This is a genomic window from Sanguibacter keddieii DSM 10542, assembly GCF_000024925.1.
Taxonomy (GTDB): Bacteria; Actinomycetota; Actinomycetes; order Actinomycetales; family Cellulomonadaceae; genus Sanguibacter; species Sanguibacter keddieii.
The window spans coordinates 3,616,239-3,672,797 of the sequence record NC_013521.1 but is presented as its reverse complement, the minus strand read 5'-3'; the positions used below and the strand labels follow the sequence as shown (position 1 = coordinate 3,672,797).

52 protein-coding genes and 1 tRNA gene (2 of these 53 running past the window's edge) are annotated in these 56,559 nt (G+C 73.4%); 33 read left to right on the top strand and 20 right to left on the bottom strand.

The window, feature by feature from the left end; translation table 11 throughout:
- From SKED_RS16200 to SKED_RS16190, 3 genes are all read left to right on the top strand, one after another.
- On the top strand, nt 1-115 hold the 3' portion of the coding sequence (locus SKED_RS16200) for an LxmA leader domain family RiPP (RefSeq protein WP_012868260.1). Its footprint begins 95 nt before the window's first position; the window shows 115 of its 210 coding nt (coding positions 96-210); the start codon falls outside the window, past its left edge; the stop codon is at nt 113-115.
- A 138-nt stretch (nt 116-253) separates the two neighbouring features.
- On the top strand, nt 254-1,363 hold the full coding sequence (lxmK, locus tag SKED_RS16195; RefSeq protein WP_081448016.1) for a class V lanthionine synthetase subunit LxmK: 1,110 nt from the start codon (nt 254-256) through the stop codon (nt 1,361-1,363).
- Entirely contained in the window at nt 1,360-2,376 is a 1,017-nt protein-coding gene (locus SKED_RS16190; RefSeq protein ID WP_012868258.1) for a T3SS effector HopA1 family protein, read from the top strand. Before lxmK ends, SKED_RS16190 begins: the two co-directional genes overlap by 4 nt.
- A 43-nt stretch (nt 2,377-2,419) precedes the next feature.
- On the opposite strand, the gene SKED_RS16185 is transcribed toward SKED_RS16190, so the two are convergent.
- Nucleotides 2,420-3,166: a DUF1361 domain-containing protein gene (locus SKED_RS16185; protein WP_012868257.1), complete on the bottom strand. Its 747-nt coding sequence runs from the start codon at nt 3,164-3,166 to the stop codon at nt 2,420-2,422.
- A gap of 234 nt (nt 3,167-3,400) precedes the next feature.
- On the opposite strand from SKED_RS16185, the gene SKED_RS16180 reads away from it, so the two are divergent.
- Together SKED_RS16180 and SKED_RS16175 are read left to right on the top strand one after the other, a co-directional pair.
- Entirely contained in the window at nt 3,401-3,796 is a 396-nt protein-coding gene (locus tag SKED_RS16180; RefSeq protein ID WP_042438145.1) for a hypothetical protein, read from the top strand.
- 35 nt (nt 3,797-3,831) lie between these two features.
- Nucleotides 3,832-4,845, top strand: a complete 1,014-nt coding sequence (locus SKED_RS16175) for a protein kinase family protein (RefSeq protein WP_012868255.1) — start codon at nt 3,832-3,834, stop codon at nt 4,843-4,845.
- 74 nt (nt 4,846-4,919) lie between these two features.
- Here the strand turns inward: SKED_RS16175 and SKED_RS16170 are convergent, their stop codons facing one another.
- Nucleotides 4,920-6,122, bottom strand: coding sequence for an ROK family transcriptional regulator (locus tag SKED_RS16170; protein WP_012868254.1), 1,203 nt, complete (start codon nt 6,120-6,122; stop codon nt 4,920-4,922).
- A 225-nt stretch (nt 6,123-6,347) separates the two neighbouring features.
- On the opposite strand from SKED_RS16170, the gene SKED_RS16165 reads away from it, so the two are divergent.
- The 3 genes from SKED_RS16165 to galK all read left to right on the top strand — a co-directional run bounded on the left by SKED_RS16165 (nt 6,348) and on the right by galK (nt 11,052).
- A complete protein-coding gene (locus SKED_RS16165) occupies nt 6,348-8,531 on the top strand; it encodes an alpha-galactosidase (protein WP_012868253.1) in 2,184 nt (727 codons plus the stop codon).
- 80 nt (nt 8,532-8,611) lie between these two features.
- Nucleotides 8,612-9,826 (top strand): galactose-1-phosphate uridylyltransferase, encoded by a 1,215-nt coding sequence (gene galT / locus SKED_RS16160; protein ID WP_012868252.1) that lies wholly within the window; start codon nt 8,612-8,614, stop codon nt 9,824-9,826.
- A complete protein-coding gene (galK, locus tag SKED_RS16155; protein ID WP_012868251.1) occupies nt 9,823-11,052 on the top strand; it encodes a galactokinase in 1,230 nt (409 codons plus the stop codon). The genes galT and galK overlap by 4 nt, the downstream gene beginning before the upstream one ends.
- A 232-nt stretch (nt 11,053-11,284) precedes the next feature.
- Here the strand turns inward: galK and SKED_RS16150 are convergent, their stop codons facing one another.
- Nucleotides 11,285-11,839, bottom strand: coding sequence for a GNAT family N-acetyltransferase (locus tag SKED_RS16150; RefSeq protein WP_081448014.1), 555 nt, complete (start codon nt 11,837-11,839; stop codon nt 11,285-11,287).
- Between the two features lie 282 nt (nt 11,840-12,121).
- Between SKED_RS16150 and nirB the strand changes: the two genes are divergently transcribed.
- Genes nirB through cobA form a run of 3 tightly spaced genes read left to right on the top strand, consistent with a single transcriptional unit; the run spans nt 12,122 to nt 16,547 of the window.
- Nucleotides 12,122-14,701, top strand: a complete 2,580-nt coding sequence (gene nirB / locus SKED_RS16145; protein WP_012868249.1) for a nitrite reductase large subunit NirB — start codon at nt 12,122-12,124, stop codon at nt 14,699-14,701.
- Nucleotides 14,698-15,060, top strand: coding sequence for a nitrite reductase small subunit NirD (nirD, locus tag SKED_RS16140; RefSeq protein ID WP_012868248.1), 363 nt, complete (start codon nt 14,698-14,700; stop codon nt 15,058-15,060). The genes nirB and nirD overlap by 4 nt, the downstream gene beginning before the upstream one ends.
- On the top strand, nt 15,057-16,547 hold the full coding sequence (gene cobA / locus SKED_RS16135) for a uroporphyrinogen-III C-methyltransferase (RefSeq protein WP_052293904.1): 1,491 nt from the start codon (nt 15,057-15,059) through the stop codon (nt 16,545-16,547). Before nirD ends, cobA begins: the two co-directional genes overlap by 4 nt.
- Before the next feature lie 82 nt (nt 16,548-16,629).
- Here cobA and SKED_RS16130 read toward each other — a convergent pair whose 3' ends face one another.
- The 6 genes from SKED_RS16130 to SKED_RS16105 form a co-directional block, all read right to left on the bottom strand.
- Nucleotides 16,630-17,883, bottom strand: a complete 1,254-nt coding sequence (locus SKED_RS16130; RefSeq protein ID WP_012868246.1) for a hypothetical protein — start codon at nt 17,881-17,883, stop codon at nt 16,630-16,632.
- A complete protein-coding gene (locus SKED_RS16125) occupies nt 17,880-18,596 on the bottom strand; it encodes an RNA polymerase sigma factor (protein WP_245534579.1) in 717 nt (238 codons plus the stop codon). The genes SKED_RS16130 and SKED_RS16125 overlap by 4 nt, the downstream gene beginning before the upstream one ends.
- Nucleotides 18,597-18,702: 106 nt before the next feature.
- Nucleotides 18,703-19,923 (bottom strand): hypothetical protein, encoded by a 1,221-nt coding sequence (locus tag SKED_RS16120; protein WP_012868244.1) that lies wholly within the window; start codon nt 19,921-19,923, stop codon nt 18,703-18,705.
- Complete coding sequence (locus SKED_RS16115) at nt 19,920-20,558, bottom strand: RNA polymerase sigma factor (RefSeq protein WP_012868243.1); 639 nt, start codon at nt 20,556-20,558, stop codon at nt 19,920-19,922. The genes SKED_RS16120 and SKED_RS16115 overlap by 4 nt, the downstream gene beginning before the upstream one ends.
- A 153-nt stretch (nt 20,559-20,711) precedes the next feature.
- A complete protein-coding gene (locus SKED_RS16110) occupies nt 20,712-21,998 on the bottom strand; it encodes a hypothetical protein (RefSeq protein WP_012868242.1) in 1,287 nt (428 codons plus the stop codon).
- The gene (locus SKED_RS16105) at nt 21,995-22,588 is read right to left on the bottom strand and encodes an RNA polymerase sigma factor (protein WP_012868241.1); all 594 of its coding nucleotides are present in this window, start codon (nt 22,586-22,588) and stop codon (nt 21,995-21,997) included. Before SKED_RS16105 ends, SKED_RS16110 begins: the two co-directional genes overlap by 4 nt.
- A gap of 187 nt (nt 22,589-22,775) precedes the next feature.
- Here SKED_RS16105 and SKED_RS16100 point away from each other — a divergent pair, with 187 nt between their 5' ends.
- The 6 genes from SKED_RS16100 to SKED_RS16075 all read left to right on the top strand — a co-directional run bounded on the left by SKED_RS16100 (nt 22,776) and on the right by SKED_RS16075 (nt 29,346).
- Nucleotides 22,776-25,082, top strand: coding sequence for a sodium-translocating pyrophosphatase (locus tag SKED_RS16100; RefSeq protein ID WP_012868240.1), 2,307 nt, complete (start codon nt 22,776-22,778; stop codon nt 25,080-25,082).
- Between the two features lie 62 nt (nt 25,083-25,144).
- Nucleotides 25,145-25,900 (top strand): endonuclease/exonuclease/phosphatase family protein, encoded by a 756-nt coding sequence (locus SKED_RS16095; protein ID WP_012868239.1) that lies wholly within the window; start codon nt 25,145-25,147, stop codon nt 25,898-25,900.
- Nucleotides 25,901-25,961: 61 nt separating this feature from the next.
- Nucleotides 25,962-26,405, top strand: coding sequence for a hypothetical protein (locus tag SKED_RS16090; protein ID WP_012868238.1), 444 nt, complete (start codon nt 25,962-25,964; stop codon nt 26,403-26,405).
- A gap of 59 nt (nt 26,406-26,464) precedes the next feature.
- Nucleotides 26,465-26,923 (top strand): hypothetical protein, encoded by a 459-nt coding sequence (locus SKED_RS16085; protein ID WP_012868237.1) that lies wholly within the window; start codon nt 26,465-26,467, stop codon nt 26,921-26,923.
- Between the two features lie 174 nt (nt 26,924-27,097).
- Entirely contained in the window at nt 27,098-27,514 is a 417-nt protein-coding gene (locus SKED_RS16080) for a hypothetical protein (RefSeq protein ID WP_012868236.1), read from the top strand.
- A gap of 182 nt (nt 27,515-27,696) precedes the next feature.
- Nucleotides 27,697-29,346, top strand: coding sequence for a DUF7059 domain-containing protein (locus SKED_RS16075; protein ID WP_012868235.1), 1,650 nt, complete (start codon nt 27,697-27,699; stop codon nt 29,344-29,346).
- A 4-nt stretch (nt 29,347-29,350) separates the two neighbouring features.
- Here the strand turns inward: SKED_RS16075 and SKED_RS16070 are convergent, their stop codons facing one another.
- Nucleotides 29,351-31,030, bottom strand: a complete 1,680-nt coding sequence (locus SKED_RS16070; protein WP_217167898.1) for a sensor histidine kinase — start codon at nt 31,028-31,030, stop codon at nt 29,351-29,353.
- Nucleotides 31,027-31,842, bottom strand: coding sequence for a response regulator transcription factor (locus tag SKED_RS16065; protein WP_012868233.1), 816 nt, complete (start codon nt 31,840-31,842; stop codon nt 31,027-31,029). The genes SKED_RS16070 and SKED_RS16065 overlap by 4 nt, the downstream gene beginning before the upstream one ends.
- A gap of 412 nt (nt 31,843-32,254) precedes the next feature.
- Here SKED_RS16065 and SKED_RS16060 point away from each other — a divergent pair, with 412 nt between their 5' ends.
- The 3 genes from SKED_RS16060 (at nt 32,255) to SKED_RS20440 (ending at nt 37,637) form a co-directional block, all read left to right on the top strand.
- Nucleotides 32,255-33,175, top strand: a complete 921-nt coding sequence (locus SKED_RS16060) for a phosphatase PAP2 family protein (RefSeq protein ID WP_012868232.1) — start codon at nt 32,255-32,257, stop codon at nt 33,173-33,175.
- Nucleotides 33,176-33,278: 103 nt separating this feature from the next.
- Nucleotides 33,279-36,167, top strand: a complete 2,889-nt coding sequence (gene topA, locus SKED_RS16055) for a type I DNA topoisomerase (protein ID WP_012868231.1) — start codon at nt 33,279-33,281, stop codon at nt 36,165-36,167.
- 189 nt (nt 36,168-36,356) lie between these two features.
- Nucleotides 36,357-37,637, top strand: coding sequence for a polysaccharide deacetylase family protein (locus SKED_RS20440; protein ID WP_174269735.1), 1,281 nt, complete (start codon nt 36,357-36,359; stop codon nt 37,635-37,637).
- Here the strand turns inward: SKED_RS20440 and SKED_RS16045 are convergent.
- The gene (locus SKED_RS16045) at nt 37,567-38,700 is read right to left on the bottom strand and encodes a glycosyltransferase (RefSeq protein ID WP_012868229.1); all 1,134 of its coding nucleotides are present in this window, start codon (nt 38,698-38,700) and stop codon (nt 37,567-37,569) included. The genes SKED_RS20440 and SKED_RS16045 overlap by 71 nt on opposite strands.
- 3 nt (nt 38,701-38,703) lie before the next feature.
- Nucleotides 38,704-39,699: a phosphodiester glycosidase family protein gene (locus SKED_RS16040; RefSeq protein WP_012868228.1), complete on the bottom strand. Its 996-nt coding sequence runs from the start codon at nt 39,697-39,699 to the stop codon at nt 38,704-38,706.
- Between the two features lie 138 nt (nt 39,700-39,837).
- Between SKED_RS16040 and SKED_RS16035 the strand changes: the two genes are divergently transcribed.
- Together SKED_RS16035 and SKED_RS16030 are read left to right on the top strand one after the other, a co-directional pair.
- Nucleotides 39,838-40,914 carry a Gfo/Idh/MocA family protein gene (locus tag SKED_RS16035; protein WP_012868227.1) on the top strand — a complete coding sequence of 359 codons (1,077 nt, stop codon included), beginning with the start codon at nt 39,838-39,840 and terminating at the stop codon, nt 40,912-40,914.
- A complete protein-coding gene (locus tag SKED_RS16030; protein WP_012868226.1) occupies nt 40,911-42,050 on the top strand; it encodes a Gfo/Idh/MocA family protein in 1,140 nt (379 codons plus the stop codon). The genes SKED_RS16035 and SKED_RS16030 overlap by 4 nt, the downstream gene beginning before the upstream one ends.
- Here the strand turns inward: SKED_RS16030 and SKED_RS19810 are convergent.
- Entirely contained in the window at nt 42,047-42,364 is a 318-nt protein-coding gene (locus tag SKED_RS19810) for a hypothetical protein (protein ID WP_012868225.1), read from the bottom strand. The genes SKED_RS16030 and SKED_RS19810 overlap by 4 nt on opposite strands.
- Nucleotides 42,365-42,468: 104 nt before the next feature.
- Here SKED_RS19810 and SKED_RS16020 point away from each other — a divergent pair, with 104 nt between their 5' ends.
- Complete coding sequence (locus tag SKED_RS16020; protein WP_012868224.1) at nt 42,469-42,969, top strand: MarR family winged helix-turn-helix transcriptional regulator; 501 nt, start codon at nt 42,469-42,471, stop codon at nt 42,967-42,969.
- Between the two features lie 39 nt (nt 42,970-43,008).
- On the opposite strand, the gene SKED_RS16015 is transcribed toward SKED_RS16020, so the two are convergent.
- Nucleotides 43,009-43,677 (bottom strand): HAD-IA family hydrolase, encoded by a 669-nt coding sequence (locus SKED_RS16015; protein WP_012868223.1) that lies wholly within the window; start codon nt 43,675-43,677, stop codon nt 43,009-43,011.
- A 127-nt stretch (nt 43,678-43,804) separates the two neighbouring features.
- On the opposite strand from SKED_RS16015, the gene tmk reads away from it, so the two are divergent.
- The 4 genes from tmk (at nt 43,805) to SKED_RS15995 (ending at nt 47,511) form a co-directional block, all read left to right on the top strand.
- Entirely contained in the window at nt 43,805-44,452 is a 648-nt protein-coding gene (gene tmk, locus SKED_RS16010; RefSeq protein ID WP_012868222.1) for a dTMP kinase, read from the top strand.
- 1 nt (nt 44,453) lies between these two features.
- Nucleotides 44,454-45,590 carry a DNA polymerase III subunit delta' gene (locus SKED_RS16005; protein WP_012868221.1) on the top strand — a complete coding sequence of 379 codons (1,137 nt, stop codon included), beginning with the start codon at nt 44,454-44,456 and terminating at the stop codon, nt 45,588-45,590.
- Nucleotides 45,591-45,666: 76 nt separating this feature from the next.
- A complete protein-coding gene (locus SKED_RS16000; RefSeq protein WP_245534578.1) occupies nt 45,667-47,325 on the top strand; it encodes an alpha/beta hydrolase in 1,659 nt (552 codons plus the stop codon).
- A gap of 110 nt (nt 47,326-47,435) precedes the next feature.
- Nucleotides 47,436-47,511 (top strand) — tRNA-Thr (locus SKED_RS15995).
- 150 nt (nt 47,512-47,661) lie between these two features.
- Here the strand turns inward: SKED_RS15995 and SKED_RS15990 are convergent.
- From SKED_RS15990 to SKED_RS19180, 4 genes are all read right to left on the bottom strand, one after another.
- Complete coding sequence (locus SKED_RS15990; RefSeq protein ID WP_012868219.1) at nt 47,662-48,318, bottom strand: M15 family metallopeptidase; 657 nt, start codon at nt 48,316-48,318, stop codon at nt 47,662-47,664.
- Nucleotides 48,319-48,518: 200 nt separating this feature from the next.
- Entirely contained in the window at nt 48,519-48,821 is a 303-nt protein-coding gene (locus SKED_RS15985; RefSeq protein ID WP_143755796.1) for a hypothetical protein, read from the bottom strand.
- Between the two features lie 175 nt (nt 48,822-48,996).
- Nucleotides 48,997-49,374: a hypothetical protein gene (locus SKED_RS15980; protein WP_012868217.1), complete on the bottom strand. Its 378-nt coding sequence runs from the start codon at nt 49,372-49,374 to the stop codon at nt 48,997-48,999.
- Complete coding sequence (locus tag SKED_RS19180) at nt 49,371-49,850, bottom strand: WhiB family transcriptional regulator (RefSeq protein WP_012868216.1); 480 nt, start codon at nt 49,848-49,850, stop codon at nt 49,371-49,373. Before SKED_RS19180 ends, SKED_RS15980 begins: the two co-directional genes overlap by 4 nt.
- A 158-nt stretch (nt 49,851-50,008) precedes the next feature.
- On the opposite strand from SKED_RS19180, the gene SKED_RS15970 reads away from it, so the two are divergent.
- The 4 genes from SKED_RS15970 to SKED_RS15955 all read left to right on the top strand — a co-directional run bounded on the left by SKED_RS15970 (nt 50,009) and on the right by SKED_RS15955 (nt 53,502).
- Nucleotides 50,009-50,413, top strand: a complete 405-nt coding sequence (locus SKED_RS15970; protein WP_012868215.1) for a helix-turn-helix domain-containing protein — start codon at nt 50,009-50,011, stop codon at nt 50,411-50,413.
- Between the two features lie 166 nt (nt 50,414-50,579).
- Nucleotides 50,580-51,011 carry an ImmA/IrrE family metallo-endopeptidase gene (locus SKED_RS15965; protein WP_012868213.1) on the top strand — a complete coding sequence of 144 codons (432 nt, stop codon included), beginning with the start codon at nt 50,580-50,582 and terminating at the stop codon, nt 51,009-51,011.
- A 50-nt stretch (nt 51,012-51,061) separates the two neighbouring features.
- On the top strand, nt 51,062-51,343 hold the full coding sequence (locus tag SKED_RS15960) for a hypothetical protein (RefSeq protein ID WP_012868212.1): 282 nt from the start codon (nt 51,062-51,064) through the stop codon (nt 51,341-51,343).
- Nucleotides 51,344-51,369: 26 nt separating this feature from the next.
- Nucleotides 51,370-53,502, top strand: a complete 2,133-nt coding sequence (locus SKED_RS15955) for a glycoside hydrolase family 2 protein (protein WP_012868211.1) — start codon at nt 51,370-51,372, stop codon at nt 53,500-53,502.
- Nucleotides 53,503-53,613: 111 nt separating this feature from the next.
- On the opposite strand, the gene SKED_RS15950 is transcribed toward SKED_RS15955, so the two are convergent.
- Nucleotides 53,614-54,759: an MFS transporter gene (locus SKED_RS15950; protein ID WP_042439513.1), complete on the bottom strand. Its 1,146-nt coding sequence runs from the start codon at nt 54,757-54,759 to the stop codon at nt 53,614-53,616.
- Nucleotides 54,760-55,040: 281 nt separating this feature from the next.
- Here SKED_RS15950 and SKED_RS15945 point away from each other — a divergent pair, with 281 nt between their 5' ends.
- Nucleotides 55,041-55,712 carry an RNA polymerase sigma factor gene (locus SKED_RS15945; protein ID WP_012868209.1) on the top strand — a complete coding sequence of 224 codons (672 nt, stop codon included), beginning with the start codon at nt 55,041-55,043 and terminating at the stop codon, nt 55,710-55,712.
- Nucleotides 55,712-56,559 carry the 5' portion of a hypothetical protein gene (locus SKED_RS15940; protein WP_012868208.1) on the top strand. The gene runs 580 nt beyond the window's last position, so the window shows 848 of its 1,428 coding nt (coding positions 1-848); it begins with the start codon at nt 55,712-55,714; its stop codon lies off the right edge, out of view. Before SKED_RS15945 ends, SKED_RS15940 begins: the two co-directional genes overlap by 1 nt.

Genomic DNA, 56,559 nt, shown 5'->3' with positions numbered 1-56,559 from the left:
GCCCACCACCACGACCCTGACGATCTCGAGCGCGCCGTGCACCGCGGCCTCGATCGGAGCGGTCTCGGCCATCAGCGCCGTCTCGGTCGACAACACCTTCGACCACGGCTGCTGACCCCACCGCCACCCTCGGGGTGGGTCCGTCCTCTCGAGGGGCGGGCCCACCCCGTTCTCTGTAGCCTCAGACAGCGGTGCCGACCTGCGCGGACGCGGGTGACGGTGCCCCCGGACGACGACGAGCGAGGCAGCACCGATGACGATGTCACAGGCAGTTTCGGAGAAGACCGCGACGACCGGTCTGAGGGCGCGGGCGCTTTCCGACGTCCCTGCCGTGGAGGCCACGCTGGCCGCTGCCGGGCTGGGGGCCTTCGTGGACCTGCCGAGCGCCGCCCGGGGACGCAACGAGAACTGGCTGGGGCAGACCACGACGGGGGCCCACGTCTTCGTCAAGAGGGTCTCGGGCGGGGCCGGGACGGTCCGGGCGCGCATGGACGCCATCGTGGCCGCGCAGCAGGTGCTCGACCCGGTCGAGGGCGTCCGGGTACCGTCGATCCTCGCGGTCTCGCGGGACGAGGGGATCGTCGTCTTCGAGCGGCTTCTCGACGCGACCGACGGCGGGACGCTGCTGAGCGAGGACGAGATGCCCCCGGAGGTCGCCGACGATCTCGGCCGGTGCCTGGCGGCGGCGCACGCCGCCCCGGTGCCTGCCGGTGTCGAGGTGTCGCGGGAGCCGAGCGCACTTCCACCGGTCGGCAGCCTCACGGTCCTCCCGCTGACGATGCTGCCGCAGCTGTCGGCGGCCGAGCTCGAGACCTGGTCGCTGCTGCAGCGCGACCACGAGCTGGTCGCGGCGCTCGCGGCGCTGCGTCACGACGAGGCCGCGACCGAGGCGGTCCCCGTCCACGGCGACCTGCGCCTGGACCAGTTCTTGCTGGTCGACGGTTCGCTGTGGCTGTGCGACTGGGAGGAGTTCCGCCTCGGCGACCCGGCGCGCGACCTCGGCGCCCTGGTGGGGGAGTTCCTCAACCACGCCTTCTCTGCGCTCACCGAGACCGAGGAGGGTGAGGTCGTCGACCACGACAGCATCATGCGACGCGGCTCGGAGCGCCTCGACGAGGCGCTGCCGACCATCCGCCGGGCGCTGGCCGCCTACGAGGCCGAGTCCGGCCGCCCCCTCGACGACGTGCTCGTGCGGGCCTGCCGCTTCGCCGGGTGGCACCTCATCGACCGGCTGCTCGCTGCCGCGCACGAGAAGGCCAGGCTGCACCCGCTGGCCCGGGCGGTCGCCGGCATCGGTCGGTCGATCGTCACCGACCCGACGTCCATGACCCGGATGGTCCGCGCCGAGGGAGCCTCCGCATGAGCACCACGACCACGCTGCTCCCTGACGACCTCCTGACGGCGCTCGGGACCGTCGTCGTCTCCGACGGCGGGCGCTCCGTGACGGTCGGTGACGCCGACCCGATCGAGGGACCGTCCGCCGCCGCCGTGCGCACCGCCTTCGCGGGAAAGCTCTACGAGGTGCTGCACACCGGTCCGCGGTCGGACGCCGAGGACGGCATCCCGCGCTCCTGGCGCGACGCCCGGCTCGAGCAGCGGCTCGAGGAGGCCACACCGCACCAGACAGTGGTGCGTACCGTGCCGCTGGGTCTGCTGCCGCACCCGACCGGCAGCCACCTGGTGGCCGTCGTCGACGGCGTGCGCTTCGCCGTCGACCGTGACCTGCTCGTCGGCGACCTGCCGGCGGAGGTCCGTGACGGAGCGGTGACCGAGTGGACCGGGCAGGTGCGGCTGCCGGCCGTCCGTCCGGGCCTGTCGCCAGGGTTCTTCCTCGTGGACGGGTCGGTCGGTCGTCCGCACGGCGAGCCTGTGCTGCGGGTGTACCTGCACGTGCGGAGCGAGACGAGCGCGCCCGAGGTGTGGCGGACCGTGCTCACCGCCCTCGAGGGCGAGGGAGCCGCCTACCGGGCGAAGATCGGGTCGCACGCCGCGCTGTACCCGCGTCGGGACGCGATGGTCGTCTACCTCGGACGTTCGTCGTGGCACCTGGTCGGAGCCCTGCTGCGCCTCGCCCAGACCCTCGACGGGATCGGCGACGAGACCTCGCTGCTGGCCCGCAGGGTCGGGCCGGGTGTGGGTGTCGCCTTCGAGCCGGCGGACCGCCGGACCGGCTGGACCAACCTCAGCTTCGGCGAGCACCGGTGCCACGCGATCGTCGACGGCATCCTCTCCCAGGCTGGTGCCGAGCACCTGCGGGGGTCCGACGTGCCGGAGGCGGTCGCGTCGTCCCTCGCGGAGGCGGGTGTGGTGCCGGGCGAGCCGTGGCGCAACGTCGACTCGCCGGACGTCGACCTCTCGGCGGCACAGCCCGGCTGAGAGCGGGTGGGGCGCAGCCCGGCCAGCAGCAGGTGCGCCGTGGTCAGCGGCTCTGCTGGTAGGCGACGACCAGGTCGATGATCGTCCCGCCGATCGTCAGGTAGAGCAGCGCGATGAACACGGTGTGGACGAGGGTGAAGCCCAGGAAGGTCTTGACCGCGCCCTGCTGGGTGAAGTGGTCGCGCACCTTGCGCAGGAACGACCCGGGGTGCGTCACGTCCCAGCTGTTGAGGCGCAGGTACCGGCCGAGGTACACGCCGACGGCGCTGAGCATGATGATGGCCACGGCGACGAGCCGGGTGTCGGGCTGGGTCAGGCCGGCGACGTCGTCGTCCGGGTACCGCATCACCCCGTACAGGACCTGGACCGCCAGCACGTTGACCACGAGGTTGAGCACGCCCGACATCGCGAGGGTGATGACCAGGACGATGTCGTACCAGAGCGGCGTCGGGTCGTCGTCGGTGCGGTGGCTGAGGTTGAGCTCGGTGATGAGGTAGCTGGCGTTCGGGAGCAGCAGCAGCCAGACGAGCGCACTGACGACGGCGATGACCACCGACAGGACGTGCATCGGGCTGTCGACGGCGTCGCCTCGAGACGCAGCGAGCGACACGAGGGTCGCGACGAGACCGACGACCAGCACGAAGACGGGCAGGATCGACAGGCCGATGTTGAGCAGCATCGGCTTGTACAGGGGCCGGTGGAAGGCGCGGGCGCGGGCGACCACGAGCACGACCGCGAAGACGTTCATGCCGATGACGCCGAGGACGAGGCTGGGGATGACGGGCTCCAAGGTCGGGCGGCCGGGGCTCGCGCAGTGTGCTGGGTACCGATGATGCTGCATGGACGGCCTCGCGTCCTCTCGACGCACGGGGCCTGGCGTGACGCGGCGCGCTCTGAGGTCGTGACCGGGAGGGCCGATGCCGGGGGTGCGGGTCTCGTGAACGCTTCGGGCAGGCGACCTCTTCGCGGGATGGGACGCCCTAGCCTGGCGAGCAGGGGCAGGACACAGGAGAAGAAGGCGCAGATGACGATGACGACGATGACGGCGGCACGGCTGGTCACGGGGCGACCGAGCGCGACGCGACGGACCGCCGTGCGACGCACCGCAGCACGACGAGGAGCTGCCGTGGCGGTGACCGGGCTCGTGCTGCTCACGGCGGCGTGCGGCGAGTCCGGGCAGCTGGAGATCACCAACAGCAGCCCGCACGCGGTCACCGTGCAGCTCGGGGACGACGACACCGAGGTCTCCTCCAGCGGAGGGGCCATCATCCACGAGTACGGCTGCAGCCCGGGAGACGTGGTCGTCGTGTCGGCCTCGGGCCAGCGGTCCGTCCTGCCCGGACCCGTCTGCTCCGGAGAGCACATCACGGTCGACAGCGACGGCCGGGTCACCGTCTCTGCCGCTGAGCGCGACGGCTGAGAGCGGTCCCTCGCCGTGACGGGCAGGATGGGGTGATGCTGCTGACCGCCCGGCGAGCCCGCCACGACCTCGTGTCCGCGGCGCTCTCCGCCCTCGACGACGACGAGCTCGTCGCGGCTCTCGACGCGCAGGCCACCGGTGCGACGGGCGTCGGCGGTGGCACCGGCGTCCTCGACGTCGACGGCGTCGCGGTCTTCGTCAAGCGCGTCCCGATCACCGACCGGGAGCTCGCCCACCCGTCCAGCACGGCGAACCTCTTCGACCTGCCGCTCGCCTGCCAGTACGGCATGCACCCTCTCGCCGGACCGGGCTTCGGTGCGTGGCGCGAGCTCGCCGCGAACGAGATCCTCACCGACGGCGTGCTCGCCGGCGGGTCCGAGGCCTTCGCCCTGCTGCACCACTGGCGGGTGCTCCCGGGGAGGCCGCCGGTGGCGCCGGAGCACGAGGACGTCGAGGCTGTCGTGGCGCAGCTCGGGGGAGACGCGGCGGTCCGGGTACGTCTCGAGGAGCTGGCCGCTGCGACCTCCAGCCTGGTCCTCTTCCTCGAGCACGTCCCGTACCCGGTCCTCGACCGGCTGGGGGACCCGTCGACCTGCGCAGAGACCTTCGAGCGGCAGCTCTTCGACGCGGTGAGGTTCTTGCGGCGTCGCGAGATCCTGCACATGGACGGGCACCTGGGCAACGTGCGGTCCGACGGCGAGCAGCTCTACCTCGTCGACCTCGGCCTGGCGACGTCTCCCCGGTTCGACCTGTCGGCCGCCGAGCGCGACTTCGTCGGGCAGAACGTGGACCATGACGCCGACTACGCCGCGATGCGGCTGGTCAACTGGGTGGTCACCGCGGCGGGCGTGGTGCCGCGGCTGGCCGAGGACGGTCTCGCGGCCCGCAACGCCTACGTGCGACGGTGCGCGGAGGAGGGGGTCCCGGACGACGTGCCTGCCACGGTGGCGGGGGTCGTCGCGCGGCACGCCGTTGCGGCCGCTCGGATGAACGACTTCTGCTGGCGGCTGGTCGACGGCGACGTGCACGCGAGGTACGGAGGGGCGTAGCTGCGGGACCAGACCGGCGACGAGGCCGCGCGGGGCGACAGACGGTGTCCCTCGTCCTCCGCCGGTGGCGCGCGTCAGCGCCCGAGGACGAAGGTCTGGATGGCGACCACAGCGGCGCCGCGAGCCCAGTGGGCGAGCTCGGGGCTCTGCAGGCGGATGTCGAGCGGCCGGGTCCGGGGGTCGCGGTCGCCGCGCAGGCCGGTCTGCAGGGCGTCGGCGGCCACCTCGGCGAGACGCACGCCCTCGCCGCCCAGCACGACACGCTCGGGCATCGTGAGGTTGGCGACCGCGGCGAGCAGCCGGCCCAGCGCGCGGCCGCTCGCGTCGACCAGGTCGCGCGCGACGGGGTCACCGGCGGCGGCGAGGTCGAGCAGCTGGTCGTAGGTGACCTCGCGCCCCAGCAGCGCCGACGCCCGCTCGACGAGCGCGCCCGTCGTGAGCATCGCCGTCGCGCAGCCGGCGTGACCGCACGGGCCGACCGGTCCGTCGGGGTCGAGGGAGAAGTGCGAGAGGAGGCTGAGCCCGGCCTCCGGGCTCTCGACGGCCGCGTCGTGCACCACGAGCCCATAGCCGATGCCCGCGCCGATGGTCACGAGGGCGAAGCGTGAGCAGCCGTGGCCCTCGCCGAACCAGTGGGTGGCCTCGGTGACCGCGACGATGTCGTTCTCGACGACGGTGCGCAGGCTGGTGCGCTCGGCCAGCAGGGCGGCGAGGGGGAGGTCGCGCCAGCCGAGATGGTCCGCGAGCGTCACGTCGGTGCGGCGCTCGACGTGCCCGCCGAGGCTCACGCCGAGGCCGGTCACCGACGCGGACGGCCGCACCGTCGCGAGGGTCGCGACGAGGTCGTCGACGAGCTGGGCCACCACGTCGACCACGCGCTCGGGGTCGGTCGCGTCGAGCGGGGCGTCGGCCGCGGCGAGGACCCCGGCGCGCAGGTCGGTGAGCGCGGCGTAGGCGTGGTCGCCGGTGAGCTTCACACCCACGAAGTGGTGCGACGACGGGTCCACGTCGAGGGGCTGCGCGGGCCGACCGAGGCGCGGCGCGTCGTCGGCCTCGGCGGGCGCCTGGGCCTCGACGAGGAGGCCGGCGTCGAGCAGCGGCTTGGTCAGCCGGGTGAGGCTGCCAGGGGACAGGCCCAGCCGCTGCGACAGCGCGCTGCGCGACAGCGGGCCGTCGAGGAGCACCTCGAGGGCGATCTGGCGCGTCGGGCCGGACAGCGGGGTCCACGCTGTCGAGGCGGTCGGCGCCGAGACTGTCGGCTGGAGGGGTGAGGTCATGGTGGGTTGAGTTTATTCCATGTGTCAACAATCCGTCGGGCAGGTGTCCAGCGAGGTGTTAGAAAGTTTTCTGCTGGGCAGGACGGGTCTCTCCCTCGGGTGCGAGGTTCTCTCGCGGTTGTCGGACGAACTTAAGTTCTGACGTAGAAAGAATGCCCGAGGTTGACGTATGTTGGACCCGTTGACCGACCCTGCGACGACGCTCACGACGAAGGAGTCACCCCTGTGACGACTGCAGCACCCGACCTCCTGCACCTGCGCGCGGCCGGGGTCAGCCTCGTCCTCGACGTGTCCGGTGACCTCCTCCCGCGCGTCCTGCACTGGGGCGCCGACCTCGGCGACGTCCCGCAGACCGAGCTCGACGCGCTGCGCCGGGCGAGCGTCCCGCAGGTCGCGGGGTCGAGCTTCGACCAGCCGGCTGCGCTCACCGTCGTCCCCGAGGCCTCAGCCGGATGGCTCGGCACCCCCGGGATCAGCGGCCACCGTGCGGGCGCGGACTTCACGACCGCGCTGCGCACCGCCGGTCCTGAGGCCGTCACCGTCGGCGCTGGGGAGCGTCCTGGTTCGCAGCGCGTCACCGTCCGGGCCGAGGACGTCGCGGCGGCGCTCGCGCTCACCGTCGACATCGAGCTCACGGCCGCCGGGGTGGTCCGCAGCCGCTCGTCGGTCACCAGCACCGCGTCCGCAGACCGCGCGCCCTACACGCTGTCGTCGCTCGACGTCTCGCTCCCGGTCCCGACCGAGGCCGACGAGATCCTCGACTTCACGGGGCGCTGGATCCGCGAGCGCTCGGCGCAGCGCAAGCCCTTCACCTACGGCACGCACGTCCGTGAGGTCCGCAAGAGCCGCGGCCTGGACGCGTCGTTCCTCGTCGCGGCCGGCCGCACGGGCTTCGGCTACCGCTCGGGCGAGGTGTGGGCGGTGCACGTGGCGTGGTCGGGCAACTCGCGCGTCGTCGCGGAGAAGGTGATGAACGGGGCTCGCCAGCTGGCGGCCGGCGAGCTGCTGATGCCGGGGGAGATCATCCTCGCGGCCGGCGAGACGTACACGTCGCCGTGGGTGCACGGCTCGTACGGTGACGGTCTCGACGAGGTGTCGGGCCGGTTCCACACGGACCTGCGTGCGCGGCCGCAGCACCCGTCGGTCGCGAACGGCCGTCCGGAGCGCCCGGTGCTCATCAACGTGTGGGAGGCCGTGTACTTCGACCACCGTCTCGACAAGCTCAAGGCGCTGGCCGACGAGGCTGCGGCGATCGGTGTCGAGCGCTACGTGCTCGACGACGGCTGGTTCCGGCACCGCCGCGACGACAAGGCGGGGCTGGGCGACTGGTTCGTCGACGAGGGCGTGTGGCCGGACGGGCTGTCTCCGCTGGTCGACCACGTGCACGGCCTCGGCATGCAGTTCGGCCTGTGGTTCGAGCCCGAGATGGTCAACCCCGACTCCGACCTCGCGCGGGCGCACCCCGAGTGGATCCTGCGTCCTGGCGACCGGCTGCCCCTCGAGGCCCGGTGGCAGCAGGTGCTCGACCTCGGGCACCCCGAGGCGTACGACTACGTCCTCGGGCGCGTCGACGCGATCATCTCCGAGTACGGGGTCGACTACGTCAAGTGGGACTTCAACCGTGACGTCGTCGAGGCGGGGCACTCGACGACCGGGCAGGCGGGCGTGCACGAGCAGACGCTCGCGCTGTACCGGCTCATGGACGAGCTGCGCCGCCGGCACCCCGGCCTCGAGATCGAGAGCTGCTCGAGCGGCGGCGGTCGCGTGGACCTCGGCATCCTCGAGCGCACCGACCGTGTCTGGGCGTCGGACTGCATCGACGCCCTCGAGCGGCAGAGCATCGAGGCGGGGACGGGGCTGCTGGTGCCGCCGGAGCTCATGGGCTCGCACATCGGCTCGCCGCACTGCCACACGACCGGGCGTCGTCACGACCTGAGCTTCCGGGCCGGGACGGCGTTCTTCAGCCACCTCGGCATCGAGTGGGACCTCACGTCGGCATCGGACGAGGACAAGGCGCAGCTGGCCCGCTGGATCGGTCTGCACAAGCAGCACCGTGGGCTGCTGCACACCGGGACCGTCGTCCGTGCGGACCACCCGCAGCCCACCACGTGGGTGCACGGCGTGGTCTCGACCGAGCAGGACGAGGCGATCTTCGCCGTCGTGCAGCTCGGGACCGGCCCGGACGAGTACCCGGGCCGGGTGCGTCTGCCCGGGCTCGACCCGGCGCGGCAGTACCGCGTGACCCCGATCGACCCTGCCGACGCGATGGGGACCCGCTCGGGCGCCGCCCGCCTCTCCTGGTGGGACGAGGGAGTCCAGCTCTCCGGCCGCACGCTCGACCGCGTCGGTGTCCAGGGGCCGACCCAGAACCCGGAGCACCTCGTGCTCCTGCACGTCGTGGCCGTCTGACCGTCGGGACGACGACCACCACCTGCTCCACCCGAACGAGAACCACCAGTCCACCTGCACCACCCGACCCAGAGGCCACCATGACCACGGACTCCTCCGCACCCCTCGTGCGCCGCACGGCGACGACCCTCGCCGACGGCCGCGACCTCTTCTACTTCGACGACTCCGAGCCCTACGTCTCGGGCGAGCAGACGCGTCGTCTCGACGACCCGCGCCCGCTCCCCGGGCGCTACGAGCCGGTCGTGACGACCGGCGTCGACGGCGTCGAGACCGTCCAGCCGGTCACCGGCCCGACGATGCGCTACGACGTGCTCACCGGCGAGTGGATCCCGCACGCCGCGCACCGCATGAACCGCACGCACCTGCCGCCGGCAGACGCGAACCCGCTCGCCCCGGCCAAGCCGGGCGCCGCGTACTCCGACGGCGAGATCCCCGCCGAGGACTACGACGTCGTCGTGTTCGAGAACCGGTTCTCGTCGCTCATGCGCGTCCCCGGGACCGTCGACGAGGTCACGCACGTCGACGGCGAGGACCTGTGGCAGCAGCGCCCGGCCGTCGGTCGCTGCGAGGTCATCTGCTTCTCGCCCGACTCGACGAAGTCCCTGGCCCAGGTGAGCCCGCGCCGCATGCGCACCATCATCGAGGCGTGGGCCGACCGCACCGCCGAGCTCGGGAAGGTCGACGGCGTCGAGCAGGTCTTCTGCTTCGAGAACCGTGGCCAGGAGATCGGTGTGACGCTCCACCACCCGCACGGGCAGATCTACGCCTACCCGTACCTCATGCCCAAGACCGAGACGATGCTCCGCCAGGCACGCGCGCACCGCGAGAAGACCGGACGCAACCTGCTGGCCGACGTCCTCGCCGCGGAGCTGCGCTCGGGTCGACGCATCGTCCTCGAGTCGGAGCACTGGGTCGCGTACGTGCCGATGGCCGCCCGCTGGCCCATCGAGATCCACCTCGCGCCGCGCCGCGACGTCGCGGACCTCCCGGGCCTGACCGACGCCGAGCGCGAGGACCTCGCGACCGTGTACCTCGAGCTGCTCGGCCGCATGGACCGGTTCTTCCCGGCAGCCGAGGACGGCACGCCGACCAAGGCCCCGTACATCGCGGCGTGGCACCAGGCACCGGTCCGCGAGGGCCGTGACGACCTGCGCCTGCACCTGCAGATCTTCTCGATCCTGCGCGCCCCGGGGAAGCTCAAGTACCTCGCCGGCTCCGAGTCCGGCGGTGGCGCGTGGATCTCCGACACCACGCCCGAGCGCATCGCCGACCGCCTGGTGCAGGTGGCGTCATGACGAGCATCGACGTGGACTGGCTCGACGCCTGGGATGTCGAGGACGGCAGCGCGCAGGCGCGCGCCCTCTTCACCGAGGTCTTCGACGCGGCGCCCGAGGGCGTCTGGTCGGCGCCTGGCCGCGGCAACCTCATCGGTGAGCACACCGACTACAACGGCGGTCTCGTGCTGCCCTTCGCGCTGCCGCACCGCACCTACGCGGCCATCACGCGCCGCACGGACCGCACGGTCCGCCTCGTCTCCGCGCAGGAGGCCGGGACGGTCGTCACGGTCGACCTCGACACCGTCGCCCCTGGCACGGTCACCGGGTGGGCTGCCTACGTCGTGGGTGTCGCCTGGGCGCTCGAGCAGGCGGGTGCGACGCTCGGCGGCTTCGACGTGGCCATCACCTCGTGCGTGCCGTACGGCGCCGGGCTGTCGTCGTCGGCCGCCCTCGAGGGGTCGGTCGCGATCGGCCTCGACGCGCTCTACGGCCTCGGCCACGGGGCCGACGACGCGGGGCGCCAGCACCTCGTCGCCGCGTGCATCCGCGCGGAGAACGAGATCGCCGGAGCCCCGACCGGCGGCATGGACCAGGCCGCGGCGCTCCGCTCGCAGGAGGGCCACGCGCTGCTGCTCGACTGCCGCAGCCTCGAGGTCCGCCAAATCCCCTTCGACCTCGCCTCGGACGGTCTCGCTCTCCTGGTGATCGACACGCGAGCCCCGCACGCGCTCGTCGACGGCCAGTACGCGGCCCGCCGGGACACCTGCGAGGCGGCAGCGGCCGTCCTCGGCGTCGAGACGCTGCGTGAGGTCACCGACCTCGACGCCGCCCTCGCGACGCTCGCCGCACCCGGGGCGCTCGACGCGTCGGGTCAGGACCCCGAGGTCACGGCACGCCGCGTCAAGCACGTGGTCAGCGAGATCGCGCGCGTCGGCGAGGTCGTGGCGCTGCTCGACTCCGGCCGCACCTCCGAGGTCGGGGCTGTGCTCTCGGCGGCTCACGCGTCGCTCCGCGACGACTACGAGGTCAGCTGCCATGAGCTCGACGTCGCCGTGGACGCCGCGGTGCACGCTGGAGCGCTCGGCGGCCGGATGATCGGCGGCGGCTTCGGCGGCTCGGCCATCGCCCTGGTCCGCGTCGAGGACGCCGAGCAGGTCGCCGGCGAGATCGCCGCAGCCTTCGAGTCCGAGGGCCTGACGGCCCCCGGGTTCCTCGTGGCGGTCGCAGGCGGCCCCGCGGCCTGACCGAGCACCAGCACGACGAGCACGACCGACGCCCCGCAGGCCCGTCAGCCTGCGGGGCGTCGGGCGTCCGGAGCGCCCCCACCTCCATACCCCGTCCCCCGAGGTCGCGCGTGTGGCCACGAAGTCGCACGCGTGACACCGAGGTCGCACGGACACGCCGGATCGCAGGTCTGGCCGGGATGATCTGGCGCGTCCGTGCGACCTCGCGGTCCCTGGTGCGACCTCGTCGAGGTCAGAGAGGGAGCTCGGGATCTGTGCGCAGCAGCCCGTAGACGCAGAGGTCGTGACGGACGCCGTCGATCAGGTACGTCTCGCGGAGGGTCCCCTCGAGGGTGAAGCCGAGGCGGTCGGCGACGGCTCTGCTCGGCTGGTTGTCGGCTGCCATGCGGAGCTCGACCCGGTGCAGGCCCTCGTCGTCGAACAGCGTCCGCACGACGGCGCGGACCGCGCGGGTCATGATGCCGCTGCCCAGGTACGCGGACGCCAGCCAGTAGCCGACCTCGGCACGGCCGGCCTCGCGGGCGATGCGCGCACCGACCACACCAGCGACCTCACCGCGGTAGACGATCGCGGCCGGGATCGCCCGGCCCTGGGCCCAGGTGTCCTCACCGGCACGGACGTACTCGACGACCTCGTCGCGCGTGAGGTCCGGTCGGGCGATCTCCTCCCACGGACGCAGGTGGTCGAGGCTCGAGAGCACGAGGGCGTGGATCGTGTCCACGCGGCTCTGGTCGAGCAGCACCAGCTCCACGTCCGCGTCGACCCGCACCGGCAACGATCTCATCATCCCCCGACCCTAGCCCCGCCCTCCTCATGCCCGTGGCGCGCCCGCGCAGCCCTCCACGGAGGGGCCCGCGGGCGCGCCACGGGCATGAGAACGGGGGTGGGTGCGGTGGGGGTGCGGTGGGAATGGACCTCACCGTCCTCGTGGGGCGTGGTGAGTCCGTTTGTCGGACGCCGTCCCGTCTGTCGGACTGGGTCGAAGGACCCCGGGACCGCCTCCGAAGTCGTCGGACGATAGTGGTACCGGGGTACCCGCCCGGCCCTCCCACCCCCGGAGAGACTCCTCATGAGCCCCGTCCCCACCCCTCTCGGCCGCATCGTCGTGGTCGGCGGCGGCATGGTCGCCCACCGCTTCGCCGAGCACCTCTGCCAGCGTTCGCCCGACGGCGGCTGGACCCTCACCGTCATCGGCGACGAGCCGCTCGTCCCGTACGACCGCGTGCACCTGTCCGAGTTCTTCACCGGGCGCACCCCGGACGACCTCGCCCTGGCGCGCGAGCCGTGGTCCGACCCGCGCGTCACCCTGGTCACCGGGGACGCCGTCGCGTCGCTCGACCTCGCCGGTCAGACCGTCACCACCCGCTCCGGGCGCGTCGAGGCCTACGACGAGCTCGTGCTCGCGACCGGTTCGTGGGCCTGGACGCCCCGCACCGACGGCACCGACCTCCCCGGCGTCTTCACCTACCGGACGATGGCCGACGTCGTGGCCCTCGAGGAGTGGGTGCGGCTGCGGACCGAGAAGCTCGGCCGACCGCTCGCCGGTGCCGTCGTCGGCGGGGGTGTCCTCGGTCTCGAGGCCGCCGCAGCCCTCCAGGCCCTCGGGACCAGCGCGACCGTCGTGGAGTTCTCGGACCGGCTGATGAGCGTCCAGCTCGACCCCGGCGGCGGCGAGGCGCTGCGCGTCCTCGTCGGCGACCTGGGGATGGACGTGCGCACCTCGACCGGGGCGACGCGCCTCGGCGCGGGCGGCGACGGCGCCGTCGCGACGATGGACCTGTCCGACGGGTCGAGCGTCCCCGCGGACGTCGTGGTCTTCTCGACGGGGGTCCGGCCGCGCGACCGCGTGGCCCGCGAGGCCGGCCTCGCGGTCGGCGAGCGCGGCGGCGTCGTGGTCGGACCGACCTGCCGCACGTCCGACCCGGCCGTGTGGGCCATCGGCGAGTGCGCCTCCTACGAGGGTGAGTGCACGGGCCTCGTGGCGCCCGGCAACGCGATGGCCGAGGTGGTCGTCGACCAGCTCCTCGGCGGCACGAAGACCTACGAGACCTTCCCCGAGGGCACCCGCCTCAAGGGCGTCGGTGTCGAGGCCGCCGCCTTCGGCGACGTCTTCGCGCTCACGCCCGGCGCCCTCGAGGTGACCTTCGCGGACCCCGTGGCCAAGACCTACAAGAAGCTCGTCGTGTCCGACGACGCGAAGACCCTGCTCGGCGGGGTCTTCGTCGGCGACGTGGCGCTCTACCCGTCGCTGCGCCCGATGCTCGGCCGGCCGCTCGGCGCCGACCCGTCGGCCTTCCTCGCCCCCGAGGGCGGCGCGGGCGTGCCGTCCCTCGAGGTCCCCGACGACGTCGTCGTCTGCTCGTGCGCGAACGTCACCGCGGGCACGGTCCGCGGCGCCGTCACCGAGCACGGCTGCGCGAGCGTCGGCGAGGTGAAGACCTGCACCAAGGCCGGCACGGTCTGCGGCTCGTGCGTCCCGCTGCTCACCAAGATCGTCAACACGACGCTCGAGAGGTCCGGCATCGAGGTGTCGCGCGCGATGTGCGAGCACTTCGCTGTGTCGCGCGCCGAGCTCTACGACCTCGTCCGTCGCGAACGCCTGCGGACCTTCTCGGAGATCGTCGGCGCCCACGGCACCGGGCGCGGGTGCTCGGTGTGCAAGCCGGTGGTCGCCTCGATCCTGTCGTCCCTCGGTCCCGGGCACGTGCTCGAGCCCGAGCAGGCGGCACTGCAGGACACCAACGACCACGTCATGGCGAACATGCAGAAGGACGGCACCTACTCGGTGGTCCCGCGCGTCCCCGGCGGCGAGATCACGCCGGAGAAGCTCATGGTCATCGGGCAGGTCGCCCAGGAGTTCGGGCTCTACACGCGTATCACCGGCGCGCAGCGCATCGGGATGTTCGGTGCGCGGATCGACCAGCTGCCCGCCATCTGGGCGCGGCTCGTCGACGCCGGCTTCGAGTCGGGTCAGGCCTACGGCAAGGCGCTGCGCAACGTGAAGTCGTGCGTCGGGCAGGCGTGGTGCCGGTTCGGCGTCAAAGACTCCGTCGGCATGGGGGTGCGCCTCGAGATGCGGTACCGCGGCCTGCGGTCGCCCCACAAGTTCAAGATGGGTGTGTCCGGCTGCGCGCGCGAGTGCGCCGAGGCGCGCGGCAAGGACGTCGGCGTCATCGCGACCGAGAAGGGATGGAACGTGTACGTCGGCGGCAACGGCGGCTTCACGCCCCGGCACGCCGACCTGCTTGCCGAGGACCTCGACGACGACCGCCTCGTCCAGGTGGTCGACCGGTTCCTGGCGCTGTACGTCCGCAGCGCCGACCGCCTGCAGCGCACGGCACCGTGGGTGGCTGACTACCCGGGCGGGATCGCCGAGCTGCGGCGCGTGGTGGTCGACGACGTCCTGGGCATCGGCGCCGAGCTCGAGGAGTTCATGGCCCGTCACGTCGAGAGCTACCGTGACGAGTGGGCGCAGACGCTCGAGGACCCCGAGAAGCTCAGCCGCTTCGTGTCGTTCGTCAACGCCCCCGACGAGCACGACCCCGACCTCGCGTACACGTCAGAGCGCGGTCAGGTGCGGCCCGCCCGGGCCGGCGAGGTCGCCGACCACAACCCCGTGATCGCCCGGACGCTGGAGGTACGACGGTGAACCCCACCACGCTGCAGACCGGGTGGACTCGCCTCTGCTCCCTGACCGACCTCGTCCCCGAGCGCGGCGTCGCAGCGCTGGTCGGCGGCACACAGCTCGCGCTCTTCAGGCTCGACGACGACCGTGTCGTCGCCGTCCAGCAGCACGACCCGTTCTCGGGTGCGAACGTCCTCTCGCGCGGCCTCGTCGGGTCGGTCGGGGACGTCCCGGTGCTGTCCTCGCCGATGTTCAAGCAGGTGTGGGCGCTGCTCACCGGCGAGTGCCTCGACCCGGGCGGCAAGGAGCCGCAGGACCTCGTGACCTACCCGGTGACGGTCGAGGACGGCGACGTCCTCGTCGGGCCGGCGGTGGCCCGGTGAGCAGCGGTGGCCCGGTGGGCATCGCGGCGGGGCTGGGTGACGACACCGTCCCCGTCGCGTCGACCACGGTCATCGGGGTCGACCTGCGCGGTCGTCGGGTGCTCGTCGCCGGCGGCGGGCCGGTCGCGACCCGTCGCGCCCGCACGATGCTCGACGGCGGTGCGCTGGTCCGGGTCGTCGCGCCCGAGGTGACCGACGAGCTGCGCGCCCTCGCCGCCTCCGGGCGCGTGGAGCTCCACGCGCGCGCGGTGACCTCGGACGACGTCGACGGGTGCTGGCTCGTGCAGGCCTGCACCGGGGACGCAACCGCCGACGGGATGCTCGCGGAGCGGGCCGAGGCCGACCGCGTGTTCTGCGTCGTCGCCTCCGACGTCACCCGCGGCACCGCGCGCACCCCGGCGACGGCCTCGGTCGCGGGCATGGTCCTCGCTGTGACGTCGGCGGGCCCACCCGACCCGGGCCGGGCAGCCGCGGTCCGCGACGGCCTCGTGGCGCTCGTGCGCGGCGGGCACGTCGACCTCGGCGCGGTGCGCGCGCGGGCAGCGGCACCCGCCGCGGACGACGCGTCCACGGCCGCCCCGTCCGCGGTCGTCGGGTCGTCGGGGGACGCCGCATCGGGGGACGCCGCCCCCTGCCCGGCCGTCGCCTTCGACGTGCCGCTCGCGGGCGAGAGCGTGCTGCGCCCCGGGACGGTCGCCCTCGTGGGCGGCGGCACCGGGGACCCCGACCTCATGACGGTCCGCGCCAGGACCCTCCTCGCGCAGGCCGACGTGGTCGTCTCCGACCGGCTCGGCCCCACGGCCGTCCTCGGCGAGCTGGCCGACGACGTCGAGGTGGTGCACGTGGGCAAGAGCCCCGGCATCCACCAGATGCGCCAGGACGGCATCAACGCGCTGCTGGTCGAGCGCGCCCTCGCCGGGCACCGTGTCGTCCGGCTCAAGGGCGGTGACCCGTTCCTCTTCGGGCGCGGGGGCGAGGAGGTCATGGCCTGCCACGCTGCCGGCGTGCCGGTCCAGGTGGTGCCAGGCATCACGTCGGCCGTGGCCGCCGCAGAGGTCGCCGGGATCCCCGTGACGCACCGGGGCACGGCCGACCGGGTGCACGTGGTCAACGGTCATGGACGGCTCACCGACCTCGACCTCGCAGCGCTCGCGACACCGGGGGTGACGGTCGTGATGCTCATGGGCCTCGCCGGCATCGAGCGCCTCGTCGCCGAGGCCGTCGCCGGAGGGACTGCCGTCAGCACGCCGGCCGCCGTCGTCGTCCGCGCGACGCTCCCGGGGGAGCAGGTGGTCCGCGCCCCGCTCGGGGAGATCGCGTCGGCGTGCGAGGCCGCGGGCCTGTCGTCGACGGGCGTGATCGTCGTCGGCGAGGTCGCCCGCGAGGGCTTCCTCGACCCGACGTCCCCGGGTCGGGCCGCCGAGCCCCCACCCAGCCGCAAGCAGCTCCGCGAGGCGGCGACTGCCCCCACCACCCCGCGCCCCTGACCCCGCGCTCTCATGCCCGTGGCGCGCCGGCGTCGCCCTCCGGGGAGGGCGACGCCGGCGCGCCACGAGCATGGGGATGGGATCAGCTGAAGTCGCAGCCGACCGCCAGGGTCACCACACCCGTGACCGGGCCGTGGAGCGGCTCCCACAGCGCCACGAACTGCTCGGCCTCGGCCTCGGTCGCGAAGATCACGCCGATGCCGGAGCCCGACGAGCCTCCGCCGTCAGGCCCGACGACTCCGAGCGCCTGGTCAGCTCCGGGCTGGCACCGGAACGGCACCTCCGGCTCGAGGTACCCGAGGTCGAGGACCTGGGTCCCCGGGCGGTAGAGCGCGGGGTCGATGTCGGCGAGGTACTCGCGGTCGCTCACGGCCAACCAGACGATGGTCTGGAAGGCGTCGCTGTAGCGGAAGGCCTCGTCCTGCGACATCTGAGCGGGCCACCCCGCAGCGACTCCGGGCGAGGGGACCGAGCGACCGGCGTCGTCCATCCAGAGAGACGTCACGTCGCCCGAGACGAGCATGTCCTCCTCGGTGACGACGGGGGCCCCGGCGACGTACGACTCGTCGTACGGCACCCGCTCCGTGACGGTCGCCTGCTGCGCGACCCAGACCGAGTAGCGACCAGCGGGCAGCGGGGTCGTCCCGTCCGTGCAGAGGGTGTGCGCGAGGGCGCCCGTCGTCTGGACCTGCCCGAAGTCGCGTACGTCGAGGTCGAACGGCGCCGTCGACGCCTCGGGTGACTGCTCCGTCCACCCGACCACCACGCCGTCCTTGACCGCGACGGCGGTGAGGTGCGTCGAGGCGACGCCCGCGAGGTCGTCGCCGGACGAGTTCCAGAAGGTGGCGGTCACGGTGTCACCGACGGCCCCCTCGGTCCACGTCGGGCTGAACGTCAGCTGCTGACGGCCCGAGGTCGGCTCGACCACCGCTCCGCAGGCCGGGAACACCGCGGTCAGGTCGGCCTCGGGGAGGGCCGCAGGCTGCTCGGGCTCCGGCGCCTCGGTCGGAGTCTCGCTGGGCTCCTCGGACGGTGCCTCGGTGACCGGCGCCTCGGTCTCCTCGGACGTCTGGCTGTCCTGGGGCGTCGGTGCGGGCGAGCCGATGACGTCCGGGATCTCGCCCCGGTCGTCGCCGCTCAGCTGGACGGCGGCGAAGGCTCCTCCGCCGACGAGCGCGAGCCCGGCGACGGCCGAGCCGACCACGAAGGCAGGGCGACGGCGGCGGCGTGCGCGGATGCGCTCGGTCGCGGCGCGTCGGATCTGGTCGGCGGTCATCGCCTGGTCGGCGGCGTCGTCGGCCGCGCGGGCGAAGGCGTCGTGCAGGTCGTCGTTCACCGGTGGCTCCTCGGGTCGTCGTCGGTCGGTGCGGTGGTGGAGCTGGCGGCGTCAGCAGGGCCGGCGTCTTCCAGAGTCGGCGGTGCCGCCGCTCCTGGCGGGGCCGGGGCGAACCTGGTCTCGTCGGCGCCGCCTGCCGTGGGCTGTGCGGTGCGAGCAGCCGAGACAGCGTGGCTGCGCGCTCCGGCTGGTGCGAGGTCGGCCAGCAGGCCGCGCAGCGCGGCGTGCGCGTCGGCCACGTGGCGGCGGACGGTGCCCTCGGCGATGCCGAGCTCGTCGGCGACCTGCGGGACGGTGAGGTCGTCGTAGTGGCGCAGCACCACGCAGGCACGCTGCCTCGGCGAGAGGCGCTGGAGCGCGGCCGCGACGTCGACCTGGTCCCCGGTGGCCGGCGCGGTGCTCTCCTGGTGGTTGGCGCTCGCGGTGAGGTGCCGGATCCGTGACCAGCGCGTCCGGCGGCGGTACCCGTCGAGGTAGATCGTGTAGATCGCGCGCCGCACGTAGGCCTCGGCGGCGTGGGGCTGCGGCGTCGACCGGCGCGAGAACACCTTGACCAGCGCGTCCTGCACCAGGTCCTCGGCGTCGCGCACGTCCCCGCTCAGCAGGTACGCGTACCCCACGAGCGAGCGGTGCCGCGTGCGCACCAGCTCACCCATGTCGTGCTCCCAGTCGTCCATCTCGTCCCCTGTCCTGGTGGTGCTGTCACTGATCATGACGCTCGGGCGGCCCAGAACAGTGGGGGTGACTTCCCCGGTGACCACGCGACACGCTGGCAGGGACCTCCGGGAGGTCCCTCCTGGCGTGTCGCGTGGTCGGTGGTCAGCCGCCGGGGCAGGTCGGGTCGGTCTCGACGACGCCGAGCACCTGCGCCCCGGACAGCGCGAGGAAGGAGTCGGCGCTCGCCCGGTCCGCGAAGACGACCCCCACCCCGAGCGTCGACGGTTCCAGCCCCAGGGCGGCCGACGGGTCGGCGGGGCAGTGGCCGACGGAGATCGGCTGGCCGCTGTACCCGAGCGAGTCGACCGTGCGCGTCGCGTCGAGGAGCTCCTGCGGGGTGTCCCCGAGGGCGAACCAGACGACGGCCACCCCGGTCGGGAAGGCGTTCGTCCGCTCGACCTCCGCAGGCCACCCCTCGGGTCGCGGGGGTGCCGGTGCCGGGACGCCGTCGGCGTCGAGCCACACGCCGCCGACGAGGTCGCTCGTGGTGAAGGTCCCCGGGACGTCGGTCACGGGACCGCGCAGGTACTCCTGGGGCTCGAGGGTCTGCTCGAGCACGGTCCAGGACTGCTGAGCCCACACCTCGTAGTACCCACCCGGCAGGTTCGTCGGGACCTCCGGGCCGGTCAGGCACGGCGCCGACGGCAGGTCCGCGGTGAAGACGGCGACCGACCCGGTGAGCGGCTCGACGACGCTCGTCCCCCCAGTCGGCGCCGCGCTCCCGACCACGCGCCCGTCCTGCACGAGCACGAGCGTGGGGTCGGTGACCTCGGCGCGCAGCTGCGACACGCTCTGGTTGTACGCCGGCACCTCGAGCCCGGTGACCGTGCCGTCGGCGGGGCTCGGAGACTGCAGGTCGAAGGGACGCAGCAGCACGGGCGCGCCGTCGGTCGACACAGGCGCGGCACCGCACTGCGGGAACACGGCCGCGGGGTCGAGCGGCGCGAGGGCGGAGGGCGGTACCGGTGCCTCGCTCTCGACGGGCGGGGCGGGCTCCTCGGCCGGTGCCTCCGTCGGGGTCGGCTCCTCCGGGACGGTGCCGGTCTCCTCGGGGGTGGCCGACGGCGGGTCGGCGGTGACGGTCACGGGCAGGCGGTCGGGGAAGCTCGAGGCGTCGTCGCGCGTCGACGTGTAGACGGCGGCGGCTGCGGCCCCGGCGACGAGCACCGAGATCGCGGTGACCGACGCGACGACCACCGGGCGACGGCGGCGGGTGCGCTCGACCTCCGCGACGGTGCTGGCGACGACGTCGGCGGGCGGGGTGGTCCGTGCGCTCCCGGCCTGAGCCAGGTCGGCGAGCGAGCGACGCAGGTCGTGGCTCATGAGGGGCTCCCGGGAGTCGTGGTGGACGGTGCGGACGACGGCGGTGCGGCGTCCGTCGGCGGGCTCCCCGACGGTCGGGGTGCGGCGCGGAGCGCCTCGGCGGCGGACGGCGGGCGGAACCTGTCGACCGTCTCGTCGGGCTCGAGCGGCGCGATCTCGCCGAGGTGTCCCTTGAGGACGGCGTGGGCGTCGAAGAGGTGGCGCTTGACCGTCCCGACCGAGCACCCCATCTGCTCGGCGACCTGCGGGACGGTGAGGTCCTCGTAGTAGCGCAGGACGACCGCGGACCGCTGCCGGGCCGTGAGGGCGTCGAGCGCCGTCGCGACGTCGACGTGGTCGGCGACAGCCCCGGAGTGCTCCTCGGCGCGCTCCGACCGCCCCACCAGGTGACGGACCCCCGACCACCGCTGCTTGCGGCGGTACCCGTCGAGGTAGATCGTGAGGATCGCGCGCCGGACGTAGGCCTCGGCGCCCCCGGGCTCGGGCGTGCTCTTGCGGGAGTACGTCTTGACCAGGGCGTCCTGGACCAGGTCCTCGGCCTCCTTGGACCTCCCGCACAGCAGGTAGGCGTACCCGACCAGCGCCCTGTGGCGCTCGTGCACCAAGGTGCTCAGCTCGTCGTGCCACTCAGGCATGCGACATCTCCCCCATCACGCTGTCCCCCTCCGCGCGGGCCGTCGTCGCGGCCCGTCACCCTCTAGACGCACGGCAGGCCGAGAACGTTGAGACGAGAGGTCCGGACGGTGAGCCTAGCCAGCAGCGGGCGCGTGCGCGGACGACGACGAGGGTCAGCGGCAGGCGGCCTCGCCGTCCACCTGGACGGGGGTGTACCCGAAGGCGCTGCTGAAGAGGTCGACGAACCGCGCGGCGTCCTCGGCGCTGTCGAAGGCGACGCCGTAGCCGAAGGTCATCGTGAGGTCGTCGGTCGGCGACACCCCCGCGAGAGCCTCGGCCGCCGCGGGCTGGCAGGAGACCTGCAGCAGGTGCTCACCGGGGGCGTAGCCGATGTGCTCGAGGGACGTCCGTGCCGCGGCCAGGACGACCGCCGCGTCCGTCTGGACGCCCTGGTCCGCGGCGCCGAAGCCCTGGACGGGGGAGAACCAGACGACGCTCTGCGCGGTTGCGGTGCCGGCCCACAGCGCCGGGGTCACGTCCTCGGGCCAGTCGAGCGAGGCGGTCGCCTCGTCGAGGACGGCGCCGTCCCGGCCCACCAGGGTCCCGGGGTCCGTGACGCCGACGACGGCAGCCGTCCTCGGTGCGTCGCCGAAGTACCGCACGACGCCGCCGTCGCCCGGGTCGACGAGCGTCATGCTCAGCGGGGGGCCGACGACGAGCCCGGGGTCGCCGACGTCGGGGCCGGTGGCCGTCCGTGGTGCGTCGGGGTCCGCGACGCGGGTGACGCCGTAGACGGTGTAGGTCCCGGGCTCGTAGGAACCGTCTGAGTCGCCAGAGGTGACCTGCCCGCAGGCCTGCACGCCCCAGGACGTCAGCATGGCGACACCGTCCGGGTCGAGCGTGGCCTGGGTGCTCGACCACGCCCCGGGGCCTCCCGGCGGCGTCGCGACGACCACGCCGTCCTTGACGACCACGAACCCGGTGGGCCCGACGACGGAGCGCTCGTCCTCCGAGCCACGGGCGTTGACGTAGAGGCTCGGCAGCGGCTCGGTCGCCGCGAACAGGTGCTCCTCGAGGGGCCCTGCGGCGAGGTCGCTGCCGTCGAGGTCGGCCACGGCGGCGGGACGGTCGGCCGCGAAGGAGTACACGATCGACGGGGACGCGGTGGCCTCGAGGTAGTCGGGCGCTGGCTGTCCGCACAGCGTCCGGATGCTCTGGCCGCGGGGGTCGTCCGGCAGCGCCACGGGCGCGGGGTCGTCACGGAGCAGCTGGAAGGCGGCGACGGCACCCGTGCCCGTCACGGCGAGGCAGGCCGCCGTCGCCGCGGCCACCAGGACCGGCCGGCGGCGGCGTCGTGCCCGGACGGTCGCGAGGACCCGGTCGGCCGAGGCGTCGGCGTCGATCCCCGACGAGCCGAGGGAGGCGAGGGAACCGAGGTCGTCGCGCAGGGTGCGGCTCACAGTCGTGTCCTTGTCGTCGGAGGTGCCAGGGGTGTCGGGAGGACTGGGGGTGCCAGGGGTGCCGGGGCGGGCAGGCGAAGGGGGCCGGGTGCCCCCTCGGAGAGGTCGACGTCGTCGCCGAGGATCCCGCGGAGCACCTCGTGGGCGTCGGAGAGGTGCCGCTTGACGGTCCCCGGTGCGCAGCCGAGGTTCTCGGCGACCTGCGGGACGGTGAGGTCCTCGTAGTACCGGAGCACCACGCAGGCCCGCTGGCGTGGTGTGAGCGCGTCGAGGGCGACCGCCACGTCGAGCTGGGCGCTCGTCGCGAGGTCGGTGCTCTCCTCCCGGTCCGGGACGCCCACCAGGTGCTTGATGCCCGACCACCGGCGCCGGCGCCGGTACTGGTCGAGGTAGATCGAGAGGATGGCGCGGCGCACGTAGGACTCGGACGTCGTGGCACCGGGGGCGCGACGTCGGCTGAACACCTTGACGAACGCGTCCTGGACGAGGTCCTCGGCCTCCTTGACGCTCCCGCACAGCAGGTAGGCGTAGCCGGTCAGCGCGCCGATGCGTCCGCGCACCATCGCGCTGAGCTCGTGCTCGTCGGTCATGGGTCCCCCTGCTGTCGGTGCTGTCGATCGCCCTCATCCTCCACAACGCACCGTGCCCGCAGAACGTTGGGGCGCGTCTGCCTGCGTGCGTGCGCCCACCTGCGTAGACTTCCCGCTACGTCGACCGAGTGTGATCGACGTCACACCCGACGAGCGTCGGGTGCGGTGCAGTCGTCAAGGAGGACGGATGCTCGAGCTCGGAACCACCAGTCTCGTCATCGTCGGCGTGATCGCCGTCGTCGGAGCCCTGTCCCTCGTCGTCGCCGTCGTGCTCAGACGCCAGGTCCTCGCCGCACCCGAGGGCACGGACAGCATGAAGGAGATCGCGCTCGCGGTCCAGGAGGGGGCATCGGCGTACCTCAGCAGGCAGTTCCGGACCCTCGCGATCTTCGTCGTCGTGGTCTTCGGCCTGCTCTTCGTGCTGCCCGGCGACGCGAGCATCCGCGTGGGCCGCTCCGTCGCCTTCGTCGTCGGGGCCGGCTTCTCGGCCGCGATCGGCTACCTCGGCATGTGGCTCGCGACCCGGGCCAACCTCCGTGTCGCCGCGGCCGCCATGCACCCCGGGGCCCGCACCGAGGGCGCACGGATCGCGTTCCGCACCGGGGGAGTGGTCGGACTGTCGGTCGTCGGCCTCGGGCTGCTCGGTGCCTCCGGCGTCGTGCTGCTGTACCGCGGCGACGCCCCTGCCGTCCTCGAGGGCTTCGGCTTCGGTGCCGCGCTGCTGGCCATGTTCATGCGCGTCGGCGGCGGCATCTTCACCAAGGCCGCCGACGTCGGGGCCGACCTCGTCGGCAAGGTCGAGCAGGGCATCCCCGAGGACGACCCCCGCAACGCCGCGACCATCGCCGACAACGTGGGGGACAACGTCGGCGACTGCGCAGGCATGGCCGCCGACCTCTTCGAGTCCTACGCCGTGATGCTCGTGGCCGCCCTCATCCTCGGCAAGGCGACCCTCGGCGAGCAAGGTCTCGTGTTCCCGCTGATCGTCACCGCGGCCGGGGCCTTCGTCGCCCTGCTGGGCATCGCGACCACCCGCGTCCGCGGCACCGAGAGCGGTCTGCGCGCCATCTACCGCGGCTTCTACGTCTCCGCCCTGCTCGGTGCGGTCCTCGCGGCCGTCGCCGCCTTCGCCTACCTGCCCGCGACCTTCGCGGAGTCGCCGGGGACCGCCGACCTCTCCGACGTGACGAGCGACCCGCGGGTCGTCGCCAGTCTCGCGGTGCTGATCGGCGTGGTGCTCGCCGGGATCATCCTGTGGGTCACCGGGTACTTCACGGGCACGACGTCCAAGCCCACCCTGCACGTCGCCGCGACGTCCCGGACGGGCGCCGCGACCGTGATCCTCTCGGGGATCGGCGTCGGCTTCGAGTCGGCGGTCTACACCGCGGGCATCATCGCCGCGGCGATCTGCGGGGTGTTCCTGCTGGCCGGCGGCTCCGTGTGGCTCTCGCTGTTCCTCGTGGCGCTCGCCGGCTGCGGCCTGCTGACCACCGTCGGCGTGATCGTCGCGATGGACACCTTCGGCCCGGTCTCCGACAACGCCCAGGGCATCGCCGAGATGTCCGGCGACGTCGACGCCGAGGGCGCCCAGGTGCTCACCGACCTCGACGCCGTGGGCAACACGACCAAGGCCATCACCAAGGGCATCGCGATCGCCACCGCGGTGCTCGCCGCGACCGCTCTGTTCGGGTCCTACGCGGACGCCGTCGAGACCGCGCTGCGCGACGTCACCGACGCCGCGACCACCGGCATCGTCACCTCGATGCTCAGCTTCGCGATCATCTCGCCGGTCACGCTCGTCGGCGTGATCCTCGGCGCGGCCACGGTGTTCCTCTTCTCCGGGCTCGCCATCGACGCCGTGACGCGCGCGGCCGGGGCGATCGTCTTCGAGGTGCGCCGGCAGTTCCGCGAGCACCCCGGGATCATGACCTACGAGGAGCGCCCCGACTACGGACGGGTCGTCGACATCTGCACCCGCGACTCCCTCCGCGAGCTCGCGACACCGGGGCTGCTCGCCGCCTTCGCGCCGATCGCGGTGGGCTTCGGGCTCGGCGTCGGGCCGCTCGCCGGGTTCCTCGCCGGGGCGATCGGCTCCGGGGTGCTCATGGCGGTGTTCCTCGCCAACTCGGGCGGGTCCTGGGACAACGCGAAGAAGATCATCGAGGACGGGGCCTACGGCGGCAAGGGCTCCGCAGCCCACGAGGCCGTCGTCATCGGCGACACCGTCGGCGACCCCTTCAAGGACACCGCCGGCCCGGCGATCAACCCGCTCATCAAGGTGATGAACCTCGTCGCCGTGCTCGTCGCCCCCGCCGTGGTCGCGATGAGCGTCCCGAACGACGCCAACCACACGCTGCGCATCGCCATCGCGGTCGTCGCGGCGGGCATCGCCTTCGGGGCGATCGTCGCCAGCCGCCTGCGGGCCGCACGCGTCGACGCCGCGTCCCTCGAGGAAGAACCCGCAGCAGCCGCCCGCCGCCCCCGCGACACCTGACCCGCGGTCGTCCGGCCCCGGGCTCGGTTGCGCGGCACCGGGGCCAGGACGACCATGGCCGCATGACGGACGACGCACGCCCACCCCGGTCCGGCGGCGACGCCGCGGCGCCCACGCTGCGCGTGCTCAGCTACAACGTCAAGAGCCTCCAGATGGACGCCGCGGCCGTCCGCGACGTCATCCGCGAGAGCGACCCGGACGTCGTCGCGATCCAGGAGCCGTGCCGATACCTCACCGGGGGCCGGCGTCGGATGCGTGCCCTGGCCGCCGCGACCGGGACGGTCTGCGTGGTCCCCGGCGGCAGCCCCTTCGGCGCGTACACGACCGCCCTCCTCGTCGCCCGGCGCCACGAGGCCTCGGTCGTCCGCCGCCGGGGCCGTCCTCTGAGCTGGCGGTGGTGGCGTCGACGGGACCTGCGCGCCTGGCCCACGCGCCGGGGGAGCGCGCTCGTCGACCTCGGCGACGTGGTCGTGGTGTCGGTGCACCTCGGCCTCGACGCGCGCGAGCGCCTCGAGCACTGCGCCGAGGTCGCACGTCTGGTCGAGCGGGCCGGAGCGCACCGCTGCGTGGTCGCCGGCGACCTCAACGAGGAACCGGGCGGCCCGTCGTGGCAGGCGCTCGGGTCCCTGCTGCGCGACGCCGTCCCGGAGGCCCCCGGGCTGACCTTCGCCGCGCCGCGCCCCGTCCGGCGGATCGACGGCGTCCTCGTCGGCGACGGCTTCGAGGTGCTCTCGTCGACCGTCCTGCGGACCCCGGCGGCGCTCCGCGGCAGCGACCACCTGCCGCTGCTCGTCGAGCTCGCCCACCTTCGAGGCTGAGCCCACCCCGACCGACCGGCGCCCGAGGTGCGCGAGGCCGTGACCGGGCAGACCATGAGGCATGGACGATCCCCGCGACGCACCCGACGTCGACCACCAGGTCCCACCCGGCGTCGACGACGCGACGGTCGAGGCGGTCGGTGCGCTGACCGCCGCCCTCGAGGTGGTCGAGCAGGCGCGCGGCATGCTCTACGCCTTCCACCGCCTCACCGGACGTGCCGACAACGACCTCGCCGCGGCTCTCGACGACCTGGCTGCGGCGGGGCACACCGAGCTCGCCGACGAGGTCCGCGCCGACCTCGTCGGGCGCAACGTCATCGACGGGCGCTGGACCTTCCAGGTGGTCGAGGACTACGACGACGGCTACTGGTCGAGGTTCCGCGAGTGGGAGTCGACGGTGCGGGACCAGCTCACCGACGGCCGTCGGCACGTCTACGAGGCGCAGCTCAAGGAGCAGAACCGGACGCACGGCCGCGAGGGCCACGAGGCGCGGCCGGGCACCTGAGCACATCAGCCCTGAGCACCTGGTTTGGTCGGTCGGACGGTGCCGCGCACCATAGGAGCATGCGCACCACCCGCCGTCGCACCTCCTCCCGCACCTCCTCCCGCAGCGCCGTCCCGGCGCTCGTGACCGCCTCGCTCGTCGCCCTCGTGGTCGCGGGCTGCAGCAGCGAGGGGCAGCCGACCGGCCCGACGGCGCAGTTCTGCGCGGACTACGCGACGTTCACCCAGGCGGCGTTCCTCGACGACGTCGACACCGACGACGTCGCGTCGGTCCTCACAGCGCTCGACACGATGGTCCAGGACGCCAAGCAGATCCGGCCGCCCGAGGAGATCGGGGCGGCGTGGACGACGGTCTTCCAGGCGAGCCAGGACCACGTCCAGCTGATGCGCGGCGTCGACTGGTCCTCCGAGGCCGCCCAGCAGGAGTACTTCGCGTCGGTCCAGGGCTTCGAGTCCGCCGAGCTCACCGAGGCGACGGCCGAGGTCGAGGCCTTCGTCGCCGCCGAGTGCCCGGCCTGACCTCGGCCGCACGTCCCACCTGACCTCGGGCGGGAGCACCCAGCAGCGTGCCCGAGGGCTGCTCGTCTGGAGCCCCGCACCACCCGGCCCAGAGGTTCACCCGCCTCAGGCATGGGTACTTGTGCCCCCGTTCCTGGGTTGCGGCTGTGAGCGGGGCGACCTGAGGATGGAGCCATGACCACACGCCGGAACACCAAGAACCTGCTCGCGACGTCCACCGTCGCCATCCTCCTCGCCGGAGGCCTCACCGCGTGCAGCGGCGGCGGCTCCATCGAGGACTTCTGCAACGACGGCAAGGCCCTCTCGGACGGGTCGGCCTTCACCGACATCGACAGCTCCGACCCCGAGGCTGCCAAGACCGCCTTCGCCGACCTGGTCGACCAGGTGAAGGACATCGACGCACCGGACGACATCAAGGACGACTGGGACACCCTCGTGACGGCCTTCGAGGGCCTCAACGACGGATTCCAGGACGCCGACGCGAACGACCCCGAGGCGCTCGCCGCGGTCTTCGAGGACTTCAACACCCCCGAGGTCCAGACCGCGAGCGACAACGTCAGCGCCTTCACCGACGAGAACTGCGAGGCCTGATCTCGCAGTCCCGGGCTCTCACCCGGGCGCGACGACAGTCTGACGGCGTGACGACCGAGGGCGGCTCCTGCGACAGGGGCCGCCCTCGGCGTCTCCGGCTGCGGGCCGCCGCGGGCGAGCGGACCTGATCGCTGACCGCCCGGCGCACCGTCGTCCTCGCGCGATGCGGAATCATGGTGCCCATGAGCCAGACCACCGCCAGCAGCCCCGCGCCCTCCGCCGACCCGACGCTCGTCGCCCGGCTCCGGGCGGACCTCGAGGTGAGCGGCTACACCGTCGAGGGCGTCGAGTCGGCCCTCGGCCCGGTCGCCGCCAGCGCCCTGCACCGTGAGCAGGCGCTCCCCGCGCTCCGGGCCAGCGCCCCCGGACCGACGGACGACGCCGCGCAGCCGGCGGTCCTCACGCTCACCCGGCTCTTCGTGCTCGGGCAGGCCGTCCCCGCCGTCGCGCTCGACGCCGCCCTGCCCTCGCTCACGGCCGCAGGTGCCGCAGAGCTCGGGCTGGTCGCCCTCTCCGGCGAGGCCCCGCAGGGCTCCCAGGACGCCGAGCCGACAGCCCGTCCTCTCGTCGACCTGCGCCCCTACGCCGCGCACGACGCGCGGGGTCCGGTCGACTGGTGGCTGGCCTCGGACCTCGGCGAGCTCGCCACGGGTGGTCGCCTCGCGGGCGACCACGTCCTCGGAGCCGGGGGAGCGTCGATCACCCTCGCTCAGGTGACGGTGCGCTCGCCGCGGACCCGGGTCCTCGACCTGGGGACGGGGTGCGGCATCCAGGCGCTGCACGCGTCCCGGCACGCGCAGACCGTGGTCGCGACGGACATCTCCGAGCGGGCCCTGCGCTTCGCGGCCTTCAACGCGGCGCTCGACGGCGTGCGTCTCGACCTGCGCCTGGGCTCGATGCTCGAGCCCGTGGCCGGCGAGGAGTTCGACCTCGTGGTCTCCAACCCACCGTTCGTCATCACCCCGCGGCGCGCGGCCACGGACGGGGCAGGCGGCGCGGAGGTCCCGTCCGGTGACGACAGCCTCCCCGGCGAGATCCCCACGTACGAGTACCGCGACGGTGGTCGCTCGGGCGACGACCTCGTCCGGGACCTCGTGACCGGGGTCGGCGCCGTCCTCGCCCCCGGCGGGGTGGCGCAGATGCTCGGCAACTGGGAGCACCGCGCCGGTGAGCCGTGGACCGAGCGGGTCGGTCGGTGGCTCGACGAGTCCGGGCTCGACGGCTGGGTGATCCAGCGCGAGGTCCTCGACCCGGCCGAGTACGCCGAGACGTGGATCCGTGACGGCGGGACCACCCCCGAGCGCGAGCCCGAGGCCTGGGCGGCGGCGTACGGGGCGTGGCTCGACGACTTCGCGTCGCGCGACGTCGAGGCGATCGGCTTCGGCATCCTCCTGCTGCGCCGCCCGCTCCCGGGCGAGCAGGTCACGCTGCGCAGGCTGGAGGAGCACACCGGGTCGGTCCGCCAGCCGCTCGGCGCGCACCTCGAGACCAGCCTCGCCGCGCACCTGTGGCTCGAGACCCTCGACGACGCCGCCCTCGGCGCGCAGCGCCTGGTCGCGGCGGCGGACGTGACCGAGGAGCGGTTCTACACGCCCGGTGCGGCCGACCCGAACATCGTCATCCTGCGCCAGGGCGACGGCCTCGGGCGCGGCGTGCACGCGTCGACGTCGCTCTCGGCCCTCGTCGGTGCCTGCGACGGCGAGCTCTCCGTCGCACAGATCGTCACGGCGATCGCCTCGATCTTCGAGGTCTCCGCGGACGACCTGTCGGCCGAGCTGCTGCCCGCGGTCCGCGGGCTCGTCCGTGACGGCTTCCTCGCGGAGCAGGGCTAGGTCTCTAGGCCCGGGTCTCCCGGTGGGCGTCGCCCGCCGGGGCTGACGGGAGGGTCACCTCGAAGGTCGTGCCGGGGCCCGACCCGGCCCTCGGGTCCCGCCCGGCCGGTCCTTCGGAGCCGGTGGACGTCTGGGGGCTGGCAGGGCTGCGCACCGTGACACTGCCGCCGTGCTCCTGGACGATCGCCTGGGCGATGGCCATCCCCAGGCCGGTCGAGCCGCCCACCCGGTTCCGGGCGGCGTCGCCGCGGCTGAAGCGCTGGAAGAGCGTGGGGAGCAGGGTGGACGGGATCCCCGGGCCGTCGTCGGTCACGGTCACGACGACCTCCTCGCCCGCGGTGCGCAGCCCGAGCACCACCCGGGTGCCCGGGGGCGTGTGGACGCGGGCGTTGCTCAGCAGGTTGACGAGGACCTGCCGGAGCCGAGCCTCGTCGCCCCGGACGACCACGCCGTCGGCGTCCTCCGCGTCTGCGACGTCAGGGAACCCGTCGTCCTCCGCCCCACCCGGCAGGTCGAGCTCCCACGCGTGGTCGGGGCTCGCCGCGTGCGCGTCGGCCAGGGCGTCGACCGCCAGGACCACGAGGTCGACCTGCTCGCGCTCGAGCGGACGGCCCGCGTCGAGCCGGGCGAGCAGCAGCAGGTCCTCGACGAGAGCGCCCATCCGCAGCGCCTCCGACTCGATGCGGTCGAGGGCGCGCAGGGTGTCGGTCGGGACGTCGTCGGGGGACCGACGCACGAGCTCGGCGTAGCCGCGGATCGAGGCGAGCGGGGTGCGCAGCTCGTGGCTGGCGTCGGCGACGAACTGCCGCACCTGGGTCTCGGACTCGTGCCGGGCCGCGAGCGAGGACTCGACGTGCCCGAGCATCCGGTTGAGCGCGGCGCCCACGGTGCCGACCTCGGTGCGCTCGTCGGTGTCGTGCACGTCGACGCCGCGGATCTCGGCGACCTCGCCGCGGTCGAGCGGCAGCTCGGAGACCCGCAGCGCCGTGCCGGCGACGCGCTCGAGGGGGCGCAGCGCGCGACGGACGAGGACCGTGCCAGTCGCGGCGGCGAGCGCCACGGCGAGCACGATGAGCGCGACCTCGACGACCACGTAGGCGCGCAGCGGGTCGTCGGCGGGGGCGGTCGACTTGGCGGTGACCACCTTGTCCCCGGACGGAGTGGTGGTCGAGATCGCGAGGTAGGTGCCGAGGTCGCCCAGGTCGACCTCGTGGATCTGGCGGTCGGTCGGGAGCGCGTCGAGCGTGGCCAGCTGCTCGGTGCCGACGAGGGACCGGAACTCACCTGCCTCGTCGAAGTACCCCGCGCGCACCACGGTGCTCCCGGAGAAGAGGACGTCGATGTCGCCGGTGGCCTGCCCGGGCACCTGGTAGGGGCCGGGCGTCTCACCCGGGACGGAGCCGGGGTCGACCGTCGAGGGCGGGGTGGAGCCGGAGCCGAGACCCTGCGGGCGGTCGGTCGCACGGGCGCTCGCCTGCGTCAGGTCGTCGCGGATCTGCCCGAGCAGCTCGGAGCGCAGCGACAGGGTGGAGAGCACGGCGAGCACGGAGCAGATGAGCAGCACGAGCCCGATGACGAGCGCCACGAGCTGGCGGCGCAGGGTCCACGGTCGTCGCCTGCCAGCACGCGGGGCGGCGTCGTCCCCTGGGCCGGTCGGGGCCCCGTGCAGAGGGGCGGCGCTCACGCAGCCGGCTCTGTCCCCGCGGCGACGGGCTCCCGGGGGGCGGTGGCGGCAGCCTGCTCGGAGGTGAGCACCGCCGGCTTGAGCACGTAGCCGACGCCGCGGAGGGTGTGGATCATGGGCTCGCGCCCGGCGTCGATCTTGCGACGCAGGTACGAGATGTAGAGCTCGACGATGTTGGCCTGCCCGCCGAAGTCGTACTGCCACACGCGGTCGAGGATCTGCGACTTGGACATGACGCGTCGGGCGTTGCGCATGAGGTAGCGCAGCAGCTCGAACTCGGTCGCGGTGAGGTGGATCTCCTGGCCGGCACGGTCCACCTCGTGGGAGTCCTCGTCGAGGGTGAGGTCGCCGACCACCAGCCGGGCCTCGTCGCGGGCGGCGCTCGCCCCGGCCCGGCGCAGCAGGCCGCGCAGCCGGGCGACGACCTCCTCGAGGCTGAAGGGCTTGGTCACGTAGTCGTCGCCGCCCGCGGTGAGGCCCGCGACGCGGTCCTCCACGGAGTCGCGGGCGGTGAGGAACAGCACCGGCACGCCCTCCTGCTGCTGGCGGATGCGGCGGAGCACCTCGAGGCCGTCGATGTCACCGAGCATGATGTCGAGGACGATCACGTCGGGCACGGTCTCGCGGGCCAGGCGGACGGCCGTCTGGCCGTCGAGGGCCGTCGACACGTCCCAGCCCTCGTAGCGCAGCGCCGAGGTGAGGAGCTCGGCGAGGTTGGGCTCGTCGTCGACGACGAGCACGCGCAGCGGGCTGCCGTCGGCGCGGGTGAGACGCGGGAGGGCTGCGCGAGAGGTGGGGTCCTGGGGTGCCATGCGTCCATGGTGCTCCCGGCTGTCCTGGAAAGCCCTGGGTCGGGGCTATGAGTTTCCTGTGAGTCGTCGAGGAGCCGTCGAGGAGTCGTCGTGGAGCCGGCCAGGAACCGCCGGGGAGCCCTCGGTGGTGGCGTGCGCGACTCGTCGACACCCTCTGCCCAGGATGGTCACAGGGGTGGACTACCGTTGGACGGTGAACCTCGACCGACGACCCGGCGTGCTGCCGGCTGCAGGAGCCCCGGGCCCTGCACGCCGTGACCAGCATGCTGCGCCGTACGCCTCGACGCGACTGCTGCCGACCACCCCGGAGGTCCCCTCCTACCCGTCGGCCGGGCCGTCGGGAGGCACACCCTCGCTGCCGCCACGACCTCCCTCCCGTGCGCCTCGCCCCGGCTTCTGGACGGTCGTCCCCGTGGGCGTCCGTCTCCTCGCGCTGCTCGTCGCCGTCGCCGCCGCGGTCGGGACCTTCGTCGTGTGGGAGGTGTTCGTCGCCACCCGCACCGGACAGGTCGTCGAGGACTACGCCTACGACGGTGCGCTCACCGGCCGCACCCGGCTGTGGACCGTCGCGGAGCCCGTCCTGGGCGTCGTGTCCGTGAGCTTCGTGGTGCTCGGCACCCTCGCGGCCGTCGCGATCGCCCTGGTCCGCAGGCGCTGGCTCCTCGCGGTCCAGGCCCTCGTCCTCGTGGGCGGCGCGAACCTCACCACGCAGCTCGTCAAGAAGGTCGTGCTCGACCGTCCGGTCTTCGACTCCGAGGCGTGGTGGACCAACTCGCTCCCGAGCGGGCACACGACGGTCGCGGCGTCGGTGTCGGTCGCCCTCCTGCTCACCGTCCCCCGGCTCGCGCGCCCCTGGGTGGCGTTCTTCGGCGCCGTCTACACCGCGGCGACGGGCATCTCGACACTGGTCGGGCAGTGGCACCGTCCGAGCGACGTGGTCGCGGCCGTGCTCGTCGTGCTCGCCTGGGGTGCGCTCGCCTGCTCCCTGACCACCTGGGACGCGCAAGACCCCGGGCCGGCGGACGACCGCCCCCGTCGGATCTCCGCGCCGAAGGGCTCGTCCTCGGCCTGGGTGCTCGCGGTCCTGGGGGTCGCCGGCATCGGCGCGGGCGGCATCGCGCTGTGGGCGCTCCAGCAGACGGTGACGGTCGCGACCGGGTCGGGGCAGCCGCTGACGACCAACGCCGAGATGGTCGCCTACGCGGGCGGGGCGGCCGGCGTGGTCGCGGCGACCGCGCTCTCCTTCGGGTTGCTCCTCGCGCTGCGGCAGACCGTCGCGCGGCCACGTTCTGCGGCTTCCCGCCGTGCTCCAGGTGTGACGACGGCAGCATGAGGCCGTAGGCTGCCGAGTTGAACGACTGTCCAGGTCTCGCACCACGGCTCGTCACCCGACCCGTCGCAGGCCGACACACAACGTCACGGAAGCAGGGCCCTGAATGTCCGCTGGTCGCAAGCTCGTCATCGTGGAGTCGCCCGCCAAGGCACGCACGATCGCCGGTTACCTCGGCGACGACTACGAGGTCGAGGCGAGCGTCGGGCACATCCGTGACCTCCCGCAGCCCTCGGAGATGCCTGCGGACATGAAGAAGGGCCCCTTCGGCAAGTTCGCGGTCAACGTCGACGGTGGGTTCGAGCCGTACTACGAGGTGTACGCGGACAAGAAGAAGAAGGTCGCCGAGCTCAAGCGGGCCCTGAAGAACGCCGACGAGCTCTACCTCGCGACCGATGAGGACCGCGAGGGCGAGGCCATCGCGTGGCACCTGCTCCAGGAGCTCAAGCCCAAGGTCCCCGTGCACCGCATGGTGTTCCACGAGATCACCCGCGAGGCGATCAACCGGGCTCTGGAGAACACCCGCGAGATCGACGGTCGCATGGTCGACGCGCAGGAGACCCGCCGCATCCTCGACCGCCTCTACGGCTACGAGGTGTCCCCGGTGCTGTGGCGCAAGGTCCGCCAGGGCCTGTCTGCTGGTCGTGTGCAGTCGGTCGCGACCCGCCTGGTCGTCGAGCGCGAGCGCGAGCGCATGGCCTTCGTCACCGCGAACTACTGGGACGTGTCGGGCGACTTCACCACGCAGGACGGCCCGGACGCCGGCGAGTGGTTCTCCGCGAAGCTGGTCCAGGTGGACGGCGCACGCGTGGCCTCCGGCCGCGACTTCACGGACGCCGGCGAGCTGAAGAGCCCCCAGGGAGTGGTGCATCTCGACGAGCAGGCCGCGCACGCCCTCGTCACCGCCCTGGCCGACCAGCCGGCCGCGGTCCGCAGCCTCGAGACGAAGCCGTACACGCGTCGCCCGGCCGCACCGTTCACCACCTCGACGCTCCAGCAGGAGGCGTCGCGCAAGCTCCGCATGTCCTCTCGGCAGGCGATGCGCACCGCGCAGACCCTGTACGAGAACGGGTACATCACCTACATGCGTACGGACTCCCCGTCGCTGTCGACCCAGGCCACCGACGCCGCGCGCCGCCAGGCCGCCGAGCTCTACGGCCCCGAGTACGTGCCGTCGTCGCCCCGCGTCTACGCCTCGAAGGCCAAGGGTGCGCAGGAGGCCCACGAGGCCATCCGCCCCGCAGGGGACTCGTTCCGCACGCCGGCCCAGGTGTCCCGCGAGATCAGCGGCGACCAGTTCAAGCTCTACGAGCTCATCTGGAAGCGCACGGTCGCGTCGCAGATGGGCGACGCCCGCGGCTCGACGGCCTCGGTCCGTCTCGGTGTCGCCGGGACCCTCCCCGCGGGCGCACCGTCGATCGGCGACGCCGGCCCTGGCTCCCAGACCGACGCCGTCTTCGCGGCCTCGGGCACGGTCATCACCTTCCGCGGCTTCCTCGCCGCCTACGAGGAGGGTCGCGACACCGACCGCTACGACTCCGCCGACTCCACGGGGACCTCCAAGAAGGCCGAGGGCGACGCACGGCTGCCCCAGATGGCCGAGGGCGACGCGATGACCTCGCGCGAGCTCTCCGCAGACGGGCACTCGACCTCGGCGCCGCCGCGCTTCACGGAGGCCAGCCTCGTCAAGGCGCTCGAGGAGCGCGGCATCGGCCGCCCCTCGACGTACGCGTCGACGATCTCGACCATCCAGGACCGCGGCTACGTGCTGAGCCGCGGCCAGGCCCTCGTGCCCAGCTGGCTGGCCTTCGCGGTGATCCGGCTGCTCGAGGAGCACTTCGGCCAGCTCATCGACTACGACTTCACCGCCGAGATGGAGGCGGACCTCGACGCGATCGCCGCGGGCGACAAGGAGCGCGTCGCCTGGTTGACGCAGTTCTACTTCGGCGACGACACCGAGGGCTCTGACGAGGGGCTGCGCCAGCTCGTCGAGGACCTCGGCGACATCGACGCCCGCGAGATCAACTCGGTGCCGATCGGCGAGGGCATCACGCTGCGCGTCGGTCGCTACGGCCCGTACATCGAGGACACCGCCGCCGAGGTCGCGGAGGGCGAGAACCCGCCCCGTGCCTCCGTGCCCGACGAGGTCGCGCCCGACGAGCTCACGGTCGCCAAGGCGCGCGAGCTCCTCGAGACCCAGGGCGACGGCGACATCGAGCTCGGGGTGGACCCGTCGACCCAGACGACCATCGTCGCCAAGGCGGGCCGCTACGGCCCGTACGTGACCGAGCTCCTGCCCGAGCCCGAGTTCGAGGAGGGCCTGTCGGCCGCCGCGCTCAAGCGCGCCAAGGCCGCCCTGCCCAAGCCGCGCACGGCGTCGCTGCTCAAGACGCAGTCGCTCCAGACGATCACCCTCGACGACGCGCTCCAGCTGCTCTCGCTGCCGCGCGTGGTCGGCGTCGACCCCGAGTCCGGGACCGAGATCACCGCGCAGAACGGCCGCTACGGCCCGTACCTCAAGCGCGGCACGGACTCCAGGACGCTGCCGAGCGAGGAGTCGATGTTCACGGTCACCCTCGCCGAGGCCCTCGAGATCTACGCGCAGCCCAAGCGTGGGCGCGGGGCCACCGCCGCGCCGCCGCTCAAGGAGCTCGGCGAGGACCCCACGTCGCAGAAGCCGATCGTCATCAAGGACGGTCGCTTCGGCGCCTACGTGACCGACGGGACGACCAACCGGACGCTCCCCAAGGACATCACCATCGAGGCGATCACCCACGAGCAGGCCGTCGAGCTGCTCGCGGAGAAGCGCGCCAAGGGCCCGGTCAAGAAGACCACCCGTGCGACCGCCGCCAAGAAGACCCCGGCCAAGAAGACGCCCGCCAAGGCCACGGCAGCGAAGTCGACGACGGCCAGGTCGACGACCACGAAGACGGCGACCGCCAAGAAGGCCCCGGCCAAGAAGGCCCCCGCGAAGAAGGCAGCGCCCGAGGCCTGACACAGGCCGCCGGACACCGCTCGACGGATGCCGCTCGCCCCTCCGAGGGCGGGCGGCATCGGCGTCTCCGGGACGCTCGACCTCACCCGCGTGGTCGGGTGCACCCGACCGACCTCGCGGTTACGGTCGGAGAGCACACCGAGCGCGGCAGGCTCGCGGCCTGCGGCGAGACGACGGCAAGGGGGGACGATGACGTCCTATGCAGAGCGGACGCGTGCCCGGACCACTGGGGAGGGTGCTGCGCGCGGCGGCAGGCTGAGCCGCACGGCGACCCTCGCCCTCGCGGTGACGACGTCGCTCTCGCTCGTCGCGTGCTCGACCTCCGCGGCAGGACCCGGCAGCGAGACGGCGACCCCGACGACGGCTGCGCCGACCGCTGCGCCCTCGCCCTCGGCGCCTGAGCCGACAGCCGACCCGGTTCCCTCACCCGACCCGGCTCCCTCACCTGACCCGGAGCCGTCACCTGACCCGACGCCGGAGCGCGCAGAGACCAACGTCCCGATGACACGTCTCGCGCCGGGCGAGCAGCCACCGCAGTTCATCATCTTCTCCTTCGACGGCGCCGGCTGGCACGACCGTTGGCAGGAGTTCTCGGCGGCGGCCGAGGAGGTCGACGCCCGGTTCACCGGGTTCCTCACCGGCATCTACCTGCTGACGGACGAGCACCGCGACGCGTACACGGGGCCGGGCCACGCACCCGGCCGGGCGTCGGTCGGCTTCGGCGGGTCGCCGGAGGACGTGACGACGCTCGTCGAGGACCTCAACGGCGCGTACCGGGCCGGTCACGAGATCGGCACGCACTACAACGGGCACTTCTGCGCGGACAACCCGCCCGGTGCCGGCGACTGGTCGACGGCCGACTGGACGAGCGAGCTCGACCAGTTCTTCGCGTTCTGGGAGGGCTGGCGCGAGATCAACATGATGCCCGAGGCCCAGGAGCTCGAGGTCCCGGCCTCGGAGGTGCGTGGAGGTCGGACTCCGTGCCTCGAGGGGGACTGGGAGCAGATCGCCCCGGCGTGGGCGGAGCACGGGCTGACCTACGACTCGTCCATCCCCGGCAGCGGCATGGCATGGCCCACCCAGCAGCACGGGGTGTGGGAGTTCGCGATGCAGTCGACGGCCTCACCGACCCTCGGGAACGTCACGGCCATGGACTACAACTTCTGGTACAAGTTCAACCAGGCGCAGGACCAGCCCGAGCGCGCCGGCGAGATCCACGACGCGGTCCTGGAGACCTACCGTCACATGTACCAGGCGACCTCGACCGGCAACCGTGCCCCGGTGCTCGTCGCCAACCACTTCAACGCGTGGAGCGGCAACGCCTTCAACCCGGCCGCCCGCGACTTCATGCTCGAGGCCTGCGACGACGAGGGCACGGTCTGCGCCACCTACTCCGACGTCATCGCGTGGATGGAGCTCCAGGACCCCGCCGTCCTCGCCGAGCTCCAGTCCCGGCCACCGGTGTACTGAGAGGCGCGTCGGCGTGGTCGCCGACCCCGGGATCACGCCGGAGGCGCTCGGGTCGGGCGAACACGACCCTGCGCTGGAGCTCGTAGCCGAGCACGAAGAGCGTGAGCTCGGTGAGCACCTTGGCGGGGAGCAGCGCGACGCCGGCTGACGTGAGCGCGAGGAGCAGCGCGTAGTTCCCCGCGAGGAGCAGCGCGACGACGGCGTAGTACTGGACCGCCGCGGCGGCCACGGGCTTGTCCCGGCCGGAGGTGAAGACCAGCCGCCGGTTGGTGGTGAAGTTGACCGCCGAGCTCAGGGCACGCGCGCCGACCACGGACCCGAGCAGCGACCCGGTGACCGCGTGCAGCACGAGGAGCGCCACGGTGTCGACCACGAAGGCGGCGAGGGACGCGAGGCAGAACCTCAGCAACGGGGCGTAGATGCGCAGGGAGTCGACGACCGGCCGGAAGTGCGACGCGGCGTTGTCGTCGAGGTAGATCGTGGCGATCTCGACCTCCTCGACGGTGCGGCCGCTCGCCGAGGCCTGCAGGAGCAGGTCGAGCTCGTACTCGTAGCGGTCGCCCCCGACGCTCAGCAGCCAGGGCAGCGACGACGCCGGGTACCCGCGCAGGCCCGTCTGGGTGTCGTGCACGCGCAGCCCCGTGGCGAGGCGGAACAGCGTCCGCGTCACGGAGTTGCCGAGCCGGCTGCGCAGGGGCACGTCGCCGACGAAGAGCCTCGAGCCCAGCACCATGGAGGCCTGCGAGGTGCGCACCCGGTCGGCGACCCGGAGGACGTCGACGACGCTGTGCTGCCCGTCGCAGTCGGCGCAGACGACGTCGTCACCGGGGTGGGCGGCCACGACGTGCGCGAAGCCGGTCCGCAGGGCGGCGCCCTTGCCGCGGTTCGCGGGGTGCGTGAGGACCGTGGCCCCGGCGGCGCGGGTCGCGTCGAAGACCGAGGCGTAGGCGGGGCCGGAGCCGTCGTCCACGACGACCACGCGGACACCCGGGTGGGTGGCGAGCGAGCCGACGAGCTCGACGAGGGTGCGGGACGGCTCGTAGGCCGGGACGAGGACGATCACGGGTCACCCGCCGATGTACAGGATGTCGGAGGTGCCGCGCTCGTCGCCCCGGCCGAGCGGGTCGTTGACCAGCTCCCCGCCGAAGTACATGGTCGACGACCCTCCGCCGTCGAGGTTGTAGGCGGTCGTGGCCCCCAGTCCCTGCATGATCTCGGCGAGGCCGGTCATGGTGACGCCGGCGCTGTAGCCGGGGCTGCGGCCGTCGACCACCACGAACACCAGGTGGTTGTCGTCGACCACACCGACGGCGGTGCGTGGCTGCTCGCCCTGGATGGAGTGGTTGCCGATGTTCGTGTCGACCTCGACGTCCTCGATCCCGGAGAGGACCTCGCCGTCCTCCAAGAGCGCGGGACCGAAGGACAGCGTGTTCCAGACGCCGTCGGCCACGAGCTGGTCGGCGGTGGTCGCGGTCTCGTCGTAGACCTCGACGTGACCGTCGGTGTAGAAGGCCAGACCCTGGCGTGCGCCCTCGTCGCGGTACACGACGCCGTTGCGGATGACGATCCCGGTGTCGCGGAACCCGTAGTAGTCGCCGTTGACCGCGAAGACCGCGTCGTTGTCGGCCGCGATGTCCGAGGTGGTCTCGGTGATGTTCTCGCCGAAGGCGTTCTGCGCGAAGGCGGACCGCAGGACGGTCGCGTCGGTGAGCGTCACGTCGGCCACGTAGTAGGTGACGGTGTCGTCCCCGGTGCCGGTCGTCACCGTCGAGACGGTGACGTCGGCGTCGTCGGAGGTGTAGGTCGTGTCGGTGAGGACCGCTGCCGACGCGGCGTCGGCGGTCTCGGTCGTCGTCGAGGTGCTGCCGGTCGTGGTGGTCGCGGCAGACGCCTGCATGCTGGCCTCGTAGGCGGCCACGTCGGCGATCTCCACGTGCTCCACGACGTACCGGTCGAGGGCCCAGGCCGTGCCGCCCGCGACGGGCAGCGCGACGGCGAGGGCCCCGGCGAGCACGGCGCGGCGGACGCGTCGGGGGCGGGGGGTGCGGGTCGTCGGGTTCATGGGGGAAGGTCTACCGAGCGGCCCTGTGCGGGCGGTATGAGACCGCTGAGGGTCTGCCGTGGCACGGCGCGCGCCATCCCGCGGCACCTCCCGTGGCCCCGGACGACCTGGGCCGTCGTCCTCCGCTAGCGTGGGCGCATGACTCTCAGCGTCGAACCGTCAGACACCACGACCATCTCCCTCACCGACGCCGTGCCCTCCCCGGCCGACGCCCCCGCCGTGCGGTGGGGCATCCTCGGGGCCGGCGGCATCGCCGGTGCCTTCGCCCGCGCGGTCACCCAGGACACGGCCTCGACCGTGGTCGCGGTCGGCTCGCGGGACGCGGCCAAGGCGCGCGCCTTCGCCGACGAGCACCTCGGCGACGACGCCGGTCAGGCTCACGTGCACGACTCCTACGAGGCGCTCGTCGCCGACCCGGACGTCGACGTCGTCTACGTCGCGACGCCGCACTCGCACCACCGTGACCACGCCCTCCTGGCCATCGAGGCCGGCAAGCACGTCCTCGTCGAGAAGGCCTTCACGCAGTCGGCCGCCGAGGCCGACGAGGTGCTGGCCGCGGCGCGCGCCCAGGGCGTCACGGTCATGGAGGCCATGTGGACCCGGTTCCTGCCGCACGTGGCCACGATCCACGAGATCATCGCCCGCGGTGACATCGGTCGTGTCGTCACGGTCGTCGCGGACCACGGGCAGTACTTCGACGTCCCGCCCGAGCACCGCCTCGTCAACCCCGAGCTCGCCGGCGGTGCGCTCCTCGACCTCGGGGTGTACCCGGTGTCCTTCGCGCACGACATCCTCGGTGCGCCCACCTCGGTCACGGCCGTCGGCCAGCTGACCGACACCGGTGTCGACGGCCAGGTGAGCGTCGTCTTCGACTACGAGGGCGGCCAGCAGGCGCTGCTGCACACCACCCTGTGGTCGGCCACGCCCACGACCGCGAGCATCTCGGGCACCGAGGGCCGCATCGAGATCGACGGTGCCTTCTACACGCCCACCTCGTTCCGCGTGGTGCGCCGCGACGGCACCACGCAGACCTACACGACGCCCGAGGTGCAGGGCCTGGCCTTCGAGGCCGCCGAGGTCGCCCGCCTGGTGACCGAGGGCCGGACCGAGTCCGAGCGCATGTCGTGGCAGGGGACGCTCGACGTGATGACCTCGCTCGACGAGATCCGCCGGCAGGTCGGCGTGGTCTACCCGGGCGAGGAGCGCGGCGTATGAGCGACGCGGCGGTCGGCTCGACCCCGGCGGTCGACGACCCGCGCCTCGCCCCGGCGCTGCGCTGGGGCGTGCTCGGTGCGGGCTGGATCGGCGGGTCCTTCGCCGACGCCGTGCGTGACCTCACGAGCAGCACCGTCGTCGCGGCGGGCTCGCGCGACGCCGAGAAGGCGGCGGCCTTCGCGGCGGAGCACGGTGTCGAGCGGTCCTACGGCTCCTACGAGGAGCTCGTCGCGGACCCGGACGTGGACGTCGTGTACGTCGCGACGCCGCACTCGCACCACCACGAGCACGCGCTGCTGGCGATCGCCGCGGGCAAGCACGTGCTCGTCGAGAAGGCCTTCACGCGCAACGCCGCCGAGGCCCGCGAGGTCGTCGCGGCCGCCCGCGAGGCGGGGGTGTTCTGCATGGAGGCGATGATGACGCGCCACCTGCCGCACACCGCGATGCTGCGCGAGATCGTGCAGCGCGGCGACATCGGCGCGGTCCGCGAGGTCCGAGCGGGCTTCGACGTCACGGTGCCCTACGACCCGGCGCACCGGATGTTCGACCCGGCGCTGGCCGGGGGAGCGCTGCTGGACCTCGGGATCTACCCGTTGTCCTTCGCGGTCGACCTGCTGGGCCACCCCGACGAGGTGCGGGCGACCGGTCTGCTCGCACCGACGGGCGTCGACGCGCAGGAGACGATCGTGCTGCGCTACGGGCAGGAGGCGCTCGCGACGCTCACCACCTCCGTGCGGACCACGGCACCGGGGACGGCCACGATCGTCGGGTCGGAGGGGCGCATCGAGATCGACGAGCGCTACCTCGTCCCGACGACGTTCCGCGTCGAGAACGCCCACGGTGTCACCGAGTACGACGGGCGCCTGCGGGCGGCCGACGGCTCGGTGGTCGAGGAGGGCAAGCAGTACGAGGCCGCCGAGGTGGCCCGCTGCATCGCGGCGGGTCTCACCGAGAGCCCTCGGATGACCCTCGACCAGACCGTCGAGCTCATGGAGATCATGGACGACGTCCGGGCTCAGCTCGGGGTCGTGTACCCCGGCGAGGTCGGCCTGGCGTCGGGCGAGGTGGCGAGCCCGATGTCGGCGGCCGCGTCGGTGTTCGTCACGAGCCCGTCCACGGGGCCCGCGGGCGCCTAGGGCTGCTCGGCCTCGTCGGGAGCGTCGGGAACCGCGACGACGTAGCTCTTCCCGTCCTTGCCCACCACGCGGGTCAGGGTCGTCCGCAGCGCGCGGTCCCTGCTGCGCTCCGCCTCGGTGGCGGGGCGCAGCGGCGCCGTCGAGTCGCCCACCTGTGCGGGGCCGAAGATCGGCAGCAGGCTCTTCTCGGTGAGGCGGAGGCCGGCGGTCGCGTCGGGGGAGGGTTCTCCGGGCAGCACGGTCCGTGCGGGCGTCGGCTCGGAGGCCGTCGTCTGCGCGGTGTCGTCCTTGGCGTGCCTGCGGCCGAAGATCACGGCGTGCCTACTCTCTCGGGCTGGTGAGGTCGTCGGGATCGACATCGTTGGTGTACCAACCATTGGTGCACCAAGCATAGCCGAAGAGTGCGTAGGCTTGGCGGGTGCCCGACTCCGACGTGCCCGACCCCGCTGCGACCGCGGCCTCCGCCTCTGCCACCCCTGCGCAGGACCCGCTGGCCCTCGAGAGTCAGGTCTGCTTCGCGCTCTCGGCAGCGGCCCGGGCGATGGTCGCCGTCTACCGACCGGTCCTCGAGCCGCTGCGTCTGACGCACCCGCAGTACCTCGTGATGCTCGCGCTCTGGCAGCACGGGGACCTGTCGATGACGAGCATCGCGGCACTCGTGCACCTCGACCCCGGGACCGTGACCCCGCTCGTCAAGCGGCTCGAGAGCACGGGGTACGTCACGCGACGGCGCGACGCCGACGACGCCCGCGTCATGCTCGTCTCCCTCACCGCAGAGGGGGCGGCGCTGCGCAGCGTCGCCGAGGGGATCCCGGCTCAGGTGGTCGCCCGCACCGGGCTCACGCTCGACGAGCTCGCCGACGTCCGACGGTCGGTCACCCGGGTCGTCGAGGCCGGCCGCGACGCCGGCGTGCTCTGACCGGAGCAGCTCCCCGCAGGGTGTCAGGACGTCGAGGTGTCAGGCCGTGCGGTCTTCGAGGACGAGCGTCCCCTCCGCGGTGACCCGCACGGCGACGGCCCAGACGCCCGGTGCGTGCGCGTCGGCGTCCAGCTCGTCGAGGCTGTGCGTCCCGGCGACCGCGAGCGTCGCGCACCCGGCGGCCCGGCCGGACTCGAGGCCGGCCGGTGCGTCCTCGACGACCAGGCAGCGTGCGGGGTCGAAGCCGAGCAGCTCCGCCCCGCGGCGGAAGGGCTCGGGGTCGGGCTTGCCGCGGGAGATGTCGTCGGCCGTCACGACCACCCCGGGCGCACCGATCCCGGTCGCGGCGATGCGCACCGCCGCGAGGTCACGGGTGCACGACGTGACGATCGCGTGGCGCTCCGCGGGCAGCGAGGCGAGCAGCTCGGCCGCGCCGGGCAGCACCCGGACGCCGTCGGTGTCGCCGAGCTCGATCTCGGTGATCCGGGCGAGGGCCACCTCGACCTGCTCGGCGGGCAGCAGCCGCTCGACGAGGGAGCGTGCGGGCGTGCCGTGCGCGATGCGGAACTCGTCGCCGAGCCCGTGCTCGCGGCCCCAGAGCGCCCAGCTGCGGTCGACCGCCTCGATCGAGCTGATGAGCGTGCCGTCCATGTCGAAGAGGATCGCGTCGAAGGTGCGGTCGGCGAAGGCGAGTCCTGGTGAGAGCATGTCCCCGACCCTACAAGCGCGCCGCCGTCGTCTGCCCGCGTCGGTCCTGCGGGGCGCTCGCCCGTCGGTACTCGTGCGGTCTCCCGGCGGGCCCGGCCAGGTCGGTGGGCACCGATAGGCTGGGGGAGTGAGCGCAGACGAGCAGAGCGGGTACTTCATCTCCTTCGAGGGAGGTGACGGCGCCGGCAAGTCGACCCAGTCCCGGCTCCTCGGCGAGTGGCTCGAGCAGGTGACCGGGCGCCGCGTCGTCTGGACCCGCGAGCCCGGCGGCACCGAGCTCGGCCTCGTGCTGCGACAGGCGGTGCTGCACGGCGACCACGTCGACCCGCGCACCGAGGCCCTGCTCTACGCGACGGACCGCGCCCACCACGTCGCCTCTCTGGTTCGGCCCGCCCTCGAGCGCGGGGACGTGGTGATCACCGACCGCTACCTCGACTCCTCGATCGCCTACCAGGCCGGCGGCCGGACCCTGCCGGTCGAGGAGATCGAGCAGCTGTCGACGTGGGCCACCGAGGGCCTGCTGCCGCACGCCACGGTCCTGCTCGACATCGACCCGCTCGTCGGCACGCGACGGCTGGACGCCGCCCCCGACCGCCTCGAGCGCGCGGGGGACGAGTTCCACCGACGCACCCGCCAGGCATACCTCGAGCGAGCGGCCCAGGACCCGGCACGCTGGGTGGTCGTCGACGCGTCGGGGACCGTCGACGCGATCCACCGCGAGATCCGCTCCGCCGTCGCCGAGCGCCTCGGCCTGACGCTGCCCGCGGAGGCCTGACGTGTCCGTGTGGGACGACGTCGTCGGGCAGGACTCGGCCGTCGCGACGCTCCGCGGGGCGATCGCCGACCCGTCGGCCATGACGCACGCCTGGCTGCTCACCGGACCGCCCGGCTCCGGCCGGTCGAACGCGGCCCGCGCCTTCGCCGCGGCCCTGCAGTGCGAGCAGGGCGGCTGCGGGCACTGCCACGCCTGCACCACGACGCTGTCCGGGACGCACGCCGACCTCACCGTCGTCGCGACCGAGAAGGTCACCATCGCGATCGACGAGGTGCGCTCGCTCATCTCGCTCGCCTCGCGCTCGCCCTCCCAGGGGCGCTGGCGCGTCATCCTCGTCGAGGACGCAGACCGCATGGCCGAGCGCACCACCAACGTCCTGCTCAAGGCCATCGAGGAGCCGCCGCCGCGCACCGTGTGGCTGCTCTGCGCGCCGAGCCCGCAGGACGTCATGGTCACCATCCGGTCCCGCTGCCGCGGGGTCACGCTGCGCATCCCGCCGGTGGCCGACGTCGCCGCCCTGCTCGAGGCGCGGGACGGCGTCGACCCGGTCGTGGCCCTGGCGAGCGCCCGCGCGGCGCAGTCGCACATCGGCCTCGCGCGCCGCCTCGCCCGCGACGCCGGTGCCCGCCAGCGCAGGTCGTCGGTGCTGTCGATCGCCCGACGCATCCGCGGGGTGCCCGACGCCGTGATCGCGGCCGGCGAGCTCGTCGAGGTCGCCCAGGCCGAGGCCAAGGCGGCGACCGAGGAGCGCGACGCCACCGAGAAGGCCGAGCTGCTGCGGTCCCTCGGTGCCGACGGCGGACAGACCCTCCCGCCGTCGCTGCGCTCGCAGGTCAAGCAGCTCGAGGACGACCAGAAGCGGCGCGCCACCCGGCGCCAGCGCGACGTGCTCGACCGGTCGATGGTCGACCTGCTGTCCCTGTACCGCGACGTGCTGGTCGTCCAGCTCGGTGCCGAGGTCGACCTCGTCAACACCGAGATCGCGGAGACGGTGCGCACGCTCGCGGAGGAGTCGACGCCCGAGCAGACCGTGCGTCGCATGGACGCGATCGGTGTGGCGCGCACGCGGCTCGGGGGCAACGTGTCGCCCGTGCTCGCCCTCGAGGCGATGGCCATCGCCCTGCGCCCCCAGGGCTGAGCCGGGACCCGCCACCGGTGTCCACAGCCGTGGGCGTCGGGTGTGCAGTCCGGGCCGCAGTGGATAGGTTGGGCCCGTGACCCCAGCTCTCCACGAGACCGCGTCCCCTGTGCCCGACCCGAACTTGCCCGCGGGGGCAGCGCAGCCGCCGCGCCCGTCCGCACGGCGCAGCCGCCTGGTGCGCGCGGCCGCGGCCGTCGCGGGGCTCTCGCTCGTGCTCGCCGCGTGCAGCAGCGACCCGGGGACCAAGGTCCAGACGGGCGTCGACGGCTCGTCGCCCTCGGCCGGGGCGGACCCGTCCGACGGCGCGAGCAGCGCCGCACCGAGCACCGACGGCATCGAGGCCGACCTGCTGCCGTTCTACGAGCAGACCGTCGAGTGGTCCGACTGCGGCAGCGGCTTCGAGTGCGCCGACATCGAGGTCCCCTTCGACTGGGACGACCCCGCGGCCGACACCATCACCCTCGGCGCCAAGCGCTACCTCTCGAGCGGTGAGCGCAAGGGCACCGTCCTCATCAACCCGGGTGGACCTGGCGGCTCGGGGGTCGAGTTCGTCCAGTACGTGCCGTTCATCTTCGGCAAGCCGCTGCTCGAGGAGTTCGACGTCCTGGGCTTCGACCCGCGCGGCGTCGGCGAGTCCAGCCCGGTGGCGTGCCTGAGCGACGCCGAGCGTGACGTCTCGGACGCCAAGACGTACACCCCGGACGACGCCGGCCTCGCCGAGATGCAGGCCGACGCGAAGGCCTTCGGCGAGAAGTGCCTCGAGAACACCGGCCCGGTGCTCGGCGAGGTCGACACGCAGTCCTCCGCGCGCGACATGGACGTCATCCGCCACGTGGTCGGCGACGCCCAGCTCAACTACCTCGGCTTCTCGTACGGCACGCAGCTGGGCGCGACCTACGCGGGCCTGTACCCGGAGAACGTCGGACGGATGGTGCTCGACGGCGCGATCGACCTGCGGCTCACCGACCACGAGATGAGCCTGCAGCAGGCCGTCGGCTTCGAGAACGCGCTCACCGCCTTCGTCGAGGACTGCCTCGCAGGGTCCGGCTGCCCGCTCACCGGGACCACCGACGAGGCGCTCGCGCAGGTCACCGGACTGCTGGACCAGATCCTCGCCAACCCGATGCCGACCGGTGACCCCGCACGGCCGCTCACCCAGACCCTCGCCTTCTACGGGATCGCCCAGCCGCTGTACTCCGAGCTGCTGTGGCCCCAGCTGACCGCCGCCCTCGACGCGGCGATCAGCGACGGCGACGGCAGCGGGCTGCTGGCCTCGGCCGACAGCTACAACTCCCGCAACTCCGACGGCACCTACGCCGACAACCAGGGCGAGGCCTTCCGCGCCATCAACTGCCTCGACTCCCGCAGCGACGCCGACATGGCCACGCTCGACGCCGAGGCCGACGAGATCGTCGCGGCCGCCCCGACCGTCGGAGAGTTCTTCACCTACGGCGGGCTCGGCTGCGCCGACTGGCCGTTCCCGCAGGCCGAGAAGACCGGCGACCTCGCCGCGAGCGGCGCCGCGCCGATCCTGGTCATCGGGACGACCAACGACCCCGCGACGCCCTACGTGTGGGCCCAGGGCCTCGCCGAGCAGCTCGAGTCCGGCGTCCTCGTCACCTACGAGGGCGAGGGGCACACCGCCTACGGCCAGTCGAACTCCTGCGTCCTCGACACCGTCGACGCCTACTTCACCGACGGCACGGTGCCCGACGAGGGCCTCGTCTGCTGAGCCTCGAGCCTCGCGGAGACCTCGTTTTGGTGCCGGGGTCGATCTCTGGGTAGAGTGTGCGAGGTTCTTCACCTGCGTCAGTGACTCGTCTCCGGGCGCGGGAGAGGTCGGCCGCCTTAGCTCAGTCGGTAGAGCGTCTCACTCGTAATGAGAAGGTCATCAGTTCGATTCTGATAGGCGGCTCCACAGCACGAGAGGCCCGGTTCCCACGATACGTGGGGACCGGGCCTTCGTCGTAAGCACTGCAGCTTCGCGACGGGTACCCCTGGTGGTACCCGACGGCCCTGCGCGGGCGGCCCGCCCCGTGCGCGAGGCGGGCCGCCCGTCACCGGTGCGTCAGGCGCGCGAGTCCTGCATGAGGTTGAGCAGGGACTGCTCGAGGATCCAGACCTCCTTCACCCCTGCTGCCATGAGGTTGGTGCGCTCCTCGGCGGAGCGGAGCTCGACCCAGCCTCCGTTGTGGGCGTAGATGCCGTGGACCAGCGGGGCGTAGCGCCCTCCAGAGCGGTAGATCATGGTCTTTCCATCCCTTCGTCGTGTGGTGGTGCGGGTGGGTACGAGGCGTGCGGCGACGCGGTCGACGTTCGCGCTCGTGGTGTTGATCTCGAAGTGCATCTCGTCCTTGCGGCCCGAGTAGTCGCCGCCCCAGCGGACCGCCGGCGAGACGTCCCGGAGGATGTCTCGGATGACGGCGACCTGCGCCGGGGTGAACGTCCCGACCGCGCCGAGCGGGTGGCGCGGGGCGTTGAGGTCGATCGCGGTGCCCGAGGCGTGGTTCGAGATGTCGGTGCTGCCGGCGATCGGCCTGTAGGCCCACCCCCAGGAGCTGGAGACGGTGATGCTCTCGACCTCGGCGTGGAACCGTCGTGCGACGTGGCTGAGCACGGTGCAGACGGGACCGGCGAGGATCCTGCCGGTCACCCACGGGGTGAGGCTGAGCCGCGGGTCGGTGCCCGACTCGATCGCCGGCCAGCCGTTCTGCGAGACGGCCATGGTGTACCTCCTTCTGGTGTCGGTGGTGCTGGGGCTCTCCGGTGCGGAGCGCCTGTGGTGTGCCCGATCCGTGTCGAACATGTGTTCGAACCTAGGTGTTCGGGGTGCGGTGCCCAAGACCCTGGTCCGGGCTCGTCGAGCAGGTGCTGGCGGAGGCCCTCGCGCGGACGTGCCGCTGCGTCGGCGGCCCGGTGTGCGGCTCACGGCGCGTACGACGGGGTGCGCGGGGACCCGAGCGCCAGGCGGACGAGCCACCGCGGTGCGCGCTGCTCGAGCAGCCGCCACGTCGCGTGCCACGCGCCGACCGCCCCGACCACGACGACCAGGGTGGTCGAGTCGCTCGAGAGCAACGCCTCGAGCGGCTGGGCGAGGTCGGCTGGCAGGTGCGGTGCGACGGCGGCGAGGGCCGCGCTGACCGTGGCGCCCCAGAGCGTCGGCACCGTGGTGCGCAGCCACGAGGTGACGAGGTCCCCCTCCGCCTCCCCTCGGGGCGCGCGAGGCATCGAGGGGGTGGTCTCCGGCGAACCCCGCGAGGGTGTCGCGAGGGGCGGGGGAGGCGTGGGTGGAGGTCCGGCGTCGGTGGTCGGGGTGGTCGGGTCGGGTGGGTGCGGCACGGGGTGCTCCTGTCGGGGTCGGGGCGGCTGGGTGGTCTGGCGGTGCAGCGGTGCGGCGCTGCTGTCACGGGAGATCGGTGAGGTCGGCCGGCAGGGCTGGCGGCGGTGGTGCGTCGGGACGGCCGTGCCGGGCGATGTGGTCGTAGAGGGCGTGCACCAGGCGGACGGCACGCCAGTAGCGCGTGCGGACGTCACGGACCTCGCGCTCGAGCTCGCCGATGCGGGTGGCGTGCCGGTCGACCTGGAGCCGGAGCGGCTCGAGGAGGGCGTGGGTCTGGACCTCGACGAGGGTGGCCCAGCGGGCGTCGTCCGCGGTCTCGTCGGCGCGGTCGGCGTCGCGGCGCGCGATCGAGTGGTCGTGCGCCACCCGGAGCAGCGCCGTGAGGCTCCCCCCGCCGAGGGTGCCGACGACGAGGGCGGCTGCCGTCGGCTCCCAGGTCATGCTGCTGAGGGGGCGATGGTGGCAGCAGGTGCGGTGGTGCGGGTGCCGACGGCGGTCGCCCTAAGGTCGGCGACGAGTGCGGACCGCTCGTGCGGCGAGAGCTCGCGTCGTTCCTTGGGGGTGAGCCCGCCGCGGACCAGCCACGGCCCGTAGGCGCTGTCGCTCTCGTCGGTGAGGGCCTCGAGGAGGCAGGCACGGCGGACCGGGCACGTGGCGCACACCGCGGTGGCGCGCTCGGCGACGTGCCTGTTGACGGGGTCGAAGAGTGCGGGGTCGGTCCCGTCGCAGGCCGCCGCGCGGGCCCAGCCGCGGTCTGGACGAGGTCGGGGTGCCACAGGCGGTACGGGCGGTGCGGTGGCGGCCGGGCGGATGAGGGCGGGGGTGGGCATGGGGTCCTCCGTGATGGTCTCCGGTGGTCGGGTGGTCCGGTGGGTGAGGTACTCGGTGGTCGACTGGAGCGTCGAGCACTTGACCATAGTTACACCATGTTGACCATCAAGTAAGGCCCTAGGGGCATCGATCAGGCCTTGCCCCAGCGTTCTTCGACGCAGTGCGCGACAGTGACGTGCAGGGTCTGGGCGACTCGGCCAACATGGTGTACTTTCGTGCTCATCCGACGACAGAGAGGCGCACCATGCCCCGAGAGCACGAGGACCGCGCCCGCGCCGCCGTCACCACGGAGCTGCGGCGACGTGGCATCACCCCGCGCCAGCTCGCGCTGCGCGCGCAGCTGTCGACCGGGACCGTCAACGACTTCCTCAACGGCGTGCGCTGGCCGCGCACCGGCAGCCTCGGCAAGATCGAGGCGTTCCTCGGGTGGCCCCCGGGCAGGCTCGACGAGCTCGCCGACGGTGTCGCGGCCGACACCGCTCCCGATCAGGACGACGACGCCGCCGTGCTGACCGGCGTGCTGCTCGACATCGACCCCGGGGCCTTCGCCGACCTCGACCCGGCGGAGCAGGCCGAGGCCGTGGCCGCCGCCAAGCTCACCTACCTCGAGAGGGCGCGCGAGATCCGGCGGTCGCGGGAGCGCCGCTGACCTCGGTGGCACGTCCGCGACGGGACGGGTGTCGGTGCAGGCCCGCAGGATGGTCGGTGCCCGTCGACGCGCGGGTGGACGAGGCCGGGGCCTCGGAGCACGGCCACGACCAGGTCGCCGTGCTCAGGCACCGGCCGACCGAGCAGGGGGAGCAGGGGGAGGGCGTGTGAGCTACAGCCCGTGGAAGGACGCCGAGGTGCGGCACCCGGACCTCGACATCGAGCGCTGCGACATCGCCCCCGCCCGCGGGGTGTGGGTACGCAGCGAGAACATGATCCTCATCGACGAGAACCTCGACCGCACGTGGCGGCGGGCCACGCTCGCGCACGAGCTCGCCCACGTCGACCTCGGGCACGTCTCCGCCGTCGAGGGCTTCTTCGCCCGGCGCATCGAGCGCGAGGCGGACATGCTCGCAGCACGCCGGCTCCTGGGGAGCGTGGACGCCATCGCCGACGCGGTCGCCGCGCACCCCGGGGACACCGCCGCCGTCGCCGACCAGCTCGACGTCCCCGTCGAGGTGCTCCTGCGGCGCGTCGAGAAGATGCACCCGCGCGACCGGGCAGCCATCGAGGCGCGCGCCTCCCGCTCCGGCGGGTGACCTCTCGTGGCAGGCTGGGACACCGCCCCGCACCATCCCCCGGAGGACCCGTGACACCGACGCTCAGCTCGATCGAGGCCAAGCTCGCCGCCGGACAGCCGGTGACGGCCGAGGAGGTGGCGTGGCTCGCCGGGTCGCTCCGCGCCGCGGTGGGGCCCGACCCCGACCCCGAGGACGACCCCACGCCCGAGGAGCTCGCCGCCGAGTTCGGGCTGGGCCCGTCGCCGTCGCCCGACATGCTGGCCTACCTCGCCGAGTTCGTCCGCGACCGTCGCGCGGCGGAGCGGGAGGGCGACGAGGGCGGCACCGCCGCGCAGACGGACGTCCGGTGAGAGAGCGCGCACCCCGACCTTCGGCTGTGCCCACCTCCACCCCCACCTCTCATCCCAACGCCGTCGCCCATTCGGTCTCCACGCCGCCGGTAGCCACACCGCCGGTCTCCACCCCGCCCCGCGCCAGCCTCCAGGACGGCACCTACCCCCGACCTCAGCTCGTCCGGGAGCGGTGGGTCGACCTCAGCGGGACCTGGGGCTTCGACCACGACGACGCCGACGTCGGCCTCGACGAGGGGTGGCAGCACGCCACGGGCCTGTCCCGCGAGATCGTCGTCCCCTTCCCGCCGGAGTCGCCGGCCTCCGGCATCGCGGACACCGGGTTCCACCCCGTCGTCTGGTACCGGCGCGAGATCACCCGCGCCGAGCTCGACGCGACCGGTCTGGGCGACCTCGGGTCAGGCGGCACGGCTTCGGACAGCACCGGACCGGGCGACACCCGCACGGGCGGCACCGGCACCGGCGACGCGTCGACCCGGCTCCTCGTCCACCTCGGCGCGGTCGACCACCGGGCGGACGTCTGGCTGGACGGCACCCTGCTCGGTTCGCACGAGGGCGGGTCCACGCCCTTCACCCTCGACGCCACGGCGGCCCTCGACCGGACCCGTGACACGCACGTGCTCGTGGTCCGGGCGCAGGACGACCCGCACGACCTCGAGCAGCCCCGCGGCAAGCAGGACTGGGAGCTCGAGCCGCACTCCATCTGGTACCACCGGACCACCGGCATCTGGCAGCCCGTGTGGCTCGAGGCCGTCCCGCGCACCCGCGTCGACGCCCTCACCTGGACGCCGCGCGTCGACGAGGCGGCCGTGGACCTGCGGGTCGACCTCGGTCGCCGCCCTGCCGCCGCTGTCGACGTCCTGGTGGTGCTCGAGCTCGACGGTGCCGAGGTGGGGCGGGCGACCGTGCGCTCGGCAGACCCGCGGGTCGACGTCCGCGTCCTCGTCCCGGCCCTCGCAGACCCGGCCCGACGCGGGGCCCTGCTCTGGGCGCCCGGGACCCCGACGCTCGTCGACGCACGGGTCGAGATCCGGTCCGCCGCCGACGGCGCGGTCCTCGATCGCGCACTGCCCGACGGTGCCGAGCCCGGCAGCGCGCCGCACGACAGCACGCTGCTCGACACCGTCACGTCCTACCTCGGGCTGCGCACCGTCGACGTCGCCGACGGTGCCTTCCGGATCGACGGCGCGCCGGTCCGGCTGCGCTCGGTCCTGTCCCAGGGGTTCTGGCCGCAGTCGCACCTCGCGGCACCGTCCGCGGCGGCGCTGCGTGCCGAGGTCGAGCTGATCCTCGAGCTGGGCTTCAACGCCGTCCGGGTGCACCAGAAGATCGAGGACCCGCGGTTCCTCTACTGGGCGGACCGGCTCGGGCTGCTCGTGTGGGTCGAGGCGCCGAGCGCCTACAGGTTCTCGCCGACCGCCGTGCAGCGGATGCTCCACGAGTGGACCGAGGTGGTGGCGCGCGACAGGTCGCACCCGTCGGTCGTCACGTGGGTACCGCTCAACGAGAGCTGGGGTGTCGAGGAGATCGCCCAGGACCCGCAGGCCGAGCACTACGCGCGTGCGCTGTGGCACCTGACCAAGGCTCTCGACGGCACCCGACCGGTGGTCTCCAACGACGGCTGGGAGCACACCGACTCCGACATCTGGACCTTCCACGACTACGACGGCGACCCGCAGGGGATCGCCGACCGCTACCGCGACGACGCGAGCATCGGCGAGCTGCTGGCCGGCACGGGGCCGGCAGGCCGTCGCATGCGCCTGGGCGCCGAACCAGACCGCGGCCAGCCCGTGATGCTCACCGAGCTCGGCGGCATCGCCCTCTACCCGCGAGGCGGCGCCGGGGCGTGGGGGTACTCGACGGCGACGTCGGCCTGGGACCTCGACGCCCGCTTCGCGGCACTCATGGCTGCGGTGCACGGGACGGCGCTCGCGGGCTTCTGCTACACCCAGCTGACCGACACCCTCCAGGAGGCCAACGGCCTCGTCACCGCAGACCGCCTTCCCAAGGTCCCGGCGGCCCAGATCCGCGCGGCAGTCACCGGTGAGCCCGTCGACGGCGCCCTCACCGCACGCCGCAGCCTGGTGCGCTCGCTCCCGGTCCGCGGCACCGCCCGGCTCCTGCAGAAGGTCCGCAGCACAGCCGCCCGGAGACGGTGACCTGAGGCCGCCGCCGAGTTCGTGACTTCGGAGCGAGTTCGTGCCGTACAAGTCACGAACTCGCTCCGAAGTCACGATCTCGAGGCTGGCTGGCCCGTAGCCGCTCGCCGTTCAGGCAGGCGCGCGCTGCGCGCCGGTCGCGAGGAGTCCGCTCACGGTCATGAGCGTCAGCGCACCGATCACCACCAGCAGCGGCACGGTCCACCCGTCGGTGGCGGTGTGCAGCGCGCCGATCGCGTACGGCCCGGCAGCGGCGGCTCCGTAGCCGACGCCCTGGATCATCGCGGACATCCGGCGGGCCTCGCTCTGCGCCCGCGACCGCTGGACGACGAGCGTGAAGATCACCGTGAAGTTGCCGCCCTGCGAGGTGCCGGCGAGCGCGGCCCACAGCGGCCAGAGCTCGGGGGCCACGAGCAGCCCCACCGGGAGCGACAGCCACAGCAGGCTCATCCCGGCGAACACCGCGCGCAGCGGCAGGCGCCGTGCGAGCAGCAGCGGGACGCCGACGCCGCCGATGATGCCGAACAGCTGGAACAGCGAGGCGGCACCGCCCGCGCCGGCGTCGCTCATGCCCTGCTCGTCGGCGAGGATCTTGGGCAGCCAGGTGGTCACGGCATAGTAGGAGAACGCCTGCCCCACGAAGGTCAGCGTGAGGCACCACGCGATCCCACGCCGCCACACGGACCCGAGCTCGGCGTCGGAGGTCCCGTGCGCCGGCACGAGGTGCACGGGGCTCCGGTCGCGGCCCGCCGTCGCGCGCTGCCACAGGACCGCGGCGACGAGCATGACGAGCCCCCAGGCGGCCAGCGCCCAGCGCCACCCGAAGGCGGTGGCCAGCGGCGCGGTGACGACGGTGGTGATCACGGAGCCGAGGTTGAGGGCTGCGGTGTAGAGACCGGTCACGGCCCCGGCGGAGCTCGAGAAGTCGCGGGAGATGAGTACGGGGACGGACACGTTGCCGATGGTGATCGACGCGCCGATGATCACCGTGCCGACGACAGCCAGGTCGAAGCCGCCCGCCGAGCGGATGCAGGTGCCGACGAACACCCCGAGGAGGGAGAGGGTGATGGCCCGCTCGATGCCGACACGGGCGAGGAGCATCGAGGCGAAGGGGGCGGCGAGGGCGAAGCACAGCACGGGGATCCCGGTGAGGATCCCGACGGTCTCCGGGGTGACGCCGAGCCCGTCGGCGACCGTCGTGACGATCGGCGCGAGGGACACGAAGGGTGCCCGGAGGTTGAGGGCGTAGGCCAGCATCGCCACGAGCAGCAGGCCGCTCGTGCCGTAGATGCGCGTGCGGCTCGTGATGTCGGCTCCTGCGGCTCGTCGTGGGGGATCGTGGCCAGGGTACGCCGCGGTCGGGTCGGGCCTGGTGGCCGCCCACGGTGACGTCGAGCACCTGCACCTGTTCTCGACCCGCCGCAGACCGTGACCATACCGAGACCTGACCCGCTGCAAGTTCGGCGACCCTGGTGACACAGACCAGGCAGGGTGCACCAGGTGCGCCCCAGCAGTGCCGACGACGTGCGGAGGACCGTGTGACCCTTCAGACCCCAGCCCGCGACGACGCGTGGTTCGACGCGTTGTTCCGCGAGCACGCCCGCAGCGTGTTCCGCTACGTGGCGCGACGTGCGGCGCGCGACGACGCGGACGACCTCACGGCCGACGTCCTCGCGGTCGCGTGGCGTCGTCGCGACGAGGTCCCCGAGGGGCACGAGCTCGCGTGGCTCTACCGGACGGCGGCCTTCACGGTCGCCAACCACCACCGCAAGTCCCGCCCCGTGCTGGTCGAGGTGCTCCCCGAGGGGCCGGACCGTGACTCGCCCGAGCTGCTCGTGGTCGCCGACCTCGAGGTGCGGGCGGCCCTCGCGACGCTGTCGGAGCGCGACCGCGAGGTGCTGCTGCTCACCGCCTGGGAGGGCGTCGACGGCGACGGCCTGGCCGAGGCGCTGGGCATCTCGCGCGGGGGAGCGGACGCCGCGCTCTCCCGGGCGCGCTCGCGGCTGAGGGCGGCCTTCGCGGCCCAGGACAGTGACGACGCCCAGTCCGACGACGCCCCCCAGAGCCGTCCTGGGGCCGTGGCGCCCGCCGACGCTGCAGTACGCGCGACGCCCGCGTCACCACCAGCACCTGCGCGCAAGGACGACGACGCTCACGACACAGACAGGGTGACGGGCCGACAGGGTGGCCCCGCCCCCAGGAGGACATGATGGACAGCACCAACGGCAGCTCCCCGCAGCGCGGCTCCGGGTCGGACGAGACGTTCGACCGGCTCCGTGCTGCCGACCCCGCAGCGGGCCTCGAGCCCGACCTCGACGCGATCCGCGCGACCGTGACCGCCAAGGTCTCGTCGTCTGCCGCGGACGACAGCACCACGTCGGCCGCGACCTCTGAGCAGGGCTCCGACGCCGGTGTCGTCGACCTCTCCTCGGCGCGCTCGCGTCGCCGCCCGGCGCGCTGGCTGCAGGTCGCTGCCGCCGCCGTCGGCGTGGCAGCCGTCGGGACGGCCGGCTACGCCGTCGGCACGCAGGATGGCGGCTCGGATGTCTCGGCCGACTCCGCGAGCACCGCCGACCTGGCGGCGACCGAGAGCGCACCGGAGGCCGGCGCCCAGGCACCGTTCTCGCTGCCCTCGGACGAGTCGGCAGCGTCCTCGGCCGACCGGTCGATGATCGCCGGCTTCGGCATGCGCACCCTCTTCACCGCCGTCGGCCTCGACGACACCCCGTCGGCCGCGTCGGCGTGGGGCTTTGACCCCGCAGCGACCTTCACCCCCGAGTCCGCGCTCGCCGTCGCGCAGGCTGTCGGCCTCGAGGGGGAGCCGTCGCTCCTCTACGGCGCCTGGCACGTCGGCTCGACGGACTGGACGGGCCCCGCGCTCGACGTGCAGTCGGACTCCGCGACGAGCTTCTCGTACTACGACCCGTCCACCGACCCGTGGGCCGAGGGCTCGGGGGCGACGGCCGTCGACGGCGCCGAGGCCACGGCGCGCCTGTCCGAGATCATGACCTCGCTCGGCGTGGACCCGGCGGGCTTCGACCTCGTCGTCGAGGACAT

What these genes read in the sequence shown, in the direction of transcription:
- lxmK (WP_081448016.1), top strand. Translation starts at nt 254, where the DNA reads ATGACGATGTCACAGGCAGTTTCGGAGAAGACCGCGACGACCGGTCTG.
- SKED_RS16190 (WP_012868258.1), top strand. Translation starts at nt 1,360, where the DNA reads ATGAGCACCACGACCACGCTGCTCCCTGACGACCTCCTGACGGCGCTC.
- SKED_RS16180 (WP_042438145.1), top strand. Translation starts at nt 3,401, where the DNA reads ATGACGATGACGACGATGACGGCGGCACGGCTGGTCACGGGGCGACCG.
- SKED_RS16175 (WP_012868255.1), top strand. Translation starts at nt 3,832, where the DNA reads ATGCTGCTGACCGCCCGGCGAGCCCGCCACGACCTCGTGTCCGCGGCG.
- SKED_RS16170 (WP_012868254.1), bottom strand. Translation starts at nt 6,122, where the DNA reads ATGACCTCACCCCTCCAGCCGACAGTCTCGGCGCCGACCGCCTCGACA.
- galT (WP_012868252.1), top strand. Translation starts at nt 8,612, where the DNA reads ATGACCACGGACTCCTCCGCACCCCTCGTGCGCCGCACGGCGACGACC.
- galK (WP_012868251.1), top strand. Translation starts at nt 9,823, where the DNA reads ATGACGAGCATCGACGTGGACTGGCTCGACGCCTGGGATGTCGAGGAC.
- SKED_RS16150 (WP_081448014.1), bottom strand. Translation starts at nt 11,839, where the DNA reads ATGATGAGATCGTTGCCGGTGCGGGTCGACGCGGACGTGGAGCTGGTG.
- nirB (WP_012868249.1), top strand. Translation starts at nt 12,122, where the DNA reads ATGAGCCCCGTCCCCACCCCTCTCGGCCGCATCGTCGTGGTCGGCGGC.
- SKED_RS16125 (WP_245534579.1), bottom strand. Translation starts at nt 18,596, where the DNA reads ATGATCAGTGACAGCACCACCAGGACAGGGGACGAGATGGACGACTGG.
- SKED_RS16120 (WP_012868244.1), bottom strand. Translation starts at nt 19,923, where the DNA reads ATGAGCCACGACCTGCGTCGCTCGCTCGCCGACCTGGCTCAGGCCGGG.
- SKED_RS16115 (WP_012868243.1), bottom strand. Translation starts at nt 20,558, where the DNA reads ATGCCTGAGTGGCACGACGAGCTGAGCACCTTGGTGCACGAGCGCCAC.
- SKED_RS16105 (WP_012868241.1), bottom strand. Translation starts at nt 22,588, where the DNA reads ATGACCGACGAGCACGAGCTCAGCGCGATGGTGCGCGGACGCATCGGC.
- SKED_RS16100 (WP_012868240.1), top strand. Translation starts at nt 22,776, where the DNA reads ATGCTCGAGCTCGGAACCACCAGTCTCGTCATCGTCGGCGTGATCGCC.
- SKED_RS16095 (WP_012868239.1), top strand. Translation starts at nt 25,145, where the DNA reads ATGACGGACGACGCACGCCCACCCCGGTCCGGCGGCGACGCCGCGGCG.
- SKED_RS16090 (WP_012868238.1), top strand. Translation starts at nt 25,962, where the DNA reads ATGGACGATCCCCGCGACGCACCCGACGTCGACCACCAGGTCCCACCC.
- SKED_RS16085 (WP_012868237.1), top strand. Translation starts at nt 26,465, where the DNA reads ATGCGCACCACCCGCCGTCGCACCTCCTCCCGCACCTCCTCCCGCAGC.
- SKED_RS16080 (WP_012868236.1), top strand. Translation starts at nt 27,098, where the DNA reads ATGACCACACGCCGGAACACCAAGAACCTGCTCGCGACGTCCACCGTC.
- SKED_RS16075 (WP_012868235.1), top strand. Translation starts at nt 27,697, where the DNA reads ATGAGCCAGACCACCGCCAGCAGCCCCGCGCCCTCCGCCGACCCGACG.
- SKED_RS16065 (WP_012868233.1), bottom strand. Translation starts at nt 31,842, where the DNA reads ATGGCACCCCAGGACCCCACCTCTCGCGCAGCCCTCCCGCGTCTCACC.
- topA (WP_012868231.1), top strand. Translation starts at nt 33,279, where the DNA reads ATGTCCGCTGGTCGCAAGCTCGTCATCGTGGAGTCGCCCGCCAAGGCA.
- SKED_RS20440 (WP_174269735.1), top strand. Translation starts at nt 36,357, where the DNA reads ATGACGTCCTATGCAGAGCGGACGCGTGCCCGGACCACTGGGGAGGGT.
- SKED_RS16040 (WP_012868228.1), bottom strand. Translation starts at nt 39,699, where the DNA reads ATGAACCCGACGACCCGCACCCCCCGCCCCCGACGCGTCCGCCGCGCC.
- SKED_RS16035 (WP_012868227.1), top strand. Translation starts at nt 39,838, where the DNA reads ATGACTCTCAGCGTCGAACCGTCAGACACCACGACCATCTCCCTCACC.
- SKED_RS16030 (WP_012868226.1), top strand. Translation starts at nt 40,911, where the DNA reads ATGAGCGACGCGGCGGTCGGCTCGACCCCGGCGGTCGACGACCCGCGC.
- SKED_RS16015 (WP_012868223.1), bottom strand. Translation starts at nt 43,677, where the DNA reads ATGCTCTCACCAGGACTCGCCTTCGCCGACCGCACCTTCGACGCGATC.
- SKED_RS15990 (WP_012868219.1), bottom strand. Translation starts at nt 48,318, where the DNA reads ATGGCCGTCTCGCAGAACGGCTGGCCGGCGATCGAGTCGGGCACCGAC.
- SKED_RS15985 (WP_143755796.1), bottom strand. Translation starts at nt 48,821, where the DNA reads ATGCCTCGCGCGCCCCGAGGGGAGGCGGAGGGGGACCTCGTCACCTCG.
- SKED_RS15980 (WP_012868217.1), bottom strand. Translation starts at nt 49,374, where the DNA reads ATGACCTGGGAGCCGACGGCAGCCGCCCTCGTCGTCGGCACCCTCGGC.
- SKED_RS19180 (WP_012868216.1), bottom strand. Translation starts at nt 49,850, where the DNA reads ATGGTCAAGTGCTCGACGCTCCAGTCGACCACCGAGTACCTCACCCAC.
- SKED_RS15970 (WP_012868215.1), top strand. Translation starts at nt 50,009, where the DNA reads ATGCCCCGAGAGCACGAGGACCGCGCCCGCGCCGCCGTCACCACGGAG.
- SKED_RS15950 (WP_042439513.1), bottom strand. Translation starts at nt 54,759, where the DNA reads ATGCTGGCCTACGCCCTCAACCTCCGGGCACCCTTCGTGTCCCTCGCG.